The 57671-nt window shown below is 37.7% G+C and carries 52 protein-coding genes, 1 tRNA gene and 1 pseudogene (1 of these 54 running past the window's edge); 31 read left to right on the forward strand and 23 right to left on the reverse strand.

Features of this window, described 5'->3' with window-relative positions; genetic code table 11:
- Positions 1–533 (reverse strand): annotated as a pseudogene (locus BMW39_RS18050) (Vgr family protein); the annotation flags it as partial.
- A 293-nt stretch (positions 534–826) separates the two neighbouring features.
- Positions 827–1234 (reverse strand): type VI secretion system tube protein TssD, encoded by a 408-nt coding sequence (tssD, locus tag BMW39_RS18055; RefSeq protein ID WP_074719362.1) that lies wholly within the window; start codon positions 1232–1234, stop codon positions 827–829.
- 264 nt (positions 1235–1498) lie between these two features.
- On the opposite strand from tssD, the gene BMW39_RS18060 reads away from it, so the two are divergent.
- The 3 genes from BMW39_RS18060 to BMW39_RS18065 all read left to right on the forward strand — a co-directional run bounded on the left by BMW39_RS18060 (position 1499) and on the right by BMW39_RS18065 (position 5756).
- Positions 1499–2737, forward strand: coding sequence for a hypothetical protein (locus BMW39_RS18060; protein WP_034979382.1), 1239 nt, complete (start codon positions 1499–1501; stop codon positions 2735–2737).
- A gap of 154 nt (positions 2738–2891) precedes the next feature.
- Positions 2892–3455, forward strand: a complete 564-nt coding sequence (locus BMW39_RS19435; protein ID WP_221406060.1) for a sugar-binding domain-containing protein — start codon at positions 2892–2894, stop codon at positions 3453–3455.
- Positions 3456–3524: 69 nt separating this feature from the next.
- Positions 3525–5756 (forward strand): glycoside hydrolase family 2 TIM barrel-domain containing protein, encoded by a 2232-nt coding sequence (locus tag BMW39_RS18065; RefSeq protein WP_221406059.1) that lies wholly within the window; start codon positions 3525–3527, stop codon positions 5754–5756.
- 142 nt (positions 5757–5898) lie between these two features.
- Here the strand turns inward: BMW39_RS18065 and BMW39_RS18070 are convergent, their stop codons facing one another.
- Positions 5899–6795, reverse strand: coding sequence for a helix-turn-helix domain-containing protein (locus BMW39_RS18070; protein ID WP_034979377.1), 897 nt, complete (start codon positions 6793–6795; stop codon positions 5899–5901).
- A 185-nt stretch (positions 6796–6980) separates the two neighbouring features.
- On the opposite strand from BMW39_RS18070, the gene BMW39_RS18075 reads away from it, so the two are divergent.
- The 8 genes from BMW39_RS18075 to BMW39_RS18110 all read left to right on the forward strand — a co-directional run bounded on the left by BMW39_RS18075 (position 6981) and on the right by BMW39_RS18110 (position 13738).
- Positions 6981–7832: an aldo/keto reductase gene (locus BMW39_RS18075; RefSeq protein ID WP_034979374.1), complete on the forward strand. Its 852-nt coding sequence runs from the start codon at positions 6981–6983 to the stop codon at positions 7830–7832.
- Positions 7833–7860: 28 nt separating this feature from the next.
- On the forward strand, positions 7861–9000 hold the full coding sequence (locus BMW39_RS18080; RefSeq protein WP_034979371.1) for an aldo/keto reductase: 1140 nt from the start codon (positions 7861–7863) through the stop codon (positions 8998–9000).
- 26 nt (positions 9001–9026) lie between these two features.
- Positions 9027–10010: an aldo/keto reductase gene (locus BMW39_RS18085; protein WP_034979368.1), complete on the forward strand. Its 984-nt coding sequence runs from the start codon at positions 9027–9029 to the stop codon at positions 10008–10010.
- Positions 10011–10031: 21 nt separating this feature from the next.
- Entirely contained in the window at positions 10032–10505 is a 474-nt protein-coding gene (locus tag BMW39_RS18090) for a nuclear transport factor 2 family protein (protein ID WP_034979366.1), read from the forward strand.
- 2 nt (positions 10506–10507) lie between these two features.
- Positions 10508–11584 carry an alpha/beta hydrolase gene (locus tag BMW39_RS18095; protein WP_051880087.1) on the forward strand — a complete coding sequence of 359 codons (1077 nt, stop codon included), beginning with the start codon at positions 10508–10510 and terminating at the stop codon, positions 11582–11584.
- A gap of 264 nt (positions 11585–11848) precedes the next feature.
- A complete protein-coding gene (locus tag BMW39_RS18100) occupies positions 11849–12463 on the forward strand; it encodes a flavodoxin (protein WP_034979362.1) in 615 nt (204 codons plus the stop codon).
- A 32-nt stretch (positions 12464–12495) separates the two neighbouring features.
- Positions 12496–13239, forward strand: a complete 744-nt coding sequence (locus BMW39_RS18105) for a carboxymuconolactone decarboxylase family protein (protein ID WP_034979359.1) — start codon at positions 12496–12498, stop codon at positions 13237–13239.
- A gap of 16 nt (positions 13240–13255) precedes the next feature.
- Positions 13256–13738 carry a cupin domain-containing protein gene (locus BMW39_RS18110; protein WP_034979357.1) on the forward strand — a complete coding sequence of 161 codons (483 nt, stop codon included), beginning with the start codon at positions 13256–13258 and terminating at the stop codon, positions 13736–13738.
- 196 nt (positions 13739–13934) lie between these two features.
- On the opposite strand, the gene BMW39_RS18115 is transcribed toward BMW39_RS18110, so the two are convergent.
- From BMW39_RS18115 to galK, 5 genes are read right to left on the reverse strand one after another with little or no spacing between them, the layout of a single operon-like run.
- Positions 13935–16346, reverse strand: a complete 2412-nt coding sequence (locus tag BMW39_RS18115) for a glycoside hydrolase family 2 TIM barrel-domain containing protein (protein ID WP_034979354.1) — start codon at positions 16344–16346, stop codon at positions 13935–13937.
- A gap of 54 nt (positions 16347–16400) precedes the next feature.
- A complete protein-coding gene (locus BMW39_RS18120; protein ID WP_034979351.1) occupies positions 16401–18119 on the reverse strand; it encodes a sodium:solute symporter family transporter in 1719 nt (572 codons plus the stop codon).
- Complete coding sequence (locus tag BMW39_RS18125) at positions 18107–19216, reverse strand: aldose epimerase family protein (RefSeq protein ID WP_051880086.1); 1110 nt, start codon at positions 19214–19216, stop codon at positions 18107–18109. The genes BMW39_RS18120 and BMW39_RS18125 overlap by 13 nt, the downstream gene beginning before the upstream one ends.
- Before the next feature lie 47 nt (positions 19217–19263).
- The gene (locus tag BMW39_RS18130) at positions 19264–20322 is read right to left on the reverse strand and encodes a UDP-glucose--hexose-1-phosphate uridylyltransferase (protein ID WP_034979349.1); all 1059 of its coding nucleotides are present in this window, start codon (positions 20320–20322) and stop codon (positions 19264–19266) included.
- Positions 20309–21493, reverse strand: coding sequence for a galactokinase (gene galK, locus BMW39_RS18135; protein WP_034979346.1), 1185 nt, complete (start codon positions 21491–21493; stop codon positions 20309–20311). The genes BMW39_RS18130 and galK overlap by 14 nt, the downstream gene beginning before the upstream one ends.
- Positions 21494–21788: 295 nt before the next feature.
- On the opposite strand from galK, the gene BMW39_RS18140 reads away from it, so the two are divergent.
- Positions 21789–22787, forward strand: a complete 999-nt coding sequence (locus tag BMW39_RS18140) for a GntR family transcriptional regulator (protein ID WP_034979343.1) — start codon at positions 21789–21791, stop codon at positions 22785–22787.
- Between the two features lie 48 nt (positions 22788–22835).
- Here BMW39_RS18140 and BMW39_RS19385 read toward each other — a convergent pair whose 3' ends face one another.
- The 9 genes from BMW39_RS19385 to BMW39_RS18180 all read right to left on the reverse strand — a co-directional run bounded on the left by BMW39_RS19385 (position 22836) and on the right by BMW39_RS18180 (position 28668).
- Positions 22836–23033, reverse strand: coding sequence for a hypothetical protein (locus BMW39_RS19385; protein WP_034979339.1), 198 nt, complete (start codon positions 23031–23033; stop codon positions 22836–22838).
- Between the two features lie 114 nt (positions 23034–23147).
- On the reverse strand, positions 23148–23402 hold the full coding sequence (locus tag BMW39_RS19230; protein ID WP_131474373.1) for a hypothetical protein: 255 nt from the start codon (positions 23400–23402) through the stop codon (positions 23148–23150).
- A gap of 8 nt (positions 23403–23410) precedes the next feature.
- Positions 23411–23812: a PaaI family thioesterase gene (locus BMW39_RS18150; RefSeq protein WP_034979336.1), complete on the reverse strand. Its 402-nt coding sequence runs from the start codon at positions 23810–23812 to the stop codon at positions 23411–23413.
- A 1-nt stretch (position 23813) separates the two neighbouring features.
- Positions 23814–24773 carry a bifunctional helix-turn-helix transcriptional regulator/GNAT family N-acetyltransferase gene (locus tag BMW39_RS18155; RefSeq protein ID WP_034979332.1) on the reverse strand — a complete coding sequence of 320 codons (960 nt, stop codon included), beginning with the start codon at positions 24771–24773 and terminating at the stop codon, positions 23814–23816.
- A gap of 20 nt (positions 24774–24793) precedes the next feature.
- Positions 24794–25612: a 3-methyl-2-oxobutanoate hydroxymethyltransferase gene (panB, locus tag BMW39_RS18160; protein ID WP_034979328.1), complete on the reverse strand. Its 819-nt coding sequence runs from the start codon at positions 25610–25612 to the stop codon at positions 24794–24796.
- 18 nt (positions 25613–25630) lie between these two features.
- Complete coding sequence (locus BMW39_RS18165) at positions 25631–26050, reverse strand: PaaI family thioesterase (RefSeq protein WP_051880085.1); 420 nt, start codon at positions 26048–26050, stop codon at positions 25631–25633.
- Positions 26051–26240: 190 nt separating this feature from the next.
- Positions 26241–27104 carry an SDR family oxidoreductase gene (locus BMW39_RS18170; protein WP_034979326.1) on the reverse strand — a complete coding sequence of 288 codons (864 nt, stop codon included), beginning with the start codon at positions 27102–27104 and terminating at the stop codon, positions 26241–26243.
- A 78-nt stretch (positions 27105–27182) separates the two neighbouring features.
- Positions 27183–27752, reverse strand: coding sequence for a Crp/Fnr family transcriptional regulator (locus BMW39_RS18175; RefSeq protein ID WP_034979323.1), 570 nt, complete (start codon positions 27750–27752; stop codon positions 27183–27185).
- A gap of 292 nt (positions 27753–28044) precedes the next feature.
- Positions 28045–28668: a CatA-like O-acetyltransferase gene (locus BMW39_RS18180; RefSeq protein WP_086045793.1), complete on the reverse strand. Its 624-nt coding sequence runs from the start codon at positions 28666–28668 to the stop codon at positions 28045–28047.
- 146 nt (positions 28669–28814) lie between these two features.
- Here BMW39_RS18180 and BMW39_RS18185 point away from each other — a divergent pair, with 146 nt between their 5' ends.
- Both BMW39_RS18185 and BMW39_RS18190 read left to right on the forward strand, forming a co-directional pair.
- On the forward strand, positions 28815–29390 hold the full coding sequence (locus tag BMW39_RS18185) for a Crp/Fnr family transcriptional regulator (RefSeq protein ID WP_034979317.1): 576 nt from the start codon (positions 28815–28817) through the stop codon (positions 29388–29390).
- Positions 29391–29479: 89 nt separating this feature from the next.
- On the forward strand, positions 29480–30202 hold the full coding sequence (locus BMW39_RS18190; protein WP_034979314.1) for a helix-turn-helix domain-containing protein: 723 nt from the start codon (positions 29480–29482) through the stop codon (positions 30200–30202).
- Between the two features lie 93 nt (positions 30203–30295).
- Here the strand turns inward: BMW39_RS18190 and BMW39_RS19785 are convergent, their stop codons facing one another.
- A complete protein-coding gene (locus BMW39_RS19785) occupies positions 30296–30406 on the reverse strand; it encodes an oxidoreductase (RefSeq protein WP_074719384.1) in 111 nt (36 codons plus the stop codon).
- A 248-nt stretch (positions 30407–30654) separates the two neighbouring features.
- The gene (locus BMW39_RS18200; RefSeq protein ID WP_034979310.1) at positions 30655–30999 is read right to left on the reverse strand and encodes an EthD domain-containing protein; all 345 of its coding nucleotides are present in this window, start codon (positions 30997–30999) and stop codon (positions 30655–30657) included.
- 327 nt (positions 31000–31326) lie between these two features.
- Here BMW39_RS18200 and BMW39_RS18205 point away from each other — a divergent pair, with 327 nt between their 5' ends.
- The 5 genes from BMW39_RS18205 (at position 31327) to BMW39_RS18225 (ending at position 36352) form a co-directional block, all read left to right on the forward strand.
- Positions 31327–32334: an NAD(P)-dependent alcohol dehydrogenase gene (locus BMW39_RS18205; protein ID WP_131474372.1), complete on the forward strand. Its 1008-nt coding sequence runs from the start codon at positions 31327–31329 to the stop codon at positions 32332–32334.
- 135 nt (positions 32335–32469) lie between these two features.
- Positions 32470–33363, forward strand: a complete 894-nt coding sequence (locus BMW39_RS18210) for an NmrA family NAD(P)-binding protein (protein ID WP_034979305.1) — start codon at positions 32470–32472, stop codon at positions 33361–33363.
- 28 nt (positions 33364–33391) lie between these two features.
- Complete coding sequence (locus BMW39_RS18215) at positions 33392–34474, forward strand: alkene reductase (RefSeq protein WP_034979302.1); 1083 nt, start codon at positions 33392–33394, stop codon at positions 34472–34474.
- A 124-nt stretch (positions 34475–34598) separates the two neighbouring features.
- Positions 34599–35372, forward strand: a complete 774-nt coding sequence (locus tag BMW39_RS18220; RefSeq protein WP_034979298.1) for an SDR family NAD(P)-dependent oxidoreductase — start codon at positions 34599–34601, stop codon at positions 35370–35372.
- 62 nt (positions 35373–35434) lie between these two features.
- Complete coding sequence (locus tag BMW39_RS18225; protein ID WP_034979296.1) at positions 35435–36352, forward strand: helix-turn-helix domain-containing protein; 918 nt, start codon at positions 35435–35437, stop codon at positions 36350–36352.
- Between the two features lie 297 nt (positions 36353–36649).
- Here BMW39_RS18225 and BMW39_RS18230 read toward each other — a convergent pair.
- Positions 36650–36723 (reverse strand) — tRNA-Arg (locus tag BMW39_RS18230).
- Between the two features lie 149 nt (positions 36724–36872).
- On the opposite strand from BMW39_RS18230, the gene BMW39_RS18235 reads away from it, so the two are divergent.
- From BMW39_RS18235 to BMW39_RS18250, 4 genes are all read left to right on the forward strand, one after another.
- Positions 36873–37823, forward strand: a complete 951-nt coding sequence (locus BMW39_RS18235; RefSeq protein WP_245750505.1) for an ABC transporter substrate-binding protein — start codon at positions 36873–36875, stop codon at positions 37821–37823.
- Complete coding sequence (locus tag BMW39_RS18240; RefSeq protein WP_034979291.1) at positions 37824–38639, forward strand: CPBP family intramembrane glutamic endopeptidase; 816 nt, start codon at positions 37824–37826, stop codon at positions 38637–38639.
- 292 nt (positions 38640–38931) lie between these two features.
- Positions 38932–39516, forward strand: coding sequence for an RdgB/HAM1 family non-canonical purine NTP pyrophosphatase (gene rdgB, locus BMW39_RS18245; protein ID WP_034968579.1), 585 nt, complete (start codon positions 38932–38934; stop codon positions 39514–39516).
- Between the two features lie 55 nt (positions 39517–39571).
- On the forward strand, positions 39572–40489 hold the full coding sequence (locus BMW39_RS18250) for a ribonuclease Z (protein ID WP_034968577.1): 918 nt from the start codon (positions 39572–39574) through the stop codon (positions 40487–40489).
- A 2-nt stretch (positions 40490–40491) separates the two neighbouring features.
- Here the strand turns inward: BMW39_RS18250 and BMW39_RS18255 are convergent, their stop codons facing one another.
- Together BMW39_RS18255 and BMW39_RS18260 are read right to left on the reverse strand one after the other, a co-directional pair.
- Positions 40492–41040, reverse strand: coding sequence for a hypothetical protein (locus BMW39_RS18255; RefSeq protein ID WP_034979288.1), 549 nt, complete (start codon positions 41038–41040; stop codon positions 40492–40494).
- Between the two features lie 38 nt (positions 41041–41078).
- Entirely contained in the window at positions 41079–41372 is a 294-nt protein-coding gene (locus BMW39_RS18260) for a hypothetical protein (RefSeq protein WP_034979285.1), read from the reverse strand.
- A 154-nt stretch (positions 41373–41526) separates the two neighbouring features.
- Here BMW39_RS18260 and BMW39_RS18265 point away from each other — a divergent pair, with 154 nt between their 5' ends.
- Positions 41527–43959, forward strand: a complete 2433-nt coding sequence (locus BMW39_RS18265) for an alpha-ketoacid dehydrogenase subunit alpha/beta (RefSeq protein WP_034979283.1) — start codon at positions 41527–41529, stop codon at positions 43957–43959.
- A 10-nt stretch (positions 43960–43969) separates the two neighbouring features.
- On the opposite strand, the gene BMW39_RS18270 is transcribed toward BMW39_RS18265, so the two are convergent.
- On the reverse strand, positions 43970–44224 hold the full coding sequence (locus tag BMW39_RS18270; RefSeq protein WP_131474371.1) for a hypothetical protein: 255 nt from the start codon (positions 44222–44224) through the stop codon (positions 43970–43972).
- Between the two features lie 166 nt (positions 44225–44390).
- Here BMW39_RS18270 and BMW39_RS18275 point away from each other — a divergent pair, with 166 nt between their 5' ends.
- The 7 genes from BMW39_RS18275 to BMW39_RS18310 form a co-directional block, all read left to right on the forward strand.
- Positions 44391–46268 carry a vWA domain-containing protein gene (locus tag BMW39_RS18275; RefSeq protein ID WP_034979279.1) on the forward strand — a complete coding sequence of 626 codons (1878 nt, stop codon included), beginning with the start codon at positions 44391–44393 and terminating at the stop codon, positions 46266–46268.
- Positions 46269–46425: 157 nt separating this feature from the next.
- On the forward strand, positions 46426–49185 hold the full coding sequence (locus BMW39_RS18280; RefSeq protein ID WP_034979277.1) for a hypothetical protein: 2760 nt from the start codon (positions 46426–46428) through the stop codon (positions 49183–49185).
- A gap of 7 nt (positions 49186–49192) precedes the next feature.
- Entirely contained in the window at positions 49193–53821 is a 4629-nt protein-coding gene (locus tag BMW39_RS18285; RefSeq protein WP_083391962.1) for a TonB-dependent receptor plug domain-containing protein, read from the forward strand.
- A gap of 151 nt (positions 53822–53972) precedes the next feature.
- Positions 53973–54473 (forward strand): GbsR/MarR family transcriptional regulator, encoded by a 501-nt coding sequence (locus BMW39_RS18290; protein WP_034979272.1) that lies wholly within the window; start codon positions 53973–53975, stop codon positions 54471–54473.
- Positions 54474–55033: 560 nt separating this feature from the next.
- A complete protein-coding gene (locus tag BMW39_RS18300; protein ID WP_034979266.1) occupies positions 55034–55489 on the forward strand; it encodes an SRPBCC family protein in 456 nt (151 codons plus the stop codon).
- Between the two features lie 101 nt (positions 55490–55590).
- Positions 55591–56115 (forward strand): RNA polymerase sigma factor, encoded by a 525-nt coding sequence (locus tag BMW39_RS18305; protein WP_034968548.1) that lies wholly within the window; start codon positions 55591–55593, stop codon positions 56113–56115.
- An 11-nt stretch (positions 56116–56126) separates the two neighbouring features.
- Positions 56127–57671, forward strand: the 5' portion of a protein-coding gene (locus tag BMW39_RS18310) for a vWA domain-containing protein (RefSeq protein WP_034979263.1). It continues 897 nt past the right edge of the window; 1545 of the gene's 2442 nt are visible here — the first part of the coding sequence; its start codon is at positions 56127–56129; its stop codon lies beyond the right edge, outside the window.

Here is a 57671-nt window from a genome sequence, read left to right on the forward strand (position 1 = left end):
TTGGCGTCCACACGAACATCATATTTGTTACTTCCCAATCCCTCTTTGATCAGCTGAGAGGCGATAATGCTTATATTGACAGGACTTTCCCCACCGAAACTCTGTACATTGGGCGCTGCATCCAACAAGATCGTTGGGCTGAAGCCAGAAAGGACAATATTGGGAAGACCTCCCTTTTCCTGACTGAAACCAACTTTTGTGATAATGCCAACGAAAGTACGCTCCGGACTATCGGGGATATCTTTATATTTTTGGACAACCGTAATTCTTTTTCCTAAAAACTCGTGGCTGGACTCCAGATTGTGATCTTCTTTATTCCCCAGCGTGTCATGCGCCAAAACCAGTTCGAATTCGTGGTGCTTATCCGAATTTTGAGATAAGGTGAAATTTTTATAATGTGAGACCACCTTACCTTCGATCACGATATTGAGTTTCACAAGCCTATTGATCCCGAAGATCTGACTTGCGGATATCGAGTTGGCACTATTATCGGGTTTGAAAGTCGGTCGGACGGGTGTAATTGGAGTTTCCATATTTAGCGATTTTAGTAATTTTAGCATAAGACTTTAATAAAATTGAGCGCTTTTCCTTAATTGTAAAAACAGAATGCTCGTAGTTTGATTCAAATCTTCATTAAAAAGATCATTAGACCATTGAAAATATTCGTGAGAAACTGATTGAATCTTCAATATTAAATCCCAAAAAGAAGGATGCAACACTTATAGGAAATATGGTCATTAATCAAAAATCCTGATGAAAAATGCCACAATTGGATCTTCATCAGGATTGATCTCTTTTATTTTTCTAAGACTTTGTGATCATAAGATTATTTTGATCCTGGCCAGATCCCGTCGTATGCAGAATTTCCGTAGTCGATCTTCTCTGCACTGACAACGAAACTGATGAACATGTTGTCCTCATTCAAAGCGTCATAATCTACCTCATGCTGGATCACATAGCCATTTTCCCATTTCAAGGTGGTCAATGTTCCTTCTTCGTGAGATTTGTTAAAGGTCACTTCACCGTTTGTCGGCTTGTATTTTCCGTTCAGTAAGCTTTCCAAGATCCCGGAATCTTCGGTCGCTTCCACTGTGATCTTAATCAACGCATTAGATGGATCTGATGCAACTCTACCTGATACGTCGGTGTTTCTGGATACACCATAATTAAGTTTTAGTATCTTTTGTTCTGCTCCGCCGTTGAATTTCAAAACGGCTCTTGAATTGTTTGCCATGATTTCTGAATTTTGAATATTAATATTTAGTGATCTGTTTCTTACTTTTAATATACCAAAGATAGAACCACGGCCCTTCTTTTTCAATAGTAGAATTACTACACTTTTGAAGTTAAATTTTGGATTAACCTAATGTGTAAATGATTTCAAATCACCGAAATGTAAGTATTCATGGGTGTTTTAGTAAATTGCATTCGTTCGACATGAAGTTTTTTGTATTCTTTGATTAAGTTTCACAATGACCTTTTTCAATATATTTGTTCTATGGATAAAAAAAAACAGTTCAAAAACATTGTTAAAAGTTGTGAGAATCGTTTTGGACGAGGCGATTCGGCGAGTTGGAAGCATAGTGATTTTAGTGATTTTAGTTCCGAAATCCAGCGGGCCACAAAGATCAGCATTAGTGTCAACACCTTGAAAAGGATATTTGGCAAGATCTCTGTCGATGATAACTATTTACCACAACAGGCTACAATTGAAGCCCTTAAGAATTATGCAGGAGATTATATAGATGAAGACCCTATTGATCAGGTAAATGTTTCTGCGACAGAAAATACTACAAAATCTTCTTCCCCTAATAAATCTCGTGTTGTCCGGGGTGTTTTTCTCGTTCTATTGTTGGTTTTGCTCGGTTGCTTATTTTTGATTACCAAAGATAAAGACTTGGGAGAAATAAAAATATCTTCTACAGAAGGGCTATTGCCCAAGACAGCTGTTTTTGATTTGGAACTACCAAGCAGCGACGATAGTCTCTTTATCGATTTTGGGGATAAATCGGCTCCAATCCATTTAACAAAAGGGATAGAAAGGATCTCCCACACTTATCTGTTTCCGGGAGTTTTTAAAGTTGAAATTAAAGATTCGGAAAAGCCACTTGTTGAAACTAAGATATATGTTCCGTCAAACAAATGGTTGGGTTTGGGATTTTTTCGTCAACGTGAGATCCCAAACAGTTACTACGCTTTTCCGGCAGTAAGATCTGGGAAGGATAGTGTTTTCCATATTTCCAATCTTCAGTTGCAAAATGCTGGTTTGGACACAGTGAAATCATACTTTACACGTCTTTGCAATTTCACTCCTATAGAAAAGTATTCGGATAATTTTGTCTTTGAGACGACGTTTAAAAATGCAAAGCCTAACAAAGCAATCTATTGCAATAGCATGAGATTTCAAATTTCCGGAATCGAGCAAATGATCCGTTTTAATTTTGTTAGTTCAGGCTGCAGTTCAAAAGTGTTGAATGCAATCAGTGAAGAAATCGTGAGCGGCAATAATACCAACCTATCTCGATTTGTTATTGATCTGGAAAAATGGAATACAGCCAAATTGATCAACCGAAACAAAAGACTGCAACTCTATGTCAATGACAAATTGATTTACGAAGGAGTTTATAAGAAATCGGTAGGTGATCTTCGTGGCGTATTTGTGGAATTTGAAGGAAATGGTTATGTTAAAAATTGTACTTTAAAATCATTGGAAGGAAAAATATTGTACAATTTTTAATTGAAGTTGCAATCCATAATGTTCTTAAATGTTTGATTGTTAATTATTTCCATCGTCCATTGTTTTGGATATTCTTTGGACAGACATATTAATTCATTATGAGATTGAATACAGTTAGATTTGATGCGACATCATTATTTAACTCATTTCAATTATGAATTTCCGTATTCTAATAGCATTTATTCTTCTATCAGCTTCAGTAAAAATCTTTGCCCAGGAAACCATTAGCCTGAATGGTAAATGGTTGTTCGCATTAGCTAAAAACGAATCCGAAGCTGATAAATTATCAAAATTTTACACTTATTCATTCGATCACAGTATTTTTAAACCAACACCAGTGCCGTCCAATTGGGCCGTTCAAGGATTTGAAGAACCCATTTATCGTGGATTTGAAGATGATAAGGCAAGTGAAGGATTTTATATTTATGACTTCACAGTTCCTGCTGGCTGGACAGAAAAAAATATAAATCTACACTTTGGCGGTGTTTGGTCATCGGCTGAAGTTTGGCTCAATGGAAATCCGGTTGGAACGCATTATGGTGGCTACACGTCCTTTTCTTTTAATGTTAATGACAAAATAAAACCTGGAGAATCCAACAGACTTGCAGTCCGCGTCAGTCAAATCAGTCCGGACTACAAATTTGATGTCTATGATGATTGGACCTTGGGTGGCATCTATCGCGATGTTAGCCTGGAAGCATTGCCTAAAAATCGATGAATCGATCAGATCATAATAAAAACGGATTTTGACAATTTATACCAAAATGCTAACCTCATAATCAATGCGATGGTAAGCGATAAAAATAAGGAAACGCTTCCTGGTAATTATCCAAGTCCTGGTGAACCTTACACCATCAGAGCTGTACTGACCTCTGCTGAAGGAAAAGAGATCAACCGAGAAGAACTTACCATTCCTGCACATACTGCAACAGGCAGAGAAGTAGTATTCAATATGAAGGTCAATAATCCTAAACATTGGACTGCGGAAACGCCTAATTTATATAAGTTGAAAGTTGAACTTTTAGAAAAAGGCGTGGTCACCCATTCACGTTCTGAACGTGTTGGATTTCGTGAGATATCGACGGACGGCGGTGTTTTCAGGATCAACGGGAAGGCTGTAAAACTTCGTGGTGTCAACCGTCATGATGAGCATCCTGATGTGGGCCGTGCGACCACGAAAGAACATTGGTTGCAGGATATCAAATTGATGAAAGCCGCTAACATCAACTACATTCGCATGGCACATTATGCTAATGCACAAGGATTTGTGGAACTGTGTGACGAGATGGGAATGTACGTTGGAGAAGAAGTATCATTAGGCGGCGCTGGTGAACTGATGTATGATCAATCATTTTCGGGTGCGGTTTTTCAACGCTCTTATGAAACTATTATTCGGGATATCAACAGACCATCAGTGATCTATTGGTCTACAGGCAACGAAGATGCTTTGACCACTCAGCATCTGGCCTCAGTCAAATTGATCAAAGCTTTGGATTCCACTCGTCCTGTTTTACTGCCTTGGCGCGCGGAAGTTTGGCTTCCATCAGAAGTAGATATTCTTGCACCACATTACTGGAAGCCACAGGAATATGACCAACTGGCAGCAAAATCCAATCGTCCAATTATATCAACAGAATATACGCATTCCTTTGGTGTCTCGGGATTTGGCGGCTTGGAAGCGCGTTGGAGATCATTGACAAAACATCCGTCCGGAGCAGGAGCAGCTATTTGGATGTGGGCCGATCATGGAATCAAAACGCCAGTAAAAAGACCAAAATGTAAAGCTAATTTGAGCGATGATGACGAATATTTAAGGATCGATGACGCCGGATGGGATGGAATCGTAGACTCATACCGCAATTTGACACGCGACTATTGGGAGACCAAAGCTGTGTATGCTCAGGTTTATCCTAATGTTGATAAAATAGCATTTACACCGGGAGAAACTTTTGCGCGAATTCCAATTCAAAATGACTTTGATTTTACCAATTTAAATACTATTAAAATTAATTGGTCCATTAAAGAAGACGAAAAAGAACTGTCATCCGGAATCGGATCTGTCAATGCTGAGCCACATACCGAATCCACTTTTGAGTTACCATTGAATCAATTGAAAATAATCAATCCTGCAAAAACATATTATGTATGGCTTGTTTTTACCAACGCAGATGGGATGGAAATCAATCGCAAATCGGTTGAGTTATATTCTAAAGTGCAGAGAACAGAAATTAGACCTTCGGGAAAACTATCTGTTGTTAAAAGTGGTGATAATACGACTGTAACTGCGGGAGATGCAAAATATATCTTTGATGTAAAAAGTGGTCAACTCATATCAGCAGGCCTCAAGGAAAATCGATTGATTACAGATCTGCGTCCTACGATCTGGCGAAAATTAGACAGAAGCGAAGTGAGTGTAATTGGCAAAAAAGAAGCTTCACAGGCGCCCGACCTTAATCAATATGTTCAATCGGTAAAAAGTTGGGAAGTAAAGGAAAGTCTTTCTGAAATAGTGATCCTTGTAACAGTCAACTACGCCGTCAACAGTCAAAATAATTTCACGGTAAACTACCGGTATACTATGACGGCTGATGGAAAACTGAACGTACATTACGCTATACTTCCTAACGTAACTGTTCCAACTTTACCCATCGTTGGTATGCAGATGGAATCTGTGCCCTCATTAAAAAATTTACATTGGTTAGGACTTGGACCATTTGATTCCTATCCCAACAAACTATCTGCTCCAATTTTGGGTATTTGGGGAGGTTCTGCCACAAGTGAGGAAACCAGTGGTAACAAAGCAATCAGGTGGGTAGAGCAGAGTGGAACTATTGGTGGAGTACGCGTTTCAACTTTAGGATATTTAGAGCATCATCTCTCATCGCCTCAAAAAATTCTAATATTATCAGGCGTTTTGGGCAGGCCAGAAAAAGGTCGTAAGGCTGATGAATCAATCCCACAGCTATCCACAACTACAGGCCAACCTTTTGTGGGTGAATTTACCATCGAATTAAAATAGAGTAGTTTATTCTATTTAGTCCTTATATTCTTGAGTGCTACAAGAGAAAAGTATAAGAAAATGGCTCCATTTTAATTTAAATGGAGCCATTGCTTTGTATCATTAAGTACAAACATAATACATTTTTTATTTAAAATCTAAATCAATTCAAATTCCTATACTCAATCGGCGTATACCCAACCCTTTGCTTAAACAGTCTTGTCAGATGTTGAGGATATTTAAACCCCAAATCATACGCAATCTGACTGATGGATTTATCAGCATCAAAAACCCTTTCCTTTGCAACATCAATGATTTTATTCTGAATATATTCCTGCGCCGTTTTCCCGGTTTCTTTTTTAATTAAATCTCCAAAATAGTTGGGAGAAAGATTGAGTTCTTCAGCACAAAAAGCTACAGAAGGCAAACCAAAACTGTTCGGTTTTTCTGAACTGAAATAACTGTTCAACAATTCTTCAAATTTCTCCAGAATTCCTTTGTTGACATTTTCTCTCGTGATGAACTGTCTGTCGTAGAACCGCTCACAGTAATTTAGGAAAAGTTCGATATTGGAGGCAATCAGTTTTTTGCTGTGTTTGTCCACAGACTGCTCGAGTTCTGACTGAATTTTAGCAAAACATTCCAAAACCAATTGCTGTTCTTTCGAGGATAAATGTAATGCTTCATTATTTTGATAGCTGAAAAAGCCGTACTCCGAAATACTTTTGGCAAGTGGTGTTCCTTTAATCAAATCAGGATGGAAAACCAGTCCGTGACCCATCGGCTGATAAAAATCTATTTTATTTTCGACATCCACAACCTGTCCTGGAGAGACAAAAACCAATGTGCCTTCCTGATAATCGTACGTTGCCCGGCCATATTTCAAGTCACCACATTTTACATCCTTCAGAAAAATACAGTAGAGATTAAAATTCATTTTAGAACCTGTTCTTTTGTGGGCTTTTGAAAAATCAATAACGCTCACCAAAGGATGCAATGTCTCGTGATTATTAAATAGATTATAATCATTAACGGTTTCAAAATTAACGGAATTACTCATAGCAGTTTCATTTTCTGATACAAATCTAATTATAAAATCAATGTCTTCTAAGTGTAAAACTTCACATCTGTAATATTGGTAGGTAATACCGTAATCTGTCTACAAAAAGGTTCATCATAAGAGCGGAAATTTGCATAGTAAGTTGATTATCCGAATAATCAATTTTTTAAAATCAATTTAAAATTATGCACAAAGTAATATTAAACAACGGTGTGGAAATGCCGATTTTAGGTTTCGGCGTATTTCAGGTGCCGGATTTGGCAGAATGTGAAAAAGCAGTCCTTGAGGCTATTGAAACCGGATACAGATTAATCGATACGGCTTCATCTTATGGAAACGAAGAAGCAGTGGGAAATGCCATCAGGAAAAGCGGTGTTGCGAGAGAGGAATTATTTATCACCACAAAACTTTGGATTCAGGATACAGGCTACGAAAATACGTTGAAAGCGTTTGAGAATTCACTCAATAAATTACAGCTGGAGTATCTTGATTTATATCTGATTCATCAGCCTTATGGCGATATTTTTGGTTCTTGGCGAGCGATGCAGGAACTGTATTTTCAGGGAAAAGTGAGAGCGATTGGCGTTTCCAATTTTCATCCCGACAGAGTTGCAGATTTAATTGCCAACAGTGGATTTACGCCGGCCATTAACCAAATCGAAACGCATCCTTTCCATCAGCAGGTGGATACGCAGAAGTTCCTCGAGGAAAACAATATTCAGATAGAATCCTGGGGACCATTTGCAGAAGGTAAAAACGATATTTTTAAAAACGAAACTTTAACATCGATTGCGGTTAAAAATAATAAATCTGTGCCTCAGATTATCTTACGTTGGCTGACTCAAAGAGGTGTTGTGGCGATTCCAAAATCGGTTCGAAAAGAAAGAATGGCTGAAAATTTTGACATTTTTGATTTTGAATTGTCCGCAGATGAAATGCAGAAGATTTCAATTTTAAATACCAATGCGAGTCTGTTTTTCGACCACAGAGACCCGAATATGGTCAAATGGCTGAGCGAAAGAAAACTGGATTTGTAAATTAATCAAGATAAAAAAAAACATTAAAATGGACAGAAGAGATATTTTAAAAACCCTTGGATTGGCAACGGTAGGAACCGCATTATTACCCTTTGGGAATCTGGCAAAAGGTGCAACGTCAGATTTCAGTGCTAATGAAAATGGTTCGCTTCCCAGCCGTAGAAAATTGGGCAAATCATTAGAAGTTTCAAGCATCGGATTGGGCGTTCAGAATATGAGCCGAACGTATCAAACCACGATTCCGAACCGAAAAGAAATGCACCGAATTATTCAGAAAGCATTCGACAACGGCGTGACGCTTTTTGATACAGCAGAAGCCTACGGTCCTTTTGAATGTGAGAAAATCCTGGGAGAAGCCACTTCTTCTTTTCGCAATAAAATTGTCATCGAAACCAAATACGGCTGGAACATCGACCAGGAAACCGGAAAACGTATGCCCGGACTGAACAGCAAGCCTGAACACATCAAATTAGTGGTCGAAGGAATGCTAAAACGTCTCAAAACCGACAGAATCGATTTGTTATACCAACACCGTGTTGACCCTGAAGTTCCGATTGAAGATGTGGTTGGTGCCATTCAAGATTTAATAAAAGAAGGAAAAGTTCTATATTATGGACTTTCGGAACCTGGCGTGGAAACGGTTAGGAGAGCTCACAAAATTCATCCTGTGACAGCCATTCAAAATGAATATTCATTGTTGTGGCGCGGACCGGAAAAGAAAATTATCCCGCTTTGCGAGGAATTGGGAATTGGTTTTGTTCCTTGGAGTCCGCTGGGTGTAGGCTTTTTGACCGGGTCAGTTGATGAAAATACGCGTTTTGCACAAGGCGACATCCGTGGAAATGAAACCCGTTTTTCTCCGGAAAATATTCAGCAAAATTTAAAATTAGTCAAAGTTCTGAAAGACTGGAGCGTGAGGAAAGAGGCGACGCCAGCTCAGATATCTTTGGCGTGGTTGCTTCATCAAAAATCGTGGATTGTGCCCATTCCGGGAACAACTCAAATGTCAAATATGCTGGACAATATCGGAGCGGATAAAATAAAATTTACCAATACCGAATTTAAAGAATTCAATACGCAAATTGATGCTTTGAAAATTGAAGGTGAGAGACTACCGCCTTTCGTACAGCAATTTTCTGATGTGGAAGCACCTTTGAAGAAGAAATAGAATATTAATCATACAAAAAAATTAAAATGCAAAAAAGAATATTAGGAAACCAGGGATTAGAAGTTTCGGCTTTAGGATTAGGATGTATGGGTTTAAGCTTCGGCTATGGACCTGCAACGGAAAAACAAGAAGCCATCAAACTAATCAGAACAGCATTTGAAAAAGGGATTACTTTTTTCGACACAGCTGAATGTTACGGCCCGTTTACCAATGAAGAATTGTTGGGCGAAGCTTTGCAACCTTTCCGAAATAAAGTGGTTATCGCTACGAAATTCGGTTTTCAGGATGGCGATTCCGGCAAAGGATTAGACAGCAGTCCCGAAAGAATCCGAAAAGTAGTAGAGGATTCTTTGAAAAGACTGAAGACAGATTATATCGACCTTTTTTATCAGCACAGAGTAGACCCGAATGTTCCAATGGAAGAGGTTGCAGGAACGGTAAAAGAATTGATTAACGAAGGAAAAGTAAAACATTTCGGATTGTCGGAAGCCAGTGCCGAAAGCATTCGAAAAGCGCACGCCATACAGCCTGTTTCTGCTTTGCAAAGTGAATACTCAATGTTTTTCCGTGATGCCGAGAAAGAAATCATTCCGACGCTGGAAGAACTGGGAATTGGTTTTGTGCCGTTCAGTCCTTTAGGTAAGGGATTTTTAACGGGAGCAATGACAGAGCAGACGCAGTTTGACAAAAATGATTTCAGAAATATTGTCCCGAGATTTTCTGAGGAAAACAGAAAAGCAAATCAGGCTTTGGTCGATTTGCTGAAAACGATTGCTACAGAAAAGGAGGCAACACCCGCACAGATTGCTTTGGCTTGGCTGTTGGCGCAGAAACCGTTCATCGCACCAATTCCGGGAACTACAAAACTGCACAGACTGGAGGAAAATATCGGTGGTGCATCTTTAGAACTTTCTTCTGATGATTTATCTAAAATCGCGCAATCACTGAGCCAGATTGAAATCGTCGGGGAACGTTATCCGCAGCATTTACAGTCTAGAGTTGGGAAATAATTTAATTTAAAATAAAAAAGAATGAAAGCATTAATTGTTGCATTAATTATATCCACAAGTTTTACCTACGCATTTGCACAGCAGGCAAAACTGGAAACCGTCGTGAAAAAAGAGACAAAATCCGAACAGGAAATCATCCAGCTTTCCAAAGACAAATGGGACTGGATGTCTTCTAAAGATGCCGAAAAACTGGATAAACTTTTTGACGAAAAATCAGTATTCGTGCATATGGGCGGTTCGTGGGGCAAAAAGCAGGAATTGGATGTCATTAAAAGTGGCGGAATCTGGTACAAGAAAGCCGACATCCACGAAACATCGGTAAACATTATTGAAAACACCGCCATCATTCTCACCAAAATGGATTTAGTGGCCGTGGTTGGTGGAAATGAAGTAACCAATCCGTTTATTGTAACGGAAGTATTTGTGAAAAAGAGCGGAACCTGGAAATTGGGTTCACTGTCATTCACCAAAACAATGACCCCGGAAAAGAAATAGAGATGAGAACTAAGGCGATACAATTTTTAAGTTTAATTGGTTTAATAGTATTTTCAAATACCAATATTCAGGCTCAGAAAAATGCGAAGGAACCATTGATGATTGCAGAGCAGGGAAGTTTTGCGGTTGGCGGAACTGTTTTGAAAAGTCCGGGAACATTCAATCCGCAAAAGCCGACTGCTGAAGGACAGACTTTCAGAGGCGACCACGCTTATGTTTTTTATCAGATTCCTGTGAAAGCCAGAAAATATCCATTGGTAATGTGGCACGGAATCGGACAGTTTTCCAAAACCTGGGAAACAACTCCGGATGGAAGAGAAGGTTTTCAGAATATCTTTTTGCGCAGGAATTTCCCGGTTTACATTATGGACCAGCCGAGAAGAGGAAATGCAGGAAGAAGTACGGTAGCTTCTACGATTGAGCCAACTCCTGATGAGCAAAATTGGTTCAATGTTTTCCGTGTTGGAATGTGGCCGAAATATTACGAAGGTGTACAGTTTGCCAAAGATTCTGCCACGCTCAATCAATATTTCCGTTCGATGACACCGAATATTGGGACGATTGATATTAAGGTAAATGTTGATGCAGCTTCAGCTTTATTTAAGAAAATTGGAGCCGGAGTTTTGGTCACACATTCTCATTCAGGTGGAATGGGTTGGCTAACCGCTATTAAAAATCAAAATGTAAAGGGTATCGTTTCTTACGAGCCGGGAAGTGGTTTCGTTTTTCCTGAGGGCGAATTACCAAAACCTATTGCCAGTTCTGCGGGTGCGCTCGAAGCTTCTTCGGTTTCAAAAGAGGATTTTATTAAACTTACTAACATTCCGATTATTATTTATTACGGAGATAATATTCCTGAAAAGTACTCGGAAAATTCGGGAGCTGACGGTTGGAGAGCACGTTTGCAGATGGCGAGGTTGTGGCGAGATGCGGTCAATAAATATGGTGGTGATGTAACGGTCGTTCATCTTCCAGAAATTGGTCTGAAAGGCAATACACATTTCCCTTTTTCTGATTTAAATAATATCCAGGTGGCCGATTTGATGAGCCAATGGCTGAAAGCTAAAAAATTAGATTAATTACCTGTTGGTCAGCCAGAAAGAACAGGTTATTAAAAATTCGAAACTTTGTATTTCTTATTTAAACGGAGTGCCTTTGTTTTACTTTTAATTTAAAACGGTTAGCTGTCCTTTTTGTCTATCCTTGCGTTAAATTAAACGCAAAGCTAAACAAAAATATTTGGCATCAGCACTCCAGATTTTATCGTAAACAAAGGCGATTCCATTTGTTGAAGTAAAACAAGTTTAGATACATTTTATCATTAATAATTTAAATTATTTGTAATGCAGAAATACATCATATTCATAATATCAATTCTCTGTTTTTTCTCTTGCTTAAAAGCACAGGAAACAACATCAGAAAAAGAATCATTAAAAGATAAAAAAGTGCTGATTGTATATCTATCAAGAACTAAAAATACCAAAACCATTGCGGAAATCATTAAGAAAAATGTGGGTGGAGACTTTGTGGAACTTGAACTTCAAACTCCTTATCCCGAAAATTATAAAGCAATCGTCGACCAGGTTTCGAAAGAAAACGAATCCGGGTTTTTGCCACCTCTGAAGACAAAAGTTGAAAACATAGAAAAATATGACGTTGTCTTCATCGGATTTCCAACCTGGGGAATGAAACTGCCACCACCGATGAAAAGTTTTCTGAAACAATATGATTTAAAAGACAAAATCATTATTCCGTTTAACACCAATGCAGGTTATGGAATCGGAAGCAGTTTTGATACGGTAAAAGAACTCAGTCCGGAAAGCAAAGTTCTGGAAGGATTTACAATGAAAGGCGGAGTAGAGCGCGACGGGATTTTATTTGTAATGGAAGGCAAAAAGAAAATTGAGACTGAAAAGAAAGTCAGAGAATGGCTGACCAAAATTGATTTAAATAAATAAAACAGTTGAAATCAAATTTAAATTAAGAGAAAATGAAAGGACTAAAATTGACAACCGTCTTCGTTTTACTGACGGGAATTTCACTGTTTTTCAATACAATAAAAGCACAGCAATTGTCAACAGCAAATTCAGAATTAAATTCAAAGGATAAGAGCATTATCACCATTTCATCATTTACAGCACAAGGAAAACTGACTGAATTGAAAAAAGCTTTCAATTCAGGGCTTGATGCAGGTTTGACCATCAACGAAATCAAAGAAATGCTGGTACATTCGTATGCTTACTGCGGTTTTCCAAGAAGCATTAGAGGTTTGCAGACCTTTATGGAAGTGTTGGAAGAGCGAAAAACAAAAGACATCAAAGATACCCAAGGAGCTGAAGCTTCGCCGATTATTGATGATAAAACCAAGTACGAAAGAGGTAAAAAGATATTGGGAGAACTTTCTGGCGCGCCGCAACCTGATAAACTTTCAGGATATTCTGCATTTGCACCTGCGATTGATACTTTTTTAAAGGAACACCTGTTTGCAGATATTTTCGAAAGAGATGTGTTGACTTTTAAACAGAGAGAATTGGTAACCATTTCAATTATCACCGCCATTGGCGATGCAGACCCGATGTTGCAGTCGCATTTGGGACTTTCATTAAATGTCGGTTGGTCGCCCGAACAGTTGAATGAATTTGTTAATGTTATCACTCCGACCATCAGTAAGGAAAAATCAGCAGCGGCTGCTACAGTTCTGAAAGAAGTTTTAAAAACAAGAAAATCAAAATAAATTTAAAATTTTACAAATGAAAAAAGCATCATTTCTGACGTCTCTAAGTTTTGTGATTCTCATTTTTTCAAACAGTCAACTGAAGTCTCAAACTCAAAAAACAATGCAGACTGAATCTAAAATCCTGTTTGAAAAAGGCGAAAAAGTAAAAAACGAAAATTTTACAGGAACCGCTTACCTGAAAATGTTGGTAACGAATAACCCTGAAAATCCAATTACCGTCGGCAACGTCACTTTCGAACCGGGCGCAAGAAACCGCTGGCACAAACATCTGGGAGGACAGATTCTATTGGTAACAGACGGCGTCGGCTACTATCAGGAAAGAGGACAACCAAAGAAAATTCTACGAAAAGGCGATGTTATCAAATGTCCGCCCAACGTAGAGCACTGGCACGGCGCAAGTATCGACAGTCATTTTTCGCATCTTGCCATTGGAAACAGTGATAAGGAGGCGGTGATTTGGTTGCAGCCTGTGACAGAGGAGGAATATTTGAAATAAGAGATTGTCTCGTAAAATTAAAAGAATTAAATAAAAAAATGGCCCCATCTAGATTAAGATGGAGCCATTTAGCTGTTTGTGAACTACACGAGCGTCTTTTCGCAAACTTTCATAAATGATTTGGCTTGAGTCAAATTATTCGGGAGTTACAGAACTATTTTATCAAGTAATTTCTTTGATTAAAAGTGATAAAAATCTATTTAGTTATAAAACTCTGGGTTGTCTGCTTTAGGTCCGCTCCTTTTACTTTCAATTTTACGGTGCCGCTTTTCTGGCTCGAACGCAAGATGGCCATGGCAAAACCTTTATACATCGTTTTTTTATTGCCACTGAACAGGTCATCGCTAGAATGGTCGCCGTTATCAAGCGCTATTAGTTTTCCTTCACCGCTGACCTCGAAAGTGAGTTCGCCAGATGCTGTAGGAACTTTGTTCCCTTTGTTGTCGATCGCATAGACTTTCACATATTGTAGGTCCATTCCATTGGCTTTCCAGTTGGTATTTTCTGCTTCTATTTTTAAGGCAACGGCTTTTCCTGTGGTTTTCAGTTCGTGTCGGGCAACTTCCTTACCATTCTTTTTAGCGACGGCAGTAATGGTACCAGAAGAGTAGGGAACATCTTTCCAGTAAATGGTATTCCGTTTTTTCACATCCATACTATTCTGTTGCACTCCGAAAGATTTTCCATTGATGAATAATTCTACTTCTTCGGCGTTGGTGTAGGTGTAAAGATTATATTTTTCGTTCACAACCCGATTCCAATGTGCTGAGATGACCTTTTGTCCTACGATCTGGTCGTTCCACATTTTTGATTCGCCTTCACTATCCACAATACCAATATGAACAATGGGTTCTTCTGTGAAAATACTTTTTGTCAACCACGCTTGCGGAAAAGGCTCCATTGAATGATTGAAAAATGAATAGTTCCATCCCTTTCTCGGCCAGCCTTGCGATTCTCCCCAATATTCTATGCCGCCCCAATAGGCCAATCCCACCATTTTGTCTCGATCCATCCCAAAATAAGGTGCTGCCAGTTCATTCGTCACAGCCTCACTTTGGTAGATGATCATGTTGGGCGCGTGTTTCAGATAGGTTTGATAATCATCCCAAACGTAATTGAAACTCGCCACTTCAGTGACGGTCGCCAATTCCGGCGGAATGATATTGGCTTCAACCTTAAAATCAGGATTTGCTTTAATGATGCCTCCGGCTCGTGCAGGATACATTGCAACAGTGGTTTTGCGGGTAGGATCGTAACGTTTTGCCACAACATCCATCAATCGGTACGTGGTAACGCCCCAGTCGCTTGTCGGGAAATTCCAGCGTTCTTCCTGAAACTGAAGTTCATTTCCAAAACTCCACATGATCACTGAAGGATGGTTTCTGTCCCTTTTGATCCACTCCTTCATATTGGCGTACCAGATTTCGTTCCACGGTTTGCGACCTGCCCATGCGCGGATGCTGCCCCATTTATCGTACAACTCATCCACTACCAAAATTCCTTTTTCATCTGCGAGATCGAAGAATGATTCAGAATACGGATTGTGTGAGGTGCGGATGTGGTTAAAGCCAAATGCTTTCAGCTGATCCATCATTCGGGCAATGGAAGTTTCATAGGCTGCGGCACCGACTGCACCGAGATCGTGATGATTGGCAACGCCTTTTAAAAAGACTTTTTTTCCGTTTAATTTCATCCCGAATTCTTTAGAAAATTCAATCGTGCGGATGCCAAATTTTTTGGTCAGTTTGTCGACCACTTTGCCATCTAAGACCAATTCGACTTCTGCTGAATAAAGATTTGGCGTTTCGCAACTCCAGAGTTGTGGATTAGCAACATATACTTTTGGTAATGCAACCTCCACTTCAAAAAGATTAGATTTTTTTGGTGCGAGCGTTTTGGTCTCTGCGACCTGTTTGCCTTGTGGTGAAAATATTTTAGTTGTAATTTCAAGGTCGTATTGTTTGTTCTGGATGCCTGCGATTTCTACCTGCACATTGACTTCAGCGTTTTGGTTTGAAATGTTTGGAGTGGTAATGAAAATCCCGTGGCGTGCTATTGAGACACTGTCTTTCACTACCAAATGAACATCACGAAAAAGACCTCCACCAGTATACCAACGGGAGTTTTCGTTTTCACCGGTAGAGGCACGGACAGCCACCACGTTCGTTTCATTATATTTGACAGCGTCCGCTATATCAGCTTCGAAACAGAGATAGCCGTAATCGGTGCCACCAATTTTTTTTCCATTAAGCCAGACATCACCGTGCAGCATAATGCCTTCAAAATCCAGCAAAACTCTTTTGCCTTTCCAGGACTCATCGGCCTTAAATGTTTTCCGGTACCAGCCAATTCCCATTGCTTTGTAACCCCGGTTTTTGCTTGCTGTCTTATCCCACGGCTGCTCGATCTGGAAATCGTGAGGCAGATCCAATGGTCGCCAATCGCTATCGTTGAAATTTACTTCTTTTGCATCGGGAATATCGCCGGCTTTAAATTTCCATCCGAAATTAAAAAGTTGCGAGATCCGCACCTTATTATTGTTATTTTGTCCGGATAGGGAAGTTGTACAAAAAATACAAACCAATAGTAGTGCTGTAATTTTTTTCATATTAATTTTTATTGAGTTTGAGCCTTTTTAATTATTAACTATTAAAATTTAAGATTACCAAAACCGGACGTAAAGTGCTGTCAGTAAAAGTAATGTAATGACAATTAAAACCATTGTTTTTGGGTCTACTTTGAACATTGTTCTATCAATTTCAAATGCTTTCGGATTAATTTTTGGTCCTGCCATACTAATGAGTATCATGATCAAAACAGTGATAAAAAATGACCAGGCCATATTAATTAAAAATGGAATCTCTGTGATGATATGAACCACGCCATTTTCTAATTTTTCATAGGTAAAAGCTGTATATAACCAGGTTTCTCTTCCGAAGATATCTACCGCAAAATTGTTGAAAAATACAGAAAGCACAAATCCTAAAATAACTCCGACCAATGCTGCGGTTCCAGTCGTTCTTTTCCAAAACATACCAAGAAAGAACATTGCAAAAACACCAGGACTTATAAATCCTGTATATTTCTGGATAAAAGTAAATCCTCCCTCACCACCAATTCCCAGCACATCTGTCCAGGTAAATGACAGAGCGATTAGCATTGCAGAGATGATGGCCCAACGTCCCATCCTTACCATTTGAATTTCCGTTGCATCCGACTTGATGTATTTTTTATAGATATCCAATGTAAAAATAGTGGAAATACTGTTGACCTTTCCGGCAAGGGAAGCGACAATCGCCGCAGTGAGTGCTGCTACAGCAAGTCCCTTAAGACCTGTTGGCAAAAACTGTAGAATAGCTGAGTATGCACCATCTTTCACGCCATTGAATCCTTGTAAATGTCCTTTCGAATATAAAACATACGCAGCTATTCCCGGAAGCATTACGATAATCGGCATGAATAATTTTAAAAATCCTGCAAACAAAATTCCTGTTCTCGCAGTTTTCAGATCTGCTCCCAAAGCTCTTTGTGTAATATATTGGTTACATCCCCAATAGTTAAGCTGTACGATCCACTGTCCTGCAAAATACATCGCCAGACCAGGCAAAACCACATATTTCTGAACCTGCAAATTTTCAGGCATTGCCAATGTCGTCGTACTGACAGATGGTTTATCCAAAATAAGATTAAAATGCTGTGGCGCTTCCTTCAGTAATGTTTGAAAACCTGCAATTGCATTACCAATTTCTTTTCCATTTATCCTCTGATCCACAATTTGAAGGGCCATGTAGACAGTAGCAAATCCGCCAATGATAAGAACTGCTACCTGAATGACGTCGGTAAAGCCAATAACCTTCATTCCGCCCAGTCCAATGAGGAGCGCCATGATCAACAAAGTGATCATAATTGCATGAAAATTATGACCACCTAATAAGGTGTCAATTGCCAAAGCCCCTAAGTAAAGAATAGAGCTAAGGTTCACGATGATATACAAAAACAACCAAAAAACCGCCATGATCAAAGAAACCGATTTGTTGTATCGAACTTCTAAAAACTGTGGCATGGTGTAGATCTTGTTTTTTAGATAAATAGGAATAAACCAGATCGCAACAATGATCAATGCAATTGCGGCGATCCATTCGTACGCGGCAACTGCAATACCTACGAAAAAACCTTCTCCACTCATCCCGATAAATTGCTCGGCAGAGATATTGGAAGCGATCAAGCTAGCACCTATAGCCCACCAAGTGAGTGAGCCTTCTGCCAGGAAATAATCTTTACTGCCCGAAGATCTTGATTTTTTTCTGTAATAGATCCAAAGTCCATATCCTATGATCATTACGAAATACACTAAGAATACAATGATATCTAGAGTTTCCATAAGTTGTTGTTTGCTGAAAATTTGTAAATAGTTTTTGACGAGTATTTTTCTCCCGGTCTCAAAATAGTGGAAGGAAAATCATCTTGGTTTGGAGAATTCGGGAAATGTTGGGTTTCCAGACAAAATCCTGTTCTCATTTTATTTCTTCCACCAGATTTATTCGGAAATTTCCCATCCAAAAAGTTTCCGGAATAAAACTGCAAGCCAGGTTCGGTTGTCGAAACTTCCATTAGTCTTCCACTTCTTTCGTGGTAAACGCTGGCCACTTTTCGCAAGCCCGAGCCATCGATAATCCATGTGTGATCATAGCCAGTAGCAATCAGCAACTGTTCATCATTATTGGAAATGTCTTCTCCGATCACTTTGGGATTATTAAAATCAAAAGACGTGTTGTGCACTTTCCCCCGCTCACCAGTGGGAACCAAGTTGGAATTTATCGGAAGGAATTTATCTGCGTAGATCTGTAATTTGTGATCAATAATGGGCTCTGAAAAATTTCCGCTCAGATTAAAATATGAATGCTGTGTCAGGTTGATAACCGTGGTCTTGTCTGTTTGAGCTTCGTAAGTAATTTCCAAACTGTTGTCCTCTTTCAAAGTGTAGAAAACTGTGGTGGTCAGATTTCCAGGAAAATTCTGTTCGCCGTCTTTACTAAAATTGGAGAGTTTTAAGGTCGGGAATTCAGTGTTTTCCAAAACTTCGACATCCCAGATTTTATGGCTGAAACCTTGTCCTCCTCCGTGTAATGCATTGGTTTTGTCGTTTTTGTTAAGAAAATACTCCTTTCCGTCGATGGTAAATTTTCCTCCCGAAATTCGATTCACATATCTTCCGACAATGGCACCGTAGTAGTACTCGTTTTCAAGATAGTCCTTCGGATCCACAAAGCCTAAAACAACATCTTCCCAGTTTCCATTTTGATCTGGAGCCAATAGGGAAGTGATGATGCCACCAAGATCAATAATCTCAACGCACATACCATTTTTATTTTTTAAGGTATAGCAGTTGATGGTTTGACCATCTTTTGTGATACCAAAATTGGAAACTTCTACTGTATTGGAAGTGGTCTGCGTTAAATTTATTTCTCTATTTTCCATTGCTGATCATTATTGACCGATTGCTATTATTGATGAATTCAACCTGATTAATTTTTACTTTTATAATGTACCAGAGGAAGGTCTCTCAGGATCTGCGCACTTTGTTCAGGCGTAATGTCGCGCTGGGCCTCAGCAAGAAGTTCGTATCCCACCATAAATTTTTTCACCGTTGCCGAGCGTAACAATGGCGGGTAAAACATCATGTGGAAATGCCACTCAGGATGTTCCTCACCATCTGTTGGCGCTTGATGGATGCCGGCAGAATAAGGAAATGAGACCTGAAAAAGATTATCATATTTTACGGTATTGATTTTTAGGATTTCTGCGAAAGCAGTTTTTTCTTCGCCAGTCATCTCAAGGATATTGCAAAGATGTCTCTTACTTATGATCATCGTTTCGTATGGCCAGACAGCCCAAAAGGGAACCAGTGATACAAAATGTTCATTTTCGAAAACAATCCTTTCTCTGCTTTCCAATTCTTTTTTTAAATAATCTGCCAGGAGGGAAGTTTGATTCTTTTGGAAATACTTCTGAAGGTTCTCCTGAGTTTTTGCAACCAAAGTTGGAATACTGGACTGAGACCAGATCTGTCCGTGCGGATGCGGATTGCTACATCCCATTGTACTTCCTTTGTTTTCGAAGATCTGTACGTGGTTGATGTAATCCAAAGCACCAAGTGTTCGATATTCATTCTGCCAGACTTCTATCACTTTTGTCAAATTATCTACAGACATTTCCGGAATTGTAAGGCTGTGATCTTCGGAAAAACAGACCACACGGTTGATCCCGCGCTCAGGTTTTAACTTGAAGAAATCATCAGTAAATGTCTCTTCCGGATTCCATTCGGTATCTTCTTTCATGAGTGAGCCAAAATCGTTATCGAAAACGTAAACGCCTTTATATTTTGCGTTGATGTCCCCATTTACTCTTTGGTTTCCGGCACATAGGTAGCAGTCGGGATCGTGCGTTGGAAGAGGTTCTTCATCGAAGCTTTCTTGTTGTCCCTGCCATGGTCTTTTGGATCGTTGTGGCGACACGAGAACCCATTCGTCAAGGAGAGGATTATATCTTCTGTGTGGGTGTTCTTTATAGTTAAATGTTGACATTGATTTCGTATTTTAATGTTCCTTCAGAAATTTTCACAGGATATATTTTGAGATTGATATTAAATTTTTTCAGATATACTTTTGCAATAATTTCCGCCACTTTTTCCGCCTGGTCTTTTCTTATAAGATTGATGGAGCATCCGCCAAAGCCACCGCCCATCATTCTTGCTCCCAAAACACCATCTAATTTTAATGTTTCATTCACCAAAAAATCAAGTTCTTCACAGCTTACACCATATTGCTTTGAAAGTCCGTAGTGCGTTTGAGATAATAGTTTACCCAGAACTTCATATTCACCCGTTGTAAGAGCTTCTGCAGCTAAACCTACACGCTGTATTTCCTCAATCACAAAAATGCATTTCTCATAGATTGAGCTTCCTAACTGGTTTCTGATTTGGTTCGCCATTTCTATGGTAACATTTCTCCAGTTTTTGACTTCTGTAAAATTACTTTTAATCAGTTCAAGTCCTTTTTCTACGTCCTTCCTGACGTCATTATATCCGGAGGCAAGCAATGAATGCTTTACACAACTGTCGAATAGGACCAGTGTGTTTTCTCCCAGGTCAGCATTGTAATATTCGTATTCCAAAGTATCGCAATCGAGCTTGAATACTTTATCTTTCTTGCCAAATACAGAAGAAAACTGATCCATAATGCCACAGTTTACGCCTGCAAACATATGTTCTGCTTTCTGACTGATCAAAGCAATCTCTTTCTTTGAAAAATTGAAATCGAAAAGTTGATCGAGGGCAAATGCAAAACCACATTCTAACGCCGCAGACGATGAAAGACCTGCTCCAATAGGAATTGTGCTGCTAAATGCCAACTTTACAGAACCGACTTTTTTCCCCCTTTCCTGCATCTGATTGATGACACCCAACAGATAATTGGTCCACGAAATATCTCCTGAAGGTCTTAGTGGTTGCAGATGGTCCAATGTATAGTGATCGTCCATATCAATGGCGAAAAAATGGCTTTTCTCGCTTTCCTCATTCTTAGAGATAGCGATGCAAATGTATTTGTCAATGGCAGCCGGGAGTACAAAACCATTGTTGTAGTCGATATGTTCTCCGATGATATTGATCCTACCAGGAGAAAGAACGATCATTGACGGTTCCTCACCATATAGATTCTTGAAGATCTCATTGGTTTTATTTACCAGTTTTGTCATTATATTATTATAGTATCTGTAAAAGTGTTTGTCAAATCTAAACGAGGCTTTCTTAAAATAATTTAAATCACTAAAATTAATCTCTGCTCTTTATTTTTATTGATTTTCGTTCTTAGTTATTACAAAATTTCGATTTATATTCCATAGGAAAAGAATCGCAAAGTGTCTGTTCAAGGTCTTTTGTTAATTTTAAATTAACTATTTGTTAAGAGATGTTTAAAACTAAAAAAGTTTATGTTAATTTACATACCAATACCTACCAGTTTTTGTTATTATCCAACTAGATTGTTTTAAAATGAAATTAATTTACATCGATAAGGAAAGCTCAAGACCTATCTATCAACAGATTGTAGAAAGCATTGAAGATGCTATAAGCAGCAAAAGATTATTCCGTAATGACAGGCTTCCTTCTGTCAACAAAATCTGTCTGGAGCATAACGTTTCTCGGGATACCGTTTTCCTGGCTTACGAAAAGCTTAAGCAAAAAGGAATTATAAAATCTATACCTGCCAAAGGATATTATGTAAAACGAGAAGAGTTCAGTTATGATAAAAATTATTTTGTTCTCTTCGATGAGCTTAATTCGTTTAAGGAAGATCTTCTGACGGGATTTCTAAAACCTTTTGACAATAAAGCACAGGTTGATATATATTTCCATCATTTTAATTTCGGTGTTTTTAGAAAACAGATCATGGATAACATAGGAAACTATTCAAAATATATTATTATGCCTGGAAATCTGGAAGGCGTAGAGGAAGTGATTGCAAAACTCCCCGAAAAGGATGTCTACATCATTGATCAGATGCGGGATTCATTGCGACAATACTCCGGGATCTATCAGAATTTTATCGCGGACATTTACAATTCTTTTGAGTCATCCAGGCACATTATAGAAAAATATAATCATTATATCCTGATCTTTCCTGGTGACAAAGAGCCTTCTGATATGGTAAAAGGTTTTACGAAATATTGCGAACAGTTCGAAAAGAAATTCGCCGTGATTCCTTCATCCAAAGATTTCAAATTAGAAAAAGGACAGTTATTTCTTATTCCAAACGACAGACAGTTGGTAGAAATCGTGGAGATGTGCAAGTTAAAGGGTCTGAAACTGGGAAAAGATATCGGGATTATTTCCTACAACGAAACACCGCTAAAAAAGGTGGTGGAAGATGGAATTACAACGTTATCCACAGATTTTTCCGAAATGGGAAGACGACTTTCCGAAATGGTAATAAAGAATGAAAAGATACAGATTGAAAATCCCGCCACTTTAAGAATTAGAAAATCTATCTGAAATGTTTTAAGATTTTAATGGAATTATATTGTAGAATAACTTAATCTGCTATTTATTTTTCTCAACTTTTTTTTGAACAAAGAAAACGAGATCTTTGATTTCCTCAACTTCAATGCCTTGCTGATGTAACGAGTAAGCGATATTTGTACCGCTGTCGGAATATCCGCCCGGTTTCATCGGCTTTTTAATGCCATCTACTGCAGGTGGTTCTTGCGCCTGATACAAAATTGCAACACTCTTACTCATTTTTGATCTTTATTAATTATCAATTCTTCTGCAAACTTATAAACTCTTATCCTAATGACGTTAGAGATGTTTAAATTTTAAGCCATTTTTAAGATGTCATAAAGCTTTTGTAATTTAAGTAACGTTCTGATTGTTAAAGGCTTGTTTCCTTTTCTGTTGTCTCGATCTCATTATTTTATAAATGTAATAGGAATGCAGAAGCACACCGATTGAGCATCCAATAAACACCGGAGGAGCGTTCATCAAAACACCATATACAATATAGATCGCATTGGCGATGAGCGAGCAAACCCTTAGATAGAGAACATTTTTCATCGACATCGAAATGAGATTTAAAGTTAAAGCGGCGTAACCAATTGTCTGTACCATAAAAAAGTCTATTTTTTAACAGCGATCATCGTAGCGGTCATTTTACAGATCAGTTTTTCTTCGGAAATGTCGTAAACGTAGCCCTCACAAATGGTCAAGGTTCTTCCGGACTGCAAAACCTTTCCAATGGCGATCAGCTTGTCAGTATTAGCGGGTTTCATAAAATTGATCTTAAATTCTACTGACAATACTTCCATATCTTCCGGCATCATCGTCAATGCAGCATAACCGCACGCACTATCTGCAATGCTTGTGGCAACTCCCGCGTGGAAAAAACCGTGCTGCTGCGTCAAAGCTTCCGAGAATTCACAGGAGATCTTCACTTCACCTTTTTCTACGCTCACTAGTTTGGCATTAAGGGTTTTCATCAAACCTTGTTCATCGAAGCTTTCTTTAATTCTGTCGTACATATCAGTCTTTCAGTTTTAGTTCCATTTGAATATTGCAGCGTTGGTAAGGCGTCTGTCTACCTGTTATCTTTTCAAAACCCAATTTGTGATAAAGGTTGATGGCAGGTTTAAGGACCGTGTTGCTTTCCAGATACAGTTTTGATGCTCCCAATTCTTTAGCAGAATCAATGACCGCATTTCCCAACAGAGAACCTAAACTTTTCCCCTGTGCTTTTGGAGAAACAGCCATTTTTGCCATCTCATAATCATATTCAGGGTCGTTCATTTTAATTAAAGCGCAAACGCCCAAAGGTTCATCTTTGTACAAAGCGACAAATATTTTCCCACCTTTATTTAGAATATATTCCTCAGGATTATCCAGTGCTTTGTAATCGGCTTCCTCCATTTCAAAATAATTCGAGATCCATTCTTCGTTCAGAGATCTAAATGCGGATTGATATTTTGCCTCATAGGGAACGATCTTCACATCTTTGCTTTCACGAAGTTTCTTCTGTTCCTGCACTCTCTTCAAAAGTGATTTCTGCTCAAGTAAAAATTCCCATTCTGCCAAGGCTTCCCAAAGATTATGGTTGGCTTCACTGATCATTCCGTCAATCGCCAGATCGATGTCTGCACATTGTACCTTAATAATTTGATGAGAGATTTTAACGCCTTTTTCAGTCAGATCAACAACATTTCTGCGTTTGTCTTTGGATTCAAGATTGTTTTCGATAAGTCCTGCTGCTGCCATTTCTTTTACTATTTTGGTGACAGAAGGTTGAGAATGCCCGATCTGTTCAGCGATCTCTGAGATTGTTTTTTCACCGTCCTCAGAAAGAATAAAAAAGACAGGAAACCATTTTGGCGAAAAATCGACATTGTATAATTCGTAGATCTTTGCAGCATCTTCTGTCACTTTTGAGGTCAATAGTCGGAGTCTGCTTCCTAAGGCCATTTTGCCTGTTCTATTAAAAAAATCCATTTTAGAATATATTTATTTGATTAATAACTTTCATTTTCATTAGGGAATTTCTGTGCTTTCACATCAGAAATATAATGTTGCGTCGCTTCGGTCATTATGGTGTGAAGGTCTGCATATCTTCGTAAAAATTTCGGAGAGAATTCTTTGTTCATTCCCATCACATCCTGGATGACCAAGACCTGTCCGTCCGTTCCTGAGCCTGCACCGATTCCGATAGTTGGGATTTTGATTTTTTCCGAAATTTCAGTTGCAAGTTTTGCGGGAATTTTCTCCAGCAAAATACCGAAGGCGCCCAATTCTTCCATCAGAAGACAATCCTGCATCAGCTTCTCCGCTTCCTTTTCATCTTTTCCACGGATGGCATACGTCCCGTATTTGTTGATTGATTGTGGCATCAAGCCCAAATGAGCCATCACAGGAATTCCTGCATCAATGATTTTCTTTACATCGTCTTTGATCTCCGAGCCACCTTCAACCTTTATAGCATCAGCACCGGTTTCACGCATCATTTTGATAGCAGCTTCCAAAGATCTCATCGGGTCACCGGAACAGGTTCCAAAGGGCATATCGACGATAACCAATGCACGCTTCGTCCCGTTTACCACTGACTTTGCGTAAAAGATCATCTGTTCAATCGTTATGAAAAGGGTAGTGGCGTTCCCTACCATTGTATTGGAAGCGGAATCGCCTACGAGGATCACATCGATTCCTGCATTATCAATGATCTGTGCCATTGTAAAATCATAAGCGGTAAGAACACTTATCTTTTCTCTATCTTGCTTCATTTTGGTCAACTGAAGCGTGGTAACCTTTTTCTTATTTTCTGTATGGATAGACATATCAATTATTTTTTTGTTTTATTTATGGATCTTCATCAAAGTCACCAGTGAAGTCGCAACGAGTTTTTTGGAGCCAGTATTAATGGAGAAAGAATCGGCCTTACAGATAATCAAGGTTTTTCCGTTTTTGATGACCTCACCTGCTGTTACAAGTAATTCACCCTGAGCAGGATTCAGATAATTTATTTTTAAATCGACCGTGACAAAATAAGCATCTTCTTCGTGAAGTGTAGCAGCAGAAAAGTAGGCAGCCGTATCAACAGCCGCTGCCAAGACACCTCCATAAAAATATCCGGCACCTCTGATCAAAGATTGCTGCCGTGGAATGATAACTTCCACAAAACCATCTTCAATTTCGCCTGCATAGGCATTGTATAATTTCATCAGATTTTGTTTCTGAATTCCTTCCCTGATATATTCTGTGTGAGATGCTATCATATCAAAATATTTATTATAATCAATTACATAACTGATTATGCAAATATCGAAAAAAAAATGATTCCCATCAAAATTTCTTTCATTTATACAAAATAATAAGAAAATATGATAGGGATATTTTAGATAATACAGTGGTATTTATCTTACTATCAGAGGACTTTAGAAACTGATTTTTATTGCAAAAGGTTGTTTAAACCAAAAGGTCGTGCATTCCGAATGCTGTTAAAACGTTTTTGTACTGAGAGGAAATAGCCTCGTTTGCTGCTTCAACTATATGACCTGTCGATGAATCAACAACAGTTCTCAATGGTCTTTTTCCTTGAGGTGTATTAATTAGTTTGACCACTGCATCGGCGACATCTTGCGGATTTGGTTTTCCTTTTTCAAACATTTCACCAATTGCGCCGAACATTTTATTAGGAAGGTCTGCGATGGCTTGATAATCATCAGCAACAGATGGGTCAGAACCAACCTCAAGTTTTTGTGACATCTCAGTAGGGAAAGCGCCAGGCTGAATAATCGCAACATCTACTCCGGATGACCGTACTTCGTAATGTAAACCTTCACTCAATCCTTCCAAAGCGAACTTTGAAGAAGCATAGACCGTTGAAAAAGGAGCGGAGAATCTGCCCCAGCCGCTCGAAACATTGATGATCAAACCTTCCGATTGTTTGCGCATAAAAGGCAGTGCTAATTTCATTAATCTCCAGGGAGCAATTGTATTTACATCCAGCATATGCTGTAAATCAGATGGAGTAGCAGTTTCAGCCACGCCAAACATAGAAATTCCTGCATTGTTGACCAGCACGTCGATGGTACCTTCTGCAGCTATGATTTTGTCAAAGGCATAACTCACACTTTGCTCATCGGTTAGTGAAACATCAAGAACGGTGATATTCTCAATTTGTTCCAAAGCTTTCGCTTTTTCAATATTTTTTCCTTCGATATCTCTCATTGTGGCATAGACTTTATGTCCCAATGCGGCCACGCTGTGCGCTGTAAGCCATCCGAATCCACTGTTTGTTCCTGTTATCAGAACTACTTTTTTGTCCATTTTTATTTTATTTAAATTAATGATACAAATTTCGGAATCTGATGAGTGAGAACGTTTACCAAATGGTAAAAAGCAATTTTAGCGGATATTTTTTCTGATCCTGCTCAGCGATTGTTGGGTAATTCCAAGATAGGACGCAACATAAGAAAGCGAAATTCTGTTGACCAATGCTGGAAATTTCTCGATGAATGTCAGGTAGCGGGTGGTGGCATCTTCTGAAACCAGCGGGCTTCTTCTTTCAATTGTTTTTAGAAGACAGTTTTTCATAATCAGATTGGTGATCGCGTGCCAGCCGACGATGGTGTTCCCGATCTCGTCCCAGTCTTTCTTTGAAAAAACAAGAAGTTTACAGTCGGTCACCGCTTCTATATAATCGGTAGCGACGATCTGTGCCTCAAAATTCTGCTGATCCGAAACAAAATTTTTCTCATCAACAAAATGATGGGTAATTTCCTGCCCTTTATTATTGTAATAGCAGAAACGAACGACTCCTTCCAGAATAAATCCTACTTGTTTTGGGATTTTCCCGGCCTCTGAAAAATAATCGTCCTTACGGAGATTGATCTCCGTTGTCTTGCTGAGAATAAAGTCAATCTGTTGTTGGTTTAAATTACCAAACTGCAAAATGTAATTGGTGAGTTCTTTCATTAATACAAAATTAGCAAAACGCTTTCTCAGTTGATTTACCATATGGTAAAAGCAAGACCTTTTTTGGATTCCTACATCGTAAAATTAATTCATTATTTGAGAAGGGTCGACAATATAACAATTTCCTGACGTTTGTGATGCCGGTCTCATTTTAATGTGTTTGGTGCCCATGTTGCTTCATTTGTATCAGTAATCACCAATAATTTATGACCATTTTTAATTTATATTATCCTGTTTTTAATCCTTTGGAGTATAAATACTCTTGAAGTTTCGCATTAGAGGCAATCTTCCACTAGTCATCCATCAGTTGCTGAAATTTATCGGCAAAGATACCTACATGAAAACCGTCAGCGAGTCCATGATGAACGTGAACAGAAACGGGCATTGTCCTTCTTCCGTCATTTTCTGTCACTTTTCCAAATGAGATCTTGGGGCAGCTGTCTTCAAATTTGTAATTTCTAGCGTGTGATAGAGAGGTAAAATCTACCCATGGAATTGCAGAGAAGTGAATTACGTTCTGACCTGAACTGGCAGGTTTCAATCCTGTCGACTGCTTGACCACTTCGATAACCTCTTTTGCTTTTGTAACAAATTTATTTTCATCTTCGTAATAGTCCACGTAGGAAAAGCCAAAGGTGCCATCAGGCCTTCCAACTGTTGGAGTAGCGTTGATGACGTTAAATAAATATACCTCGCGATCGATGATTCTATAACGGAAGTTTTCAATCTGATTTGCCGCTTTGAGTGCTCTGTATAAATAACTAAGAAAAAAGGAACTGCCAGTATTTTTTGCCCGATCATAAGCTATTGTACAGTCAATTGTGAAGGTGAGACCAAAAAAGGGTTCCTCAAACTGTGAGAAAAAATTGAAATGTTCCTTTCTGACCCAATCTTCAAGAGTGATTTTTCGCATGATATAAAATATTTAAAATTCAAACCTATCTCTAATAGAGAAGAGGCTTGATAAAAAGTTTGATTTTCAATTTAAATGTGTAAATTTCTTCCTGCAAAACTCAGAATAATTCAGAAATTAAAAAAGGACATTTGTCCCGCTAGTCTATAATGTTACGTATCAATCAGTCATTCCTAGAATTCACAGAAAAATTATATCAAGCTCAAGAAAGAAATGAAGACTTGATTCTGAAAGAGTATGAAGCAGGTGAAACAATCCTAGTTCAAAATGATCAGGCGCTAAAAGTATTCCTTATAAAAGAAGGGATCACTAAATGTTATGTTAGCGAGGAAAATGGAAAACAATATATCCTGGAATTTTTGGGCCAGGGGCAAATTTTGGGAGAGATTGAATGTATTAAGGATCTGCCATGTCTATGTAGTGTAGAAGCGATGAATAATGTATCCGTATATGCATTTTCAATTCCCTTTTTTCGGGATCTGTTAGTAAATAGTATCGAATTGAATGGCCTGTTGCTAGACATTTTTGCCGAGCGTCTGTTTAATACTTCCAACAAATCCTCGTTTCAGCAATTATATAATTTAGAACATAGTGTTCGCAGGCTTCTAAGGTTGCAATCTACACAAAATATGAATTTGTCTAAAGACAATCTTGCAGCGTATCTCGGGGTCTCCGTTCGAAGTTTGAACAGAAGTCTTAAAAAAATTGAGCAATCAGCATTATGATATATTGAAATATTAATTAACTTTTCATAATCAACTCTTAACATGAGTCCAGCCTTATTTTTGTATTTTTACAATACTTAAAGAAGTCAATGAATCCATTTATCCTCGCTCTTCAGGCCCGTAATCTTACTGTGGAGATCCATCGCCATTCAGCATACCAGATTGTGATTTCGAATGACACTCCTTTCAATTCCACTATTGACGGAACTTTATTTGAGGACATTCACGGTTTTTTGATAAAGCCACACATCTCTCACTTCTGCGTAGCAGAAAACGGAACATTGAATATTCTAAACATTGAGCCCTATTCAAATATCGGGTTGGAATTGGCAAGTAGATTTAAGGAAAATGAAGAGTATATCGTCTTTGATCAACCATCGGAAACTAGTAAGTTTTTCAAAACGCCAAAAGACAGCGTGGATATCAATGTTCTCATCGATGGCTTGGTTTCTGATCTGCCGCCTACCAATTATGACGAACGTGTTACGAAGATTGTAGAGTATATCGCTGATAACTATTTCAAATCGGATATTACACCAAAGACCTTTGAAGATATTGTTTTCCTTTCACCATCACGTCTGGCCTCGCTTTTTAAAAAGCAAACTGGAAGCAGTTTGTCCAAGTATCTTTTGTGGACAAGGATGCGCAAAGCAATCTACATTGCGCTTTCAGAGAAAGAAAGAAGCCTCACTGATATCGCATACGATACAGGCTTCTATGACCTCCCACAATGGAATAAGTATATGTATGAAATGTTTGGAATGCCTCCCAAAGCCTTAAAATTCAACAGCGACCTGATCAAGGTATTCTAGCAATTAAAATTTTAAATGGAGATTTTTTCTGACTATGACCTTTAACACCTACATCAGCTCTGTGAGTGATTCATGTAAGGGTTAACAATATCATCATGATAACGATCTATACTGACACATAGGCGGCACGGCAATTCTATTACTTAACACTACGCTTTTCACCTTAAAAGGAGTAAATAATTTTGGTTGAGGTTTTTCTTTCATTTAATTGTTGTATAATCACTATACCTATTTAAAAACTTGATTTGTAGAGTAGTTCACTGATGTATAAATAGCAAACTATTTTATATTTTTTCAGTAAAACAATTGATTATCAGTTGGTAATCGCCCTCTGTTTTACACCCAAACAGCTTTATTTAGCCAGTCTGCAATAAGAAAGTTCGTGATGCTGTAAATCAGCAACGTACATCTAAGCGGGTGACTTAAATGTGCGTTACTTATAAGATTATTGCTTATTTTCCGGGTTTAACGATTGTTTCGTTGTTTGCCATTGCAATATAGTTTTCAGTGTCAAAAAAATTGGGTTCATCTGGATGAACGATTGTTAGATAGTTTTCTGACGAGAAAAATGCGTTGAAATCTTCAAAAGAGTCAAATGAGATTTCAACCACAGCATCGTATAAAGGCTTGGGGAAACCTTCAGCGATTATCGGATGATTAACTACATACTTTCTAACATAGAGTTCTGTCTCAGGGATGGAGCAGAATAAGGGAGCATGTTTGTTTTTATGATAATCTATAAATTCTTCAAGGCTCATGTTTGGTAGCTTCTGTACCAGAAACGTAAATTTGATCATTATTTCTTTATTTATAAGTTGGTACAAAACTACTTTATTAGGTACATCAAGTCAATCACGCACAAATTTGTGCGCTGCCATTTTACATTTATTGATTAGAAGAAATCCCATTAAAACTGAAACCCGATTTATGTGTTGAAAGGCATTACATTAAAAGAGATAGTTGGTTCTATCTGGTGTTTAAAATACCAGTCTCAATGCTTCTCTACACGCTTTCTCCAGGTTTTTTAATTTTAGTCTAAGACATAGAGAGTTGTCAGTATTTTGCTGCTGCCTTTCTTATGATTATAAATCTCAAAAAACACCTTATTCTATCACAACAGTGATTTGATACAAGTTTCCCATCTGGCTTGTTCGCAAATTTGTACTATAATTTTAAAACAAATAATTAGTATGAATGCAATAGCCTATCAAAAATTCGGAAATACAACTGTATTACAATCTGCTGAACAGTCGAAACCAACGATTAAATCTAATCAGGTGTTAGTAAAAGTAAAGGCCTTTTCCATAAATCCAATGGATTGGAAAATTAGAAAAGGTGAAATGAAACTGATGTCAGGTTCCTCATTCCCCAAAAAAACGGGAGCTGATTTCTCAGGTATTATAGAAGATGCCGGAACCTCCGGTTTCAAAAAAGGGGATCAGGTTTTTGGAGTAGTTAAAAATATGATGAAAGATGGTGCGTCGTCAGAATACATCGCTGTTCCTGCTTCTTTGGTGTGGAAAAAACCCTCGCAAATTAGTTTTCCTCAAGCTGCATCTATTCCTGTTGTAGGTACGGCAGCCCTTACAGCTCTGGAAAAAATGGGTAATATTGATGCAGATACAGAAATTTTGATCAATGGTGCAACCGGTGGATTTGGAATGTTCTTACTTCAGTTATTAAGACAGAAAGGACCTAAAGTTACTGCGGTCACCAGTACAAAAGGGACAGAATTTGCAAAAAAGTGGGGCGCTCGAAAAGTAATTGATTACTCAAAAGAAAATGTATTTTCTCAAAACATTCTCTACGATATTGTCATTGATCTATCTGGAAAGATGGGTTACACCGCTGCAAGAAAAATCATGAAGCCTCAATCGAAATTTATGAATCCAACACCGCGGCCCATTGAAATTCCAACTTCTATCTTCAAAAATCTATTTACAGGTAAAAAACACATCATTGTTTTAGCCGGTCCTTCTACAAAATACTCAGAGAAATTGGTGTCTGAGGTAAATCAAGGATTACAGATTGAAATAAACAAAATATTTCAGTTTGAGCAAACGCAGGAAGCTTATCAATACGCAGAAAAGGGCGGCTTTATCGGAAAAGTTGTCGTAGAGATCAATTCTTAACGGCGGGATGTACGGTAGTAATCTTCAGTAAGACTTTTAGACAAGAAAAACAGTGATTTGATACAAGTTTTCAGTTTTAACTTGAAGCATCTTTGTACTGTTAATAACAACAAAATAATATTAAAATAAATACTTATGAAAAAGCAAATTGTGATCATTGGCGCTACCGGAACAGTAGGTAGTAAAGTGGCAGAAATTCTGATTAATGAAGGACATCTTGTAAAATTGATCACCAGAAATCCTGAGAAGTTACAGCTTCTTCAGAATAGGGGAGCGGAAATAGTTGAAGGAGATGTAAATAATGTAGAAATACTAACCGAAACCTTCAAAAATGCAGACAGCGTATTTCTCATACTTCCGGACAATGCGAAAGCTGAAAATACAAGAACCTACCAAAGACAGATCACCGGAAATTTTCTTGAAGCGATTGAAAGATCAGGCATAAAACATATTGTGAATATGAGTAGTTTGGGCTCTCATATGCACGAAGGCAACGGAATGATGGCCGGAACAGGCGAGCAGGAAGTACGATTAAATCAGTTGAAAGATGTAAATGTAGTACACATCCGTTCGGCTTATTTTATGGAAAACTTCCTAAGGACAATTGCTTTGGTAAAAGGAAAAGGCATCAATGGAACTGCTGCAGATGGTGATCATGCCGTACCGATGGTAGCAACACAGGATGTAGCAAAAGTAATAGCAGCACATCTGGCTAACCTTGATTTTACAGGAAAAAGTGTTCGTCCGGTAATGGGACCAAGAGACTATACCTACCGTGAATTTACGACGGTCATCGGTAAGGGCATTGGCAATCCTGGACTGCCTTACGTTCAAATACCTGTGGAGCAGGCAAAACAGATATTTTTAGGAAATGGATTCTCGGAAGATTTTGTAGATAATCTGTTAGGAATGGCAGTCGCCATTAAACATGGATTTATGAATTACCAGCAAAGAGACGATTCAGCAACTACAAAAACCACTGCCGAAGAATTTGTCAATACCATATACCTCCCAGCCTACAACAATTAATTATCAACATACATAAAAGACTATCAAAATGAAATTACTGGAACCAACACGGTTAGGAAATTTAACCTTAAAAAATAAAATGGCGATGTCTGCAATGACCAGAAGCCGTGCAGATATCAATGGACTCGTTGGCGAAAGGACCGTAGAATACTATACCCAAAGAGTAGGTGCAGGTCTGATCTTTACTGAAGCCATTAGAATTAGCGAGGAGGCAACCGGCAGTCCTCTTACGCCTGGAGTATTTACACAGGAACAAATCGAAGCCTGGAAGAAAGTTACAGCTGCAGTACATGAAAATGGTGGATCAATCATTGCGCAACTCTGGCATACCGGTCGCGCAGGTCATTCTGTTGACCGAAGTGGGAAATTGCCATTGGCACCTTCAGCTTTGCCCATTATCGGAATGCAACATTTCACATCACAAGGGATGAAAGAATATGAAACGCCGCAAGAAATCACCATACAAGAGATTAAACAGACCATCAAAGATTTTGGACAGGCCGCTAGAAATGCGATAGAAGCAGGCTTTGATGGCGTTGAACTCCATGCTGCGAATGGATATTTGCCCAATCAGTTTTTGGCGGAAAGTTCCAACCGACGAACTGACGAATATGGAGGAAGTTTCGAGAACAAATCTCGTTTTGTGGTTGAGGTAATGCAGGAATTGATCAATGCTGTCGGAGGAGAAAGAGTAGGTATCAAGCTATCACCCCTTCATCCATATGGAGATATGATTTTGAATGATCCGGAAGGAACCTATACTTATTTGATTTCTGAACTGAACCAACTGGACTTCAATTATGTGGAATTGATGAAACGCAGCCCATATTTTCCTTCTCCAGAGCATTATCCTATTGGTGATGAAATGGTTCTGTTCGGGCAAAAAATTAAGCAAACGGTAATTGCCAATGCGGGTTATGACAAAATCTCAGGAGAAGCGGAATTGGAAAGAGGTATTGCGAAATTAATTTCCTTTGGAACTTTGTTCCTTGCCAATCCGGATCTGCCCGAGCGTTTTGAAAATGATGCTGCTTTGAACGAACCTGACCGTGCGACCATGTTCGGAGGTGGAAAAGAGGGATATATTGATTATCCATTTCTACCGAAATAACATATTAATGGCTGTTTGGCTTATCGTTCATCCTCAATTTGGCTTCAAATAGTCTCAATTTGGCTACAACTACCGATAAATGAATGACCAATTTTGCAGTAGTTAATTAAATCAATTTAAAATTATGCAGACAAATGAAAATAAAGTAGCACTGGTAAGTGGTGCGAATAAAGGCGTAGGTTTTCAGATCGCTAAAGCTTTGGCAGAAAATGGATATACAGTCTATGCAGGTTCACGTGATCTTCAAAGCGGTATAACTGCTGTTGCAGAAATGGGAGGCAATGCGAAAGCCATTCAACTGGACATTACGAACATGGATTCCGTGAATAATGCAGTTCGAACAATTGAAAGTGAATCAGGATACTTAACATTGTTGGTCAATAATGCTGCGGTCTCCCATGTAGGAAAACCAGGACGCACAATGGAAGAAATTTTGGGCGCACAACGTGCCAGTATCGTCCCGATCGATGACCTAAAAGGTGTGTGGGATACCAATGTTTTTGCGACATTTGCCGTCACTCAGGCATTTTTACCACTATTGCGAAAAGCACCTTCTGCACGGATTGTGACAGTTTCCAGCTCTTTGGGTTCTCTTACGATCAATTCGAATCCTCATAATCCATACCGTTCAGCGTTCGATGCGGCCTATGGTGCTTCTAAAACCGCACTTAATGGAATCTTTATTTCGCTGGCAATCGATCTTGAAAATACAAATATCAAGGTTCATCTGGTGAGTCCAGGCTTTACAGCAACAGCCCTTAATAACTTTCAGGGAACCGACACCGTGGAAGAAGGATCTAGAGAACCCATCAGAGTAGCGTTGGCTAAAGATCTCCCAAACGGAAGTTTTACCGGTCCAGCAAATTCCAACGGATCATACGATACAGTTCCATGGTAATATCCACCTAAAAAAAACCTATGATAGTCAAATGACCATAGGTTTTTTTATAAATTTATAATATGAAAAGTAAAGAAGACAAATTGATAAGGTTCATTTCCATATCTGAAAGTCATAAGGCTTTTGGATTGCCTGCACCACAGCATCCACTGATCAGTCTCGTTCATTTCAATGAAGAAAGTCCGTTCAATACGGAGATGGCGCCAATCTATGATGTGCTGAGTTTCTACAAAATAACCTTCATCACAAAAAACAGCGGAAAGCTGAAGTATGGTCAGAATTACTATGATTATAATGAAGGAAGTATGCTTTTTTTAGCACCCAATCAGTTGGTGGGCACAGTGGAATACAATAAAAATACGCATTGCTATATTTTACTTATTCATCCAGATTTTATTTTAGGACATCCCTTAGCAAAAAAGATAAAGCAGTACGGCTACTTTTCTTACTCTTCCAATGAAGCTTTGCATCTATCGGAAACAGAAAGACAGATTATTCTTTCCGTTTACCAGATAATGGAACAGGAGCTGAACAGCCGTGTTGATGAATTCAGTCAGGAAGTGATCATTGCACAGTTGGAGTTAATGCTGAGCTACGTCAACAGATTTTACAAGCGGCAGTTCATTACCCGAAAAGCAGTCAATAAGGACATTCTTCACAATACAGAACGTATCCTGGATGAATATCTTGGTCAGAAAACCTTGGTATTAGGTGTTCCGACAGTGAAATATGTCGCGGATCAATTACATTTATCATCAGGTTATTTGAGCGATATGTTACGCTCTCTCATTGGAAAAAGCGGGAAACAATATATTCACGAGAAGCTCATTGAGAAAGCAAAAGAAAAATTGATTACCAGCGAATTGACCATTGGTGAGATCGCCTACGAATTGGGCTTTGAACATCCGCAGTCTTTCAGTAAATTGTTTAAGACAAAAACGAATCTTTCTCCATTGGAATTCAGAAGATCTTTTAATTGATATCTGATCTGACAAATACATCAAGTGACATGAAGAAAAAAAACTTAAAATTAAAAGATTGGTTCGAAAAGATAAAAAGTTGCAAATTTAGTGTTCACATTTTTCAATTCATCTTGATCCATGGCAATCCAATCTCATGTTGCTTAGGTTAAAGCTCTAAAAGGTTAAACTTAAATCATCCAAAGACTTTTCTCTACTTACCGGGATTTAGTTTTGATAGACTGGAATGGAAAAAAATATCTTTCAGTAATAAAAAAAACCGACATAAGAAAGTAAAAACTTCAAATGTCGGTCTTGTGACCTCGACAGGATTCAAACCTGTAACCTTCTGAGCCGTAATCAGATGCGCTATTCAGTTGCGCCACGAGGCCTTGTTTAAAGGTTTGCAAATATAGTACTTTTTTGCTTTCTTTGGAAGATGAAACGCATTTTTTTACTACTAATTTTATTTCTTTTTTCAATTTCCTGTAAAAAAGAATATATTCAAAAATCAAATGACAATATAACCATCTCATCACGAGTGAATTATATTGAAAATTCCGACAAGCTGACTTTGACTTCAGGAAAATTCAAAAATGTCATTCCGAGCAAAAATCTGCCTTTCAAAAAAGCAATGTTGCTAAATTCTAGCTTGATTGGCTTCTTTTCTGAACTTGATTTAGAAAATAAAATCACCGGCGTCTCGAGTCCGGAATATATTTTCTCAGAAAAAATCCACCAGTTAATCAACGAAAACAAAATCCTTAACATCGGAAACGAACAAAAATACGACATCGAAAAAATCCTTTCCAACAAACCGGATGTCATCTTCACCAACTACGTTCCCAACTTCGTCAACACGTACGAAGTTCTTAAAAACAACGGCATCGAACTTATTTTCCTCGACGATTTTATGGAACAAAATCCGTTAGAAAAATCAAAATACCTATTGCTCTTTGGAAAATTGTTCGGGAAAGAGAAAGAAGCGGAGAAAGCATATCAAAAAATCGAAGAAAATTACAAGAAAATCCAGACCTTAAGCAAAAATTCAAAATCAAACTCATTGGTTCTCTGCAACGAAATGTATGGAAGCCAATGGTTTCTCCCAGGCGGAAATTCCTTCGTAGCAAAACTCATCAATGATGCTGGCGGAAATTACATCCTGAAAGACAACAAAGAATCCACCTCAGTTCCACTAAGTTTCGAGGAAGTTTTCATCAAATCGAAACAAGCCAATTTTTGGATTAACATCAGTCCGCACAAAAACAAAAAAGAACTTCTGACGCTCAACCCGAATTATTCAAAAATGGACGTTTTCAATTCCGGAAAATTATATATGATAAACAACCGCGAAAAAGACCAGGCCAACGACTACTTCGAAAGTGGCGTTGTCCGTTGCGACGTGGTTTTGAGAGATTATTTCAAGATTTTTCATCCAGAAGACGTAACTTTCCAGTCAGAACCGTTGGTCTATCTCAAAGAACTTAAATAAATGCAGGAACAAAATTACAAAGTCGACTTTTTCATCGGAATCATACTCGTGGTCGGGCTTTTCATCGGGCAATCATTCGCGTACGCCATCGGTTTGGGATTGTCGGCGTTATTCGACCAGGACATCAGCGAATCGGGCGGTTTCAACATCTTTATGTACTGCGCAACAATGCTCACGCCCGTTCTATTCTTCGACCTTTTAGTCGTAAGGAAAGAAAAAAAGAAACTCAATTTCGACTTTTCCACCAAGCCATTTCGCGTCTATTTATTGATATTCCCAATGATGTTCGGAATGATGCTCGTCGCAGATTACACCACGCAACTTATCCCAACAGAAGGCGGAATTCTCGGGCCGATTTACGAACTCTACACCAAAGAATTCGCAAAACTCCTCAAAGACCCGGTCGCACTGGTCATTATGACCGTCATCTTCGCACCAATCCTGGAAGAAATCCTTTTCCGTGGCATCATAATGAAAGGAATGATAAACAACAAAGTCGCTCCAGTCACCGCGATTATCGTCTCCGCCTTGATTTTTGGCGCTGTCCATTTCAATCCGTGGCAATTTGCAGGCGCATTTTTGCTCGGTTTGGTATTAGGTTTGGTGTACTACAAAACGAAATCTCTGCTGATGCCGATATTGTTGCACGCCTTCAATAACTTACTGTCCGCATTGATGATGATGTACTCTGATTCAGAAACTTTTTCCGGATTATTCAACGTAAACAAAGAACTTCTTCTTGTCGCTGGCGTGGTAATTTTCGCAATTCCATTTTATTTTTTTGCCATCCACAAGAATATTATTTATAAAGATTAAAATTATGGCAACTTATCCGCCCTCCGTTCCCGCTATTTTTTGCCAAGGCTTTTCCCACAGCAAAAAAATGAGCTCCACTCAGGTCGGGTTGCGCTTCGCAAGGTTCAACATTTGTCATCCATTCAAACTTTTGTCAATATTATAAATTAATCTAAAAACTTTAAATTTGAAATATTGAAAAGCCTTGTCAATGTTCCAAACCTTGACAAGGCTGACTAAAATCCACGAATAATATCATTTATCATCCATCAATTATCATTTATCATCCATCAACTATCATTTATAACAACATATGGAAATCCTAATCGCCACACATAACTTACACAAAAAAGAAGAAATCCAACAAATCCTCGGACCAGAGTTCATCGTGACCTCACTCACAGATTATAACTTGAACGACGAAATCATCGAGGACGGAAACACCTTCCAGGAAAACGCCCTCATCAAAGCAAAATACTGCTTCGAGAAAACCGGAAAGGGAAGTGTGGGCGACGACAGCGGATTGGTTGTGGAAGCCTTGGACGGACGACCTGGGATTTATTCTGCACGTTATGCCGGAAATCACAACTTCAAAAAGAACATCGAGAAAGTTTTAGAAGAATTGAAGGATGAACCAAACCGTCGCGCTTATTTCATCACCGTTCTATGTTTCAAAGACAACGACGGCGAACATTACTTTGAAGGTCGTGTATATGGAAACATCACGACAGAAGTTTTCGGCGAAGATGGATTTGGTTACGACCCGATTTTCATTCCAGATGACCACAATATGACCTTTGCGCAGATGTTACCGGAAGAAAAAAATAAAATCAGCCATAGAAGTGAAGCTTTGAAAAAATTCTTAGAATTCCTCAATTCCAAAGGGGGTCTTTTGTAATTTTTATGATGTTTTCGTATATTTACCCTTTTAATTTTCAATACAACCAAGAAAATTGAGTACATATCTTACCATTTTGGGATTCAACTCCGCAATTCCAACCATCAATTCCTCTCCAACTTCTCAGTTTTTGGAAATGGAAGAACGTCATTTCCTCATCGATTGTGGCGAAGGAACTCAGGTTCAAATGCGAAAAGCAAAAGTGCGGTTTTCCAAAATCAATCATATTTTCATTTCCCATCTTCACGGCGACCATTGTTTCGGTTTGCCGGGATTGGTTGCCTCTTTCCGACTTCTGGGAAGAAAAACCCCACTGAATATCTACGGCCCAAAAGGCATCAAAAAAATGATGGATACGATTTTCGAAATCACAGAAACGTACAAAGGTTTTGAGGTCATCTATCACGAATTGGAAGGGAAAGAATCCGTAAAAATCTATGAAGACAAAAGGGTAGAAGTCTTCACGATTCCGCTCAATCACAGGATTTATTGCAACGGTTATCTTTTCAAAGAAAAACCAAAAGAACGCCACCTGAATATGAAGGAAATCTCCAAACACAAAGAAATTGAGATTTGCGATTTCCAGAATCTGCGTTTAGGAAAAGACTTCGTTTCAGAAGATGGAAACGTCATCGATAACGCCTCATTGACGACCGACCCGCAACCTTCTGTTTCGTACGCATTTTGTAGTGACACCAAATACAAAGAAGACATCATCCCAATCATAGAAAACGTCGATGTCCTCTACCACGAATCCACTTTCTTGAATAACCTGAAAGAAATGGCAGATTACACTGGACATTCCACAGCGTTGGAAGCCGCGACGATTGCCAAAAAAGCACAAGTTGGAAAATTGATTTTAGGACATTTCTCCAACCGTTACAGCGACCTAAGCGTAATGACAGACGAAGCTAGACAGATTTTCCCTAATAGTTTTCTGCCTAAGGCTTTAGAGACGGTGAAGGTTGGGTAGATTTATTGAAATTTACTTAAAGGAAAATAACATTCGTTGACAGGATTTAATTCCCCCAACTTATCTTCACAAGGAGTTTGCTTCTTCTTTCGCACTTCGAGACCATTTCTATAATCTCTTAAAATATCTTGGAGGTTTTTTGTAGGACTGTCCATTCCACGCCCAATTTTTTTGAAATTTACTTTTATATTTTTTAAAACTTTATAATTACTTATAGCATTTTCATGTAAGTAACTGAAATCACATAAGTCAACACAATGACCTCCAAATCCTTGTGGTATTTTTCTTCCGAAAATTTGATTTCCATTTAAAAAGCATAATCCAAACCAATTCCCATCATTTTCTGGGCTAATATCCAGTACGATTGCCTTGATATTCTCTTTACCAATATTAAATTCGACCAAATCTCCGAATTTTAATTTTAAATTCTTGTCATCTACTTTCCAATAGTTTGTAAGAAAAATATTGGGAGAATTGTCATCTTCCAATTTTGAATTTTTGGGATTACAATTAGTTATGAATAAAATCAAAAATAAAATTCTTACTTTCATACAGTAAATACATTTAAAATTCAGTTAAAATATTCTCATCAAACCACATCAATACTCACAATACAAACCGCCAACGAAATACAAATCAAAGCTACAAAGAAAAGAACATCAGCAATATTCTCTAATTTGTCCGACAGTTTTTCCTTGTCTGTTCTGATGGCAAGGAAAGATAAAGTGCAACTCACCATCAAACAGAAAATCGCACCAATGGTAAATTCATCCAAATAAGAATGATGGCTGAACTTCGTAATCTTCAGAGAAGTGATGATGACCAAACAAAATCCCAGAAGATTGGTGGAAGCATTCAGGATGTGTGGCGCGGTTTTTTTCATTGGTTCAAATTGATGATTCAAAAATATTCATTAATTCTGTGGAAAAAATATAATTGATGAATTTTTATACTTTATAAAATTATCTTATTTTTACGAAATATCAAATCAATAAAAATTTCAGTAAAAAATTTTATATTTGTCAAAATTCAAAGTTATGCAAACAACCTACATAGAAACTCAGCAAATCTCATTTCAGGATTTTAAAAACAGCATTTTGGAAGACTATCGTTTAGGTAGGATTTCCCGCGAGATGTCCTACTTGGGAAGGCGCGAAGTTTTGACAGGTAAAGCAAAATTCGGGATTTTTGGAGACGGAAAAGAATTGCCACAGTTGGCAATGGCTAAGGTTTTTAGGAATGGTGATTTCCGCTCTGGCTATTATCGTGACCAGACTTTTGCGTTGGCAATCGATGCGGTTTCTGTGGAAAGTTTCTTTGCACAATTATACGCTGACACCAGCGTGGAAAGAGAACCAGCATCTGCCGGAAGACAAATGAACGGCCATTACGCCACAAGAAGTTTGAACGCGGACGGAAGCTGGAAAAATTTAACTGAGCAGAAAAATATTTCATCCGACATTTCGCCAACCGCTGGACAAATGCCGAGATTATTGGGATTGGCTCAGGCTTCCAAAGTTTATAAATCAGTAAAATTCGAAGGTTCTGAGAAATTTTCAAAAGACGGAAACGAAGTTGCTTTCGGAACGATTGGCGACGCTTCCACAGCTGAAGGTCATTTTTGGGAAACTTTGAACGCCGCTTGTGCTTTGCAAGTTCCGATGATTGTTTCGATTTGGGATGATGGTTACGGGATTTCGGTTCCGACTCAAAACCAAAGAGCGAAAGCGGATATTTCCGAAATGCTTTCTGGTTTCCAAAGAAAAGCGGACGAAAAACAAGGTTGCGAAATCATTCAGGTGAAAGCTTGGGATTATCCGGCGTTGATGGAAGCTTACGCGAAAGCTGAGCATTACGCAAGATATGAAAGTGTTCCAGTGGTGATTCACGTGACGGAAGTGACACAACCACAAGGACATTCAACTTCTGGTTCGCACGAGCGTTACAAAAACGAAGAGCGTCTGAAATGGGAATCTGAGTTTGACGGAATGTTGAAATTCCGTGAATGGATTTTGGATTACAGCATCGAGATTGAAGGAAATGAAGAATATCTGGCTTCGGTAGAAGAGTTGGATGCAATCGATTCTGAATCTAAAAAATTAGTAAAAGAGGGTCAGAAAAAAGCTTGGGAATCTTATCAAAAAACGATTTCAGATTTAAAGAATGAAATTTTACCATTTGTAGAATCCATTAAAAATCAAAATGTTGAAGTTGCTCAATTAATTGAAAACTTTAATAAAATCATTTCTAAAAGTAAGCGAGATATTTTCCATTTGGTAAGACAGTCTTTATTAGTGACAAGAGTTCAAAACTCCGCTGAAAGAACTGCTTTGAAATCAAAATACGAAGAAATATTCAAAATTGAGAAAGATAATTATTCGTCGCATTTGTATTCTCAATCTGAGTGGAAAGCAACGAATGTAAAAGAAATCAAACCAATCTATTCTGATGCTTCCGAAGAAGTGGATGGTAGAGTTGTTGTGCGAAATAACTTCGATAAAATCTTTGCAAAATATCCGCAAGCTTTGGTTTTCGGTGAGGATGCAGGAAATATCGGCGATGTAAATCAAGGTTTGGAAGGACTTCAGGAAAAATATGGCGAGGTGAGAATCGCTGATACCGGAATTCGTGAAGCAACAATTCTTGGACAAGGCATTGGAATGGCGATGCGAGGTTTGAAACCGATTGCTGAAATCCAATATTTAGATTATATTTTGTACTGTTTGCAAGGGATGAGCGATGATTTGGCAACGGTTCAATACAGAACAAAAGGTGGTCAAAAAGCACCTGTCATCATTAGAACTCGTGGACACAGATTGGAAGGCGTTTGGCACTCTGGTTCGCCAATGGCTGGAATCCTTAACCTCTCAAAAGGAATTAATATTCTGGTTCCAAGAAGTCTAACGAAAGCGGCAGGTTTTTACAACACAATGCTTCAAAGTGACGAGCCAGCCGTGATTGTAGAATGCTTGAACGGTTACAGATTGAAAGAAAAACAACCGGATAACTTAGGAGAATTCACGATTCCAATAGGAAAAATCGAAGTGACTAAGGACGGTAAAGATGTGACTTTGGTAACTTACGGTTCAACTTGGAGAATCGTTACAGAAGCGGCGAATGAATTAGAAAAATTAGGAATTTCTGCGGAAGTGATTGATGTTCAGTCATTGATTCCATTCGATTTGACTAATGAAATTGCAGAAAGTGTAAAGAAAACAAATAGGTTAGTTGTGATAGATGAAGATGTGGAAGGTGGAACTTCGGCATTTATTCTTCAGCAGATATTAGAAAAACAAAAAGCGTTCAAATATTTGGATTCGGAGCCATTGACAATTTCTGCAGAAAATCACAGACCAGCTTTTGCAAGTGATGGCGATTATTTCAGTAAGCCGTCTTCTGATGATATGGTTGAGAAAATCTACGCGATGTTCACGGAAATCAATCCTCAGAAATATCCTGCGATTTATTAATTTCTGAAATTTAAAATATCCCTAAAAAGCCTTTTGAAGATTCTATTTTCAAAAGGTTATTTTTTTGCAGGTCTTCTACAAAGTAATCTTCATCATCGTGACGAATGTCGATTTTTTCAAAAGTTTTTTTTCTGTAAGAATATCCCTCCATAAAATCTTTATTATCAATCCATTTCTGCAAATCCATTTTTCTCATCCAATTTATAAAATGAGAATGAGAATCTGCACGAAAGCTTTTATTCCGTTTTACAAGGGTATATTTCACTAATTTATTTTATGTAAATTTATCAATAATAATCAGTTATTAATATCAAGTGTTAATTAAAATTAATATTCTGAATTCAAAATTAACAAAGCATAAAAAATTTTAATATGACATTATTTTTTTTTCCTATAAAATTTAAATGTTATATTTAAAAAAAACTAATTAAATGAAAAAAATCTATTGTACCCTTGTGCTAGTTATAGTTGTAAATTCTTGCAAACCTTCCCGTACTAATGACTCCAAGCATCCTGTACTAAAGAAAAGCGAACTCAAAAAAGATTTTGACAACGATGGGGTAATCAACACAAATGACTATTGCATAGATGTTGCCGGCCCAGCAGAAAACAACGGTTGCCCGTGGCCAGATACCGATGGTGATTCTGTTTTTGACAAAGATGACGCCTGCCTAGATGTTGCAGGACCAACAGAAAACAAAGGTTGTCCTTGGCCTGATACCGATGCCGATGGAATTTTGGACAAAGATGATGCTTGCCCAACAGTTCCTGGACTTCCAAACTATCAAGGTTGTCCTAAACCAGCAATGGCCTATGCCGAAGAAGCAACAGGCTATTCTATGTACCAACAAAAATTTACTGATCAAGCAAAAGGCTCTAAAAATATCATTTCCACAAATGATGAAGAATACGGAAAACTGATTGAAAATCGATTTGAACTGACTCAGAACCAATCGGTCTCCACTTTTTCCATTGATGTTGATAATGCATCGTATTCCAATATCCGAAGAGTGATTAATTATGGAATGCCTGTTGAAAAAGATATGGTGAGAATTGAGGAAATGATCAACTATTTCCAATATGATTATCCTCAACCCAAAAATGCAGATCCGTTTTCCATCAATTCAGAATACAGCGATGCACCTTGGAATCCAAAACACAAACTTCTTAAAATTGGGTTGAAAGGGAAAGAAATAGAAATCAAATCTCTGGCTCCTTCCAATTTTGTTTTTCTATTGGATACATCGGGCTCGATGAGTGACGAAAATAAATTGCCACTTTTGAAATCCTCGCTAAAGATCTTGCTGGACAAACTGAACCCAACTGACAAAGTAGGGATCGTGGCCTATGCAGGAAGTGCTGGCGTGGTTTTGAAACCGACTTCCGTAAAAGAAAAAAGTAAAATTCTTGAAGCTTTGGAAAATCTTAATGCGGGCGGAAGTACAGCTGGTGGCGCAGGAATAGAGTTGGCCTATAAACTGGCTCAGGAAAACTTCATCAAAAAAGGAAACAATCGCGTGATATTGGCAACAGACGGCGATTTCAATGTTGGGGTTTCGTCCGAATCGGCATTGGAAAAGTTAATCGAAGAAAAGAGAAAATCTGGTGTTTTCCTGACTTGCCTAGGTTACGGAATGGGAAATTACAAGGATAACAAGCTGGAAACACTCGCCAACAAAGGCAATGGAAATTACGCTTACATTGATAATATCCAAGAAGCGAATAAATTTTTGGGAAGAGAATTTGTAGGAAATATGTACGCCATTGCAAAGGATGTGAAAGTTCAAATAGAGTTCAATCCGAAATTTGTAAAATCATACAGATTAATTGGTTATGAAAACAGAATGCTGAACAATTCTGATTTTACGGATGATAAAATTGATGCTGGTGAACTTGGTTTTGGACACACTGTGACGGCTTTGTACGAAATCATTCCAGCCGGTGTAGATTCAAAATTTCTTCCGAAAAAACAAAAATTGAAATATTCCACTCAATCTGCCAAGGGAACTTTCGGAACCGAATTAGCGACCGTTAAATTCCGTTACAAAAAACCGGCAGGAAGCAAAAGCATCGAAATGAAGCAAATCATCAATGATAAAAGTTCAACTTTCATATCAGCTTCTCAAGATTACAGATTTGCAACTGCTGTGGCTTGGTTTGGTTTGATTTTGCGCGATTCCAAGAATATTACCAACAAAAAATTGGACGATGTGATTGCCTTAGCAAAATCCAGCAAAGGCAAAGATGCAGAAGGCTATCGCGCAGAGTTTTTGCAATTGGTGGAGAAATACAAGACCTTTAAAAAATAAATTTAAACTTATCAAAGCAATTCTTCGGAGTTGCTTTTTTCTTTTTCAAACTTCAATAATTTTTTCTAAATTTAAGATTCACAAAAACACAAATTTATTCCACTTTTTCCAACCTTTTGCAAGCCAAATGCATCTTTCATTATAAAATCAGGATTTTATGAAGCATCTCTATATTCTATTTTTCACACTTTTTTTTCAGGGTTTTTTGTTTGCTCAGGATTCTCAACTCTATTTCGAAGGCTACTTTTACATTTCAAGCAATAAACCTTTGAAAAACCTGATTGTCACAAACAAAACGTCTGGAAATTATGATTTTACAGATGAGAAAGGTTATCTGATTATCGAGGCAAAAGCTGGAGATACTTTGGTTTATGGCAAGAAAAATTCAAGAGTTGTCCAAGCTTATGATTTGAAGGAACTGAAGACCATCATCGAGTCCAAAAACAAGTTTGCTTCTGCGGATGCGGTTATCTCGAATGATTATTTGACATCCATTAATTCTAACAAAATAGCAGATTCGACCAATTTTCATCAATCAAAAACAACTGCAAAAAGAATCGGAGGAAAATCTGATAAAATACAATCGATAAGACGAAAACGTTCGGATTACGTTATTGAAAATCAAGTTTCCAAAAAACTATTTTACTCTGGTTCTTTGCAACTTACCACAGAATTTGGTTCGCCAAATGTGCAACCAAAACTTCAAAACCAATTTGTACAGGGCCGAAATAACAACGGAACCTTGCAATGGAATGGACCAGAAACTTCTGAGATGTTCAGTTTTGGGCCGTATATTTCGACTTTAGGTTTTGATGGAAATCCTTATTTGTACGACGTTAACGGAAGATTGGTTTCCAAAGCGAACAGCCTTTTTCCAGCTAAAGCTTACAACAATTCGATTTTGCAAAGCACACAAAAATCATCCTCATTTCTCTCCATCAATTCTCATTTTATCAAGGACAATAGCAGAAAATGGAATGCAGGTTTGGATTTAGGCTGGGTTCGTGAGGATTTGATGATTAAAGACCAATTTCAGGACAGTAAAAATTTGGGAATTTCTTTGGGAACATCAATTTTGAAAAACCATCAACTTAGCTTTAATTATAAGTTTAATGAGCAAAAAGCGACTAACACAAACAGGATTGGACTTTTTAACAGAGCTTATCAAAATGCTTTGTTGACGCCGATTTCCTTAGAAAACAAACAGGGAAATTTACTTTCGAGTCAACAAAGAAGTTACAGTCCGTTTGCAGACAATCCCAATTATGTACTTAAAAATACAAGAAGATACAATTTTGATGAAAATCAGAACATTCTCAATTTGAAGTTTGCAAAAGAAACGGGAAAATGGCAATATTTCGTTGCTCAATCGTATGAAAACACAGATTTTTCCAATTTTGAATCTTATAAAAAATGGACTTACGGTTTTCCAAACGGAATCGAAACGGAGAGAAATCAAAACAACAAAAATTATAATTTAAATTTCGGAAGTTCATATTCATTTAAAGATAATTACAGCGATTACAGCAAGTTAAGCTTTAATGGAATTATGAATCACAGCGATACAAGAATTTCTTACACAAACTCAGGAAATTATCATTATCACAGATTTTCTCAGGATTACATCTTGCGTTACAATTTTAGGTTCAGAGATTTTATTTTTGATGATTTTGATTTTGAAGGCGAAGTCGGAAACGGGATTTACGCCTCAAACACGACAAACAAAAACGACTTTTTCATTCCTAAATTGGCTTTGAGCTTTACCATCAATGAATTAATTGATTACAATTTCCACGGTAAAATCTTTGGCTCGATTTACAAAAATGTTTACGAATCAGACTTTAGCAAAAGTTACAGCAATTTTCTGTTGACACAAATCGATGATTCGCAACTCAATACCTATTTTCCAGCTCAGGAAGTGGAAAGTTTCCGAGGTCTGGAATCGATTAACAATCTGGAATCGAAAGTCGGAATCAAATTTTATCACGATTATCGATATGAGTTGGAAGGAAGTTTTACCAACAAAAGATTCACCAATGATATTTTTCCAGTTTATGAAAACGGTCAGATTAAATTAAAAAATATCGTTGACCACAATTACAAAAGCTACGATTTGAATCTTGGTTTTAGAAATTTCCCTTTGCGAAACAGCACGATTCAGATTGGCTTTAACAAAACAACTTCGAAAGTCACCAATGTTTTAGGCGGTTACGAAAATGCGCCGATTTCGGGATTTAGTTCCATTTACAGAGGTATTGTGAAAGGTGAAGCTCTAGGCGTTCTGATAGGAAATGCCTATCAACGAAACGGAAACGGCGATTTGGTGATTGGAAATGATGGTTTCCCACTGGTTTCTGCTGAGAATAAAATTCTTGGAAATCCGATTCCCGATTTTACGATGAAATTTTCCTACACCCAAAATGTTGCAAATTTCAGTTTGAATGTTGATGTAGAATGGCGAAAAGGTGGCGACATTTGGAACGGAACCAACGCGAATCTTGATTACTACGGACGTTCAGCCAATTCTGTGCAAGAAAGGAATATTTCAAATTTTGTTTACGAAGGCGTTTTTCAGAATGGAAATATTAATAATATTCCCGTCGATTTTTTCAATATTAATGAGCCTTTTGAGCAAAATAAATTTTACCGATATGGAAGTTTGGGCGTTGCAGAAGATTACATTGTGAAAGGCGATGCGGTGAGAATCAATAACATCACGTTGAGCTACAGTTTCCGAAAAGCGGAATTTTTGAAAAATGTGAAAGTTTCTGTTTTTGCGAAAAATATTTTGCTCTGGTCGAAAAATAATGTCGACCCACAAACGTCCTTTTTCGATTCTGATAACGGGCAAGGTTTGAATTTCTACAATCTGCCATCAATGCGAACTTATGGAGGCAGTGTTTCTTTTATTTTTTAAATTTTGAATGATGAAGCTAAGATATATTTCCTTTTTATTTTTATTTTTTGTGCTGTTTTCAAATGCTCAAAGGCGAAATTACTATTACGATAAAAATGAAAACGACCTTCGTGATAAACCTTTGGACTCTGCAGAGAAAAAACTTTTCGTAGAACTTTTTGGTGAACGCAAATCCCAAAACTTTACAAAAGAAAAAGTCTATGCGCAGACCAATCACGTGTTCTATCGTCCGAATGATATCATCTATTTCAAAGCTTATGTTGTGGATGCGCAGAAAAATTTGCCTTCGGATTGGAGCCAGATTTTGTACGCCGAATTGTACGACCCTGCGGGAAATTTGCTTTCAAAAAATAATTACCAAATCACCAATGGCGCTTGCAACGGCGATTTTTCCCTTAATGAAAATATTAAAGGCGGAATCTACAAAATGCGTCTGTACACCAATTGGATGCGGAACGAAAATCACAAAAATTATTTTGAAAAAGAAATTACCGTCCAAAAAACATCTTCTCCAAGGATTTTGATGAAACTCGATTTTCCTAAAAAAGGATTGAGTGCTGGCGATGAAGTTTTGGCAGATTTCAGTCTGAGGAATCTTCAAAATCTTCCGCTTTCCTTTTATGAAGGGAATTGCGAAGTTTTGGTTGAAGGAAAAGAATTCCTGAAAAACACATTCACGACAGATAAAGAAGGGAACGTTCAGCTGAAATTTGAATTGCCAAAAACTTTGACTTCAACGGATGTTTTGCTGAATATCAAACTCAATTACAATTCATTCCAGGAATCGATTTCCAGAAATGTTCCCGTGACTTTGAACCAAGTTGAGATTCTGTTTTTTCCCGAAGGCGGAAGTCTTATTAATGGAAAACAGAGCAATGTTGCCTTCAAAGCTTTGAATGAGTTTCAGCAACCAGTCGATATCAAAGCGGAAATTTTGGATGAAAAGGGGAAGACAATTTCAACAACAGAATCTGTGAAATTTGGGATGGGAAAATTCTCTTTCTTACCGATTCAAAATCAAAAATTCTTTCTGAAACTGACATCTCACAAGATTGCAAAATTGTATGAAATTCCAATCGGAACAGAGAATGGTGTGAGTTTGAACATCGAAAAAGTGAATGGTAAAATTGTTTTGAAGATTCAATCCAAAAATCATCAAAAAGTAAATGTGGAAGCTGGTTTCCGTGGAGAAATCATTAAAACAAAAAATAATGTTTCCACCAATTCCGAAATTGAATTTGATGAAAATATTTTCCCATCTGGAATCGCCAGATTCACTGTTTTCGATTCGGACAAGAATCCTTTGGCTGAACGCGTTGTTTTTGTTAATAAAAATCAAAACGTACAGATTTCCATTAACCCAAATAAAACGGAATATTTGCCAAGAGAAAAAGTCGTTTTCGATATTGAAACCAAAGATTTCAACGGAAAACCAATTTCTTCCAATCTTTCGATGAGTGTGTTGGATGACAAACTTTTCAGCTATGCGGATGACAGGCAAAATACTTTGATTTCTTGGCTTCAAATAGATTCTGAATTGCAAGGAAAAATCGAAGAACCGCCATTTTACTTCAAAAAAGAAGAAGCAAAAGCGGATGAAGCCTTGGATTTGGTAATGTTGACGAATGGTTATCGCTACTTTGAATTGTTGCCAGAAATTCCTCAAACCAGAAAATTTCCGTTCCAAAAAGAAGAACTCAATTCCATCTACGGAAGGATTGAAAATGAGAAAGGAGAAGCTGTAAATGCGGAAGTTTTTATGATAAATAGTGCGCCAGAAATCTTGAAGCAAAATACGAAAAAAGGTCATTTTTATTTTAAGAATTTCCCTTCTGGAGCTGGTTCTTATCAATTGGTGGCAAAATCTAAAAAGCCTAAAGAAAAAGTAAAAATCAAACTTCTGGCATCGCAAATCAGTTCTGATATTACCACTCAGAAAATAAAATCGGACAAGACAGGAAAAGAGTTTGAAGTAATTGTGAATAATCCGATTGCTGAGGAATTAAATCCCAATAAAAATTCAAACGAAATCCGGAATAACGATAATACAGGATATAATAATAGAAGAAGGACTTATTCTGATACTACAAGTACGAATAAGAATATTGAAGAAGTTGTGGTTTTAGGTTATGGCGTTGAAACATCGAAAAAAAGTTTAAGTTCTGCAGTTCAAACCGTTAATCTGGGATTGACCTTAAACAATGTTACAAATGCTTTGCAGGGAAAAGTTGTTGGATTGGAAGTCACGGCCAATTCGGGTGCTCCTGGAAATGCCGAGTCAATCGTGATTCGAGGCGCTTCCTCCATTACAAACGGAAAACAACCTTTGGTCGTAATTGATGGCGTTCCAGTAGATTTTCCAAATTTCAAAATGAATGCCGACAACATTCAAAATATTACTGTTCTGAAAGATGCATCTGCAACTGCAATCTACGGAAGCAGAGGGAGCAACGGCGTAATTATTATCAACAGTTTGTCATCAAGATATGGAAGCAAAAGTATTAACTTGAATCCTGAGTCGTATTACGCTTACGAACATTTGTACGAAGATGATTTGATTAATACAAACTACGCCAGAGTTTTCAGCCATCCAGTTTACGAAACGCCAACGACCAATTACAGAACCGATTTCCGCGAAACCATCTATTGGAATCCGACGATTCAAACAGGTAAAAATGGAAAGGCAAAAGTTGAATTTTACAACTCTGATGCGAATACAACTTTCCGAGCGATTGCCGAAGGAATCTCAGCAAACGGACTTTTGGGACGAGAAGAGAAAACCTATAGCGCACAAAGCACGCTCCAAATCGATGCGAAAATTCCGCAATATATGACGCAAGGTGACGAGCCGAAAATCTCTGTTGTCATCAGAAATAATTCTGATAAAAGAAAAACAATTGATTTTAACAAAATCCTTCCAATTTCGATTAAAAGTGGACTTTCGGACAGCCTAATTACTTTGAATCCGAAAGAAAGTGGAAGAATCATTCTGCCATTGAAAGGAAATAAAGTTTCACAATCCAACATTCAACTCATTGCAGAAACGGATACGGAAAAGGAGAGACAAATTTTACCTTTTACGATTGATGCCAAAGGTTTCAGACATAACTTGGAATATTCGACTTCAAAGGATTCTATCATTTCGTTTTCAATTCCGGATTATTTGGATGAAAGTTTGGTGGCAAATATTCAGGTTTTCAAAAGTTCTGCGAGTCAATTTTTGAATAATATCGATAGGCTCAAAGAAAAACCTCACGGCTGTTTCGAGCAGACTTCATCCACAACTTATCCCAATTATTTCATTTTAAATTTCTTGAAAAATAAAGGAAATATCGACAGCAAAGAAGCGAAAAGAGCAACCGAATTGTTGAAAACAGGATTTGAACGTTTGCTTACTTTTGAGACCAAGGACAAAGGATTTTCACTGTTCGGAAGTTCGCCACCGAGTATTACCTTGACAGCTTACGGCTTGATGGAATTCAATGATTTGAAAAATGTTTTGAACGTGAATCCAGGTTTGATTGAAAGAACTTCGAAATTCATTCTGTCAAGAAGAGACGGAAAAGGGAATTTCATCTTGAATAACAATTCAAAAAATAATATTGATACAACCAAAAAAGACCAATATTATTGGAATCAACAAGGTTATATTTTATATGCACTTTCTGAAGCCGGAATGAAAAACGAAATCGCAAAAGAATATTCGCACTTGTATCAAATCAACCAATATTCTGATGATTTTTATTTGCTTTCATTGATGGCAAATGTGGCTTATCAACTGGAAAAAACCAAAGATTACGATTTTTTGATAAATCGAATGACTGAGAAATTCAATAAGAATAATGTGGTTGCAGAAACCAATTTTATGCAGGGTAGAGGCGATGACATTAGAAAAGAAGCTTTGTCCTTGTTTGCTTTGTCGTTGATGAAATCTCAAAAAAACAACAAAGATTTGGTTACAAAAATCATCAACCGAATCAATTTACAAAACACGACTTACGAATCCACGCAAACATTGGTCATCAAGCTAAAGGCTTTGACAGAATTCTACAAAGCTCATCCGAAAGCGGAAAGTTCAGCAGAACCACAGTTTTTTGTGAACGATACAGAGTTGAAAACACTTTCGACAATTGGTCAGTTTCTGAAAAGAGGAAAAAACGAATTGAAAGTGAAATATCCTTCGGGAAATGGTTTGCCTATTCTTTTCTCATACAAATACAATGATTTGATTCCGGATAAAAATCCAAATCCTGAACTTTATTTTACAACGACTTTGGACAAAAGCAAAGCGAAAATCGGTGACAATGTAAGAATGACTATCAAAATCGAAAATCCAACCTACAAAAATTTCGGAATGATGACGGCGAAAATCGGAATTCCAGCAGGCTTGACGATGGACCCGAAAAATCTGAAAGCAATGATGGAACGTAATGAAATCGCCTATTACGAGATTTTCGATAATTATCTGGTTTTGTATTGGTACAACTTGGATGCAAAGAAAAATACCCAAGTTCATCTTGACACCAAAGCCGAGTTTGCAGGCAAATACACAGGAAAAGCTAATCACGCTTTCGAATATTACTTTCAGCAGAATTATCAATGGACGGATGGTTTGGTCGTGGAAATTTCTGAATGATAGCTGGGAAAGTCCCACAGGGACGACCGATTTCCCAGCATAGGAATTCATTCCTATAATCAATGTAAGAAATAAATTATTTTATTTTCAATAATTATTGAAAGTTTAGAAATTATTAATTATATTTGTACAAGAATTTAAATTAAGCAAAATGAAACTCGACGAAGCCAAAGAAAAATACATCCAAACCTGGGGAACTTTTGCCACAAGCTGGGGAATCAACCGAACGATGGCGCAGGTTCACGCTTTGCTTTTGGCAGAAGGAAAACCATTGTCAACAGATGAAGTGATGGAGCTTTTGCAAATCTCACGAGGCAATGCGAATATGAATCTTCGGGCTTTGATGGATTGGGGAATTGTAAAAAAAGAATTTGTGAAAGGGGATAGGAAGGAATATTTCATCGCTGAAAAAGATGTCTGGTTTCTCTTCAAACAAATTACAAAAGAACGCAGAAAACGAGAAATAGAGCCAGTTGTAGCTTTTTTGGAAGAACTTAAAAATGTAGACGATGATTCCGATGAAGCCAAAGAATTCATCAAACTGATGGACGATTTCGGAAACGTGACCAACAAAATCAATAATATTATGGACCTTGCCATAAAAAGCGACGACCATTGGCTGGTTGGAAAAATCACCAACTTACTGAAATAGAAAGGAATTCATTTTCCTTTTTTATTTCAGATTAATTTTCAAAAATTACTGAAAATATAAAAATTACAATACTATGAAAACGTTTTTTAAAATCGATTTTTATATTCAAACATTTATATTCATCTTAATGATTAGCTACTTGATTTTTGAGTACATCACTAAAGATTTTCTATATCAGATTTTCTATTTTTATTATATCGTGGGAGGATTTCAAATTTTCAGTTTTTTCATAAGAATATTTCTCCATTATAAAAAGTCAAAATCATACAAAATATATGGATTCCTTCTGATTCCTGTCTGGATAAATTTCCTGCTTACTATTTTTTTACAAGGAAAAAATATTGATTTAGGTATCCTAAATCAATTGGGAGTAATATTTTATCTAATGCTTTACATCGCTTTCTTTTATGCTCCAATTTTATCTGTGATTTACATATATGACATAAAACAAAACATTGAAAATTATGAAAAATCTAATATTTAAAATCATAATGTTCTTTCTTTTTAGAAATAATAAAAGAACACGAGCCGATTTTCTTAATCTTTAAAAATAAAAAAAGATGGCTAAAATATATTTGGAAACATTGATTAATGCTGATATTCAAAAAGTATTTGACTTATCCCGTAATATAGATTTTCACCAAGAGTCAACCGCTAAAACCAACGAAAAAGCAATTGCCGGAAAAATGAGCGGATTGATAGAACTAGGCGAAACGGTAACTTGGCGAGCCAAACATTTAGGATTTTATCAAACTCTTACGACGAAAATCACACAAATGGAAAGTCCAATAATGTTTACCGATGCAATGGTGAAAGGCGCTTTCAAATCGATGAAACATCAACATATCTTTGAACAAAAAGACGATAAGACTTTGATGACTGATATTTTTGAATTCGAATCGCCTTTTGGAATTCTAGGTAAAATATTCAATCAAATCTTTCTGACAAATTATCTCAAAGGATTTTTGCTCGAGAGAAATAGAATCATGAAAGAATTTGCTGAATCATCTCGATAAAATTAATTATAAAACCAGATTATTAAATTATTTTCTTAAATTTTCAAAAATATTTCCAACCTTTTTTAAACCATTGCATCTTTCCTTATAAACGCCAGAATATGGAACACGAATTATACATAAGATGCAAAAATAAAGACCGCAACGCACAGCGGAAACTTTATGAAGAATATGCAGGCCGGTTCTTCGCAACCTGCAAACGTTACCTGAAAAACGACGAAGATGCGGAAGAAGTTTTGGCAGATTCTTTCTATCTGATTTTCACAAAGCTTGACCAATTGAAGGAATTGCAGGTTTTCGATGCGTGGGCAAAGAAAATCGTTGTGAATCAATGTCTTCAGAAACTTCGCAAAAAACAACCGTTTTCGATTTCGATTGAAGAAAATTTTGTGGATTTGGCCGAAGCTGAACCGGAAAATGTTTCGGAGGAAAGAGGAATTTTATCACTTCTCAATTTTCTACCCGAAGGTTGCCGTACGATTTTCAATCTGTTTGCGATGGAAGGTTATCCGCACAAAGAGATTGCGCAAATGCTTTCTATATCAGAAGGCACGTCCAAATCTCAGGTGAATTTTGCCCGCAAAAAATTGCAGGAACTGGTGAAACTTCAAACAATTAATTCTTAAAGTTTAAAAAAATGGAAAATCAAGATATCGATAAAATGTTCAGCGAAGCCGGAAAATCTGCGGAAGAAAAACCGACTTTCCCAAACTTCGAAAAAGTGTGGGAAAACGTTGAAGAAAAATTAGATAAAAAAGAACAAAGGAAAAGAATCATTCCACTTTGGTTGCCTTACGGAATGGTTGCTGGATTGGCTTTGACATTCGGTGTTTTATATTTTGTGAATGATAAAGAGACTAAAATAGAACCTCAAATTGCTTCAAATGATTACGGAAAACCTGTCAATCAAAACAAGATATTGGAAACGCCGGAAAACGTTGAGAACATCAACAGAACTTTCAAAGAGAATTTGAAAAGTAATCCCGTCAATACTTCCGAAAATGGAAAGGAGATTATTGCTTATCACGATGCAGAAGGTCAAAAGGAAATTTCTTTGCCTCCAATTCCCAGGTCGGAAGGAATAGCTTCTGTTTCACCTCCTCAAATAGTCGTGAATGAAGTGAGAGAAGAGATTAGCGGTCCTCCAGCTGAATCAAATTATATATATTCTGAAAAATCACAAGATATCGAAGGTGTTGTCGTAACTGCAATGGGAATCAAAAGAGAGCAGAAAAGCCTTGGTTACGCATCAACAATGGTGAGTAAAAATTCGATTAATAAAAAAGAGAAGTCTTATTCACCGCCACCTCCGCCACCAGCAACGGGAAAAGTGATGACTCAAGCGTATGTTGACCAAGTTTTGAACGGACGCGTTGCCGGACTTCAGATTGCTCCGTCAAATCCTGGAAGTTCTCCGCAAGTAATGATTCGAGGTATGGCCTCATTAACTTCAAACAATCAACCTTTATACGTGATTGATGGAATTCCGTATCAAAATGCTAATCTTGAGAATATTAATCCTAAAAAAATTAAGGATGTTCAAATTTTGAAAGATGCTTCTGCAACAGCACTTTATGGAGTACGAGGAAGTAATGGCGTGATTGTCATCAAAACTAAAGGTTTGTCCAAAAAAGAAATTGATTTGCTTAATAATCTACAACCTGTTCAAAATCAGGAATCTTACGACGAGTGGAAGGAAAATCAATTCGAATCCGCAAAAGCCAATCCACTTTCGACGTTTTCAATTGATGTAGATAATGCGTCATATTCCAACATCCGAAGAATGATAAATAATGGTCAAAAGGTAGATAAAAACGCAGTTAGAATTGAGGAAATGATTAATTATTTCAAATACGATTATCCTCAGCCAAAAAATAACCAGCCTTTTTCTATTAATACAGAATACAACGATTCGCCTTGGAATCCCAAACATAAACTTTTGAAAATCGGTTTGCAAGGTAAAACATTGAACGAAAAAGAATTACCAGCTTCAAATTTGGTTTTCCTAATCGATGTTTCTGGTTCGATGAATGAGCAGAATAAATTGCCGTTGCTGAAAACTTCATTCAAAATCTTGTTGGAAAAACTTCGTCCGCAGGATAAAGTGGCAATCGTCACTTATGCAGGAAGTGCAGGCGTAGTTTTGGAGCCGACTTCAGCGAAAAATAAGGAGAAAATCCTG

Source organism: Epilithonimonas lactis, from assembly GCF_900110605.1.
In the GTDB taxonomy this organism is placed as follows: domain Bacteria; phylum Bacteroidota; class Bacteroidia; order Flavobacteriales; family Weeksellaceae; genus Epilithonimonas; species Epilithonimonas lactis.

Bases quoted from the DNA above. Each gene is read 5' to 3' on its own strand.
- tssD (WP_074719362.1), bottom strand. From the start codon at position 1,234: ATGGCAAACAATTCAAGAGCCGTTTTGAAATTCAACGGCGGAGCAGAA.
- BMW39_RS18060 (WP_034979382.1), top strand. From the start codon at position 1,499: ATGGATAAAAAAAAACAGTTCAAAAACATTGTTAAAAGTTGTGAGAAT.
- BMW39_RS19435 (WP_221406060.1), top strand. From the start codon at position 2,892: ATGAATTTCCGTATTCTAATAGCATTTATTCTTCTATCAGCTTCAGTA.
- BMW39_RS18065 (WP_221406059.1), top strand. From the start codon at position 3,525: ATGGTAAGCGATAAAAATAAGGAAACGCTTCCTGGTAATTATCCAAGT.
- BMW39_RS18070 (WP_034979377.1), bottom strand. From the start codon at position 6,795: ATGAGTAATTCCGTTAATTTTGAAACCGTTAATGATTATAATCTATTT.
- BMW39_RS18075 (WP_034979374.1), top strand. From the start codon at position 6,981: ATGCACAAAGTAATATTAAACAACGGTGTGGAAATGCCGATTTTAGGT.
- BMW39_RS18080 (WP_034979371.1), top strand. From the start codon at position 7,861: ATGGACAGAAGAGATATTTTAAAAACCCTTGGATTGGCAACGGTAGGA.
- BMW39_RS18085 (WP_034979368.1), top strand. From the start codon at position 9,027: ATGCAAAAAAGAATATTAGGAAACCAGGGATTAGAAGTTTCGGCTTTA.
- BMW39_RS18090 (WP_034979366.1), top strand. From the start codon at position 10,032: ATGAAAGCATTAATTGTTGCATTAATTATATCCACAAGTTTTACCTAC.
- BMW39_RS18095 (WP_051880087.1), top strand. From the start codon at position 10,508: ATGAGAACTAAGGCGATACAATTTTTAAGTTTAATTGGTTTAATAGTA.
- BMW39_RS18100 (WP_034979362.1), top strand. From the start codon at position 11,849: ATGCAGAAATACATCATATTCATAATATCAATTCTCTGTTTTTTCTCT.
- BMW39_RS18105 (WP_034979359.1), top strand. From the start codon at position 12,496: ATGAAAGGACTAAAATTGACAACCGTCTTCGTTTTACTGACGGGAATT.
- BMW39_RS18110 (WP_034979357.1), top strand. From the start codon at position 13,256: ATGAAAAAAGCATCATTTCTGACGTCTCTAAGTTTTGTGATTCTCATT.
- BMW39_RS18115 (WP_034979354.1), bottom strand. From the start codon at position 16,346: ATGAAAAAAATTACAGCACTACTATTGGTTTGTATTTTTTGTACAACT.
- BMW39_RS18120 (WP_034979351.1), bottom strand. From the start codon at position 18,119: ATGGAAACTCTAGATATCATTGTATTCTTAGTGTATTTCGTAATGATC.
- BMW39_RS18125 (WP_051880086.1), bottom strand. From the start codon at position 19,216: ATGGAAAATAGAGAAATAAATTTAACGCAGACCACTTCCAATACAGTA.
- BMW39_RS18130 (WP_034979349.1), bottom strand. From the start codon at position 20,322: ATGTCAACATTTAACTATAAAGAACACCCACACAGAAGATATAATCCT.
- galK (WP_034979346.1), bottom strand. From the start codon at position 21,493: ATGACAAAACTGGTAAATAAAACCAATGAGATCTTCAAGAATCTATAT.
- BMW39_RS18140 (WP_034979343.1), top strand. From the start codon at position 21,789: ATGAAATTAATTTACATCGATAAGGAAAGCTCAAGACCTATCTATCAA.
- BMW39_RS19385 (WP_034979339.1), bottom strand. From the start codon at position 23,033: ATGAGTAAGAGTGTTGCAATTTTGTATCAGGCGCAAGAACCACCTGCA.
- BMW39_RS19230 (WP_131474373.1), bottom strand. From the start codon at position 23,402: ATGGTACAGACAATTGGTTACGCCGCTTTAACTTTAAATCTCATTTCG.
- BMW39_RS18150 (WP_034979336.1), bottom strand. From the start codon at position 23,812: ATGTACGACAGAATTAAAGAAAGCTTCGATGAACAAGGTTTGATGAAA.
- BMW39_RS18155 (WP_034979332.1), bottom strand. From the start codon at position 24,773: ATGGATTTTTTTAATAGAACAGGCAAAATGGCCTTAGGAAGCAGACTC.
- panB (WP_034979328.1), bottom strand. From the start codon at position 25,612: ATGTCTATCCATACAGAAAATAAGAAAAAGGTTACCACGCTTCAGTTG.
- BMW39_RS18165 (WP_051880085.1), bottom strand. From the start codon at position 26,050: ATGATAGCATCTCACACAGAATATATCAGGGAAGGAATTCAGAAACAA.
- BMW39_RS18170 (WP_034979326.1), bottom strand. From the start codon at position 27,104: ATGGACAAAAAAGTAGTTCTGATAACAGGAACAAACAGTGGATTCGGA.
- BMW39_RS18175 (WP_034979323.1), bottom strand. From the start codon at position 27,752: ATGAAAGAACTCACCAATTACATTTTGCAGTTTGGTAATTTAAACCAA.
- BMW39_RS18185 (WP_034979317.1), top strand. From the start codon at position 28,815: ATGTTACGTATCAATCAGTCATTCCTAGAATTCACAGAAAAATTATAT.
- BMW39_RS18190 (WP_034979314.1), top strand. From the start codon at position 29,480: ATGAATCCATTTATCCTCGCTCTTCAGGCCCGTAATCTTACTGTGGAG.
- BMW39_RS19785 (WP_074719384.1), bottom strand. From the start codon at position 30,406: ATGAAAGAAAAACCTCAACCAAAATTATTTACTCCTTTTAAGGTGAAA.
- BMW39_RS18200 (WP_034979310.1), bottom strand. From the start codon at position 30,999: ATGATCAAATTTACGTTTCTGGTACAGAAGCTACCAAACATGAGCCTT.
- BMW39_RS18210 (WP_034979305.1), top strand. From the start codon at position 32,470: ATGAAAAAGCAAATTGTGATCATTGGCGCTACCGGAACAGTAGGTAGT.
- BMW39_RS18215 (WP_034979302.1), top strand. From the start codon at position 33,392: ATGAAATTACTGGAACCAACACGGTTAGGAAATTTAACCTTAAAAAAT.
- BMW39_RS18220 (WP_034979298.1), top strand. From the start codon at position 34,599: ATGCAGACAAATGAAAATAAAGTAGCACTGGTAAGTGGTGCGAATAAA.
- BMW39_RS18225 (WP_034979296.1), top strand. From the start codon at position 35,435: ATGAAAAGTAAAGAAGACAAATTGATAAGGTTCATTTCCATATCTGAA.
- BMW39_RS18240 (WP_034979291.1), top strand. From the start codon at position 37,824: ATGCAGGAACAAAATTACAAAGTCGACTTTTTCATCGGAATCATACTC.
- rdgB (WP_034968579.1), top strand. From the start codon at position 38,932: ATGGAAATCCTAATCGCCACACATAACTTACACAAAAAAGAAGAAATC.
- BMW39_RS18255 (WP_034979288.1), bottom strand. From the start codon at position 41,040: ATGAAAGTAAGAATTTTATTTTTGATTTTATTCATAACTAATTGTAAT.
- BMW39_RS18260 (WP_034979285.1), bottom strand. From the start codon at position 41,372: ATGAAAAAAACCGCGCCACACATCCTGAATGCTTCCACCAATCTTCTG.
- BMW39_RS18265 (WP_034979283.1), top strand. From the start codon at position 41,527: ATGCAAACAACCTACATAGAAACTCAGCAAATCTCATTTCAGGATTTT.
- BMW39_RS18275 (WP_034979279.1), top strand. From the start codon at position 44,391: ATGAAAAAAATCTATTGTACCCTTGTGCTAGTTATAGTTGTAAATTCT.
- BMW39_RS18280 (WP_034979277.1), top strand. From the start codon at position 46,426: ATGAAGCATCTCTATATTCTATTTTTCACACTTTTTTTTCAGGGTTTT.
- BMW39_RS18285 (WP_083391962.1), top strand. From the start codon at position 49,193: ATGATGAAGCTAAGATATATTTCCTTTTTATTTTTATTTTTTGTGCTG.
- BMW39_RS18290 (WP_034979272.1), top strand. From the start codon at position 53,973: ATGAAACTCGACGAAGCCAAAGAAAAATACATCCAAACCTGGGGAACT.
- BMW39_RS18300 (WP_034979266.1), top strand. From the start codon at position 55,034: ATGGCTAAAATATATTTGGAAACATTGATTAATGCTGATATTCAAAAA.
- BMW39_RS18305 (WP_034968548.1), top strand. From the start codon at position 55,591: ATGGAACACGAATTATACATAAGATGCAAAAATAAAGACCGCAACGCA.